50 protein-coding genes, 1 tRNA gene and 1 riboswitch (2 of these 52 running past the window's edge) are annotated in these 57,671 nt (G+C 72.3%); of the genes, 28 read left to right on the top strand and 23 right to left on the bottom strand.

What is annotated here, in order from left to right:
* From gatA to DEI88_RS11800, 4 genes are all read left to right on the top strand, one after another.
* Positions 1-1,362, top strand: partial view of an Asp-tRNA(Asn)/Glu-tRNA(Gln) amidotransferase subunit GatA gene (gene gatA, locus DEI88_RS11815; protein ID WP_111013685.1) — the 3' portion only. Its footprint begins 162 nt before the window's first position; 1,362 of the gene's 1,524 nt are visible here — the last part of the coding sequence; its start codon lies beyond the left edge, outside the window; its stop codon occupies positions 1,360-1,362.
* Positions 1,362-2,861: an Asp-tRNA(Asn)/Glu-tRNA(Gln) amidotransferase subunit GatB gene (gene gatB, locus DEI88_RS11810; protein ID WP_111013616.1), complete on the top strand. Its 1,500-nt coding sequence runs from the start codon at positions 1,362-1,364 to the stop codon at positions 2,859-2,861. Before gatA ends, gatB begins: the two co-directional genes overlap by 1 nt.
* A 154-nt stretch (positions 2,862-3,015) precedes the next feature.
* Positions 3,016-4,146, top strand: coding sequence for a type III polyketide synthase (locus DEI88_RS11805; protein ID WP_111011574.1), 1,131 nt, complete (start codon positions 3,016-3,018; stop codon positions 4,144-4,146).
* A complete protein-coding gene (locus DEI88_RS11800; RefSeq protein ID WP_258370182.1) occupies positions 4,143-4,907 on the top strand; it encodes a methyltransferase domain-containing protein in 765 nt (254 codons plus the stop codon). Before DEI88_RS11805 ends, DEI88_RS11800 begins: the two co-directional genes overlap by 4 nt.
* A 137-nt stretch (positions 4,908-5,044) precedes the next feature.
* Here DEI88_RS11800 and DEI88_RS11795 read toward each other — a convergent pair whose 3' ends face one another.
* Positions 5,045-6,094 (bottom strand): zinc-binding dehydrogenase, encoded by a 1,050-nt coding sequence (locus DEI88_RS11795; protein WP_111013615.1) that lies wholly within the window; start codon positions 6,092-6,094, stop codon positions 5,045-5,047.
* 95 nt (positions 6,095-6,189) lie between these two features.
* Between DEI88_RS11795 and DEI88_RS11790 the strand changes: the two genes are divergently transcribed.
* The 3 genes from DEI88_RS11790 (at position 6,190) to DEI88_RS11780 (ending at position 8,354) form a co-directional block, all read left to right on the top strand.
* A complete protein-coding gene (locus DEI88_RS11790; protein WP_258370181.1) occupies positions 6,190-7,095 on the top strand; it encodes a DUF3097 domain-containing protein in 906 nt (301 codons plus the stop codon).
* A 106-nt stretch (positions 7,096-7,201) separates the two neighbouring features.
* Positions 7,202-7,855, top strand: a complete 654-nt coding sequence (locus DEI88_RS11785; protein WP_181441161.1) for a spermidine/putrescine ABC transporter substrate-binding protein — start codon at positions 7,202-7,204, stop codon at positions 7,853-7,855.
* 85 nt (positions 7,856-7,940) lie between these two features.
* Positions 7,941-8,354, top strand: coding sequence for a DUF3054 domain-containing protein (locus tag DEI88_RS11780; protein WP_111027714.1), 414 nt, complete (start codon positions 7,941-7,943; stop codon positions 8,352-8,354).
* A 1,106-nt stretch (positions 8,355-9,460) separates the two neighbouring features.
* On the opposite strand, the gene DEI88_RS11775 is transcribed toward DEI88_RS11780, so the two are convergent.
* Positions 9,461-10,159 (bottom strand): nucleoside deaminase, encoded by a 699-nt coding sequence (locus DEI88_RS11775; protein ID WP_111037579.1) that lies wholly within the window; start codon positions 10,157-10,159, stop codon positions 9,461-9,463.
* Positions 10,156-11,589, bottom strand: a complete 1,434-nt coding sequence (locus tag DEI88_RS11770) for a purine-cytosine permease family protein (protein ID WP_111071268.1) — start codon at positions 11,587-11,589, stop codon at positions 10,156-10,158. The genes DEI88_RS11775 and DEI88_RS11770 overlap by 4 nt, the downstream gene beginning before the upstream one ends.
* 218 nt (positions 11,590-11,807) lie before the next feature.
* Between DEI88_RS11770 and DEI88_RS11765 the strand changes: the two genes are divergently transcribed.
* The 4 genes from DEI88_RS11765 (at position 11,808) to DEI88_RS11750 (ending at position 16,660) form a co-directional block, all read left to right on the top strand.
* Entirely contained in the window at positions 11,808-12,620 is an 813-nt protein-coding gene (locus tag DEI88_RS11765) for a hypothetical protein (protein WP_111071269.1), read from the top strand.
* A 69-nt stretch (positions 12,621-12,689) separates the two neighbouring features.
* A complete protein-coding gene (locus tag DEI88_RS11760; RefSeq protein WP_111071270.1) occupies positions 12,690-13,772 on the top strand; it encodes an ATP-binding cassette domain-containing protein in 1,083 nt (360 codons plus the stop codon).
* Positions 13,769-14,602 carry an ABC transporter permease gene (locus tag DEI88_RS11755; protein WP_111071271.1) on the top strand — a complete coding sequence of 278 codons (834 nt, stop codon included), beginning with the start codon at positions 13,769-13,771 and terminating at the stop codon, positions 14,600-14,602. Before DEI88_RS11760 ends, DEI88_RS11755 begins: the two co-directional genes overlap by 4 nt.
* A gap of 54 nt (positions 14,603-14,656) precedes the next feature.
* A complete protein-coding gene (locus DEI88_RS11750) occupies positions 14,657-16,660 on the top strand; it encodes an APC family permease (protein ID WP_258374910.1) in 2,004 nt (667 codons plus the stop codon).
* A gap of 1,027 nt (positions 16,661-17,687) precedes the next feature.
* Here the strand turns inward: DEI88_RS11750 and DEI88_RS11745 are convergent.
* The gene (locus DEI88_RS11745; protein ID WP_111071272.1) at positions 17,688-19,373 is read right to left on the bottom strand and encodes a long-chain-fatty-acid--CoA ligase; all 1,686 of its coding nucleotides are present in this window, start codon (positions 19,371-19,373) and stop codon (positions 17,688-17,690) included.
* 70 nt (positions 19,374-19,443) lie between these two features.
* Between DEI88_RS11745 and DEI88_RS11740 the strand changes: the two genes are divergently transcribed.
* Positions 19,444-20,364 (top strand): oxygenase MpaB family protein, encoded by a 921-nt coding sequence (locus DEI88_RS11740; RefSeq protein WP_111071273.1) that lies wholly within the window; start codon positions 19,444-19,446, stop codon positions 20,362-20,364.
* Between the two features lie 117 nt (positions 20,365-20,481).
* On the opposite strand, the gene DEI88_RS11735 is transcribed toward DEI88_RS11740, so the two are convergent.
* The 4 genes from DEI88_RS11735 to DEI88_RS11720 all read right to left on the bottom strand — a co-directional run bounded on the left by DEI88_RS11735 (position 20,482) and on the right by DEI88_RS11720 (position 24,766).
* On the bottom strand, positions 20,482-21,462 hold the full coding sequence (locus DEI88_RS11735) for an aldo/keto reductase (RefSeq protein ID WP_111071274.1): 981 nt from the start codon (positions 21,460-21,462) through the stop codon (positions 20,482-20,484).
* The gene (locus tag DEI88_RS11730; protein WP_111071275.1) at positions 21,459-22,025 is read right to left on the bottom strand and encodes a TIGR03086 family metal-binding protein; all 567 of its coding nucleotides are present in this window, start codon (positions 22,023-22,025) and stop codon (positions 21,459-21,461) included. Before DEI88_RS11730 ends, DEI88_RS11735 begins: the two co-directional genes overlap by 4 nt.
* Positions 22,026-23,040: 1,015 nt before the next feature.
* Positions 23,041-23,601, bottom strand: coding sequence for a YceI family protein (locus DEI88_RS11725; protein ID WP_111011595.1), 561 nt, complete (start codon positions 23,599-23,601; stop codon positions 23,041-23,043).
* A gap of 160 nt (positions 23,602-23,761) precedes the next feature.
* The gene (locus tag DEI88_RS11720) at positions 23,762-24,766 is read right to left on the bottom strand and encodes an aldo/keto reductase family protein (RefSeq protein WP_111011594.1); all 1,005 of its coding nucleotides are present in this window, start codon (positions 24,764-24,766) and stop codon (positions 23,762-23,764) included.
* Positions 24,767-24,944: 178 nt separating this feature from the next.
* Between DEI88_RS11720 and DEI88_RS11715 the strand changes: the two genes are divergently transcribed.
* From DEI88_RS11715 to DEI88_RS11685, 7 genes are all read left to right on the top strand, one after another.
* On the top strand, positions 24,945-25,553 hold the full coding sequence (locus DEI88_RS11715; RefSeq protein ID WP_111027602.1) for a GtrA family protein: 609 nt from the start codon (positions 24,945-24,947) through the stop codon (positions 25,551-25,553).
* Positions 25,546-27,069, top strand: coding sequence for a glycosyltransferase (locus DEI88_RS11710; RefSeq protein WP_181435450.1), 1,524 nt, complete (start codon positions 25,546-25,548; stop codon positions 27,067-27,069). Before DEI88_RS11715 ends, DEI88_RS11710 begins: the two co-directional genes overlap by 8 nt.
* Positions 27,066-29,051 carry an ArnT family glycosyltransferase gene (locus DEI88_RS11705; RefSeq protein WP_111071277.1) on the top strand — a complete coding sequence of 662 codons (1,986 nt, stop codon included), beginning with the start codon at positions 27,066-27,068 and terminating at the stop codon, positions 29,049-29,051. Before DEI88_RS11710 ends, DEI88_RS11705 begins: the two co-directional genes overlap by 4 nt.
* A gap of 80 nt (positions 29,052-29,131) precedes the next feature.
* A complete protein-coding gene (locus DEI88_RS11700) occupies positions 29,132-29,971 on the top strand; it encodes a DUF4397 domain-containing protein (RefSeq protein ID WP_111011591.1) in 840 nt (279 codons plus the stop codon).
* Between the two features lie 22 nt (positions 29,972-29,993).
* Positions 29,994-31,145: a family 8 glycosyl hydrolase gene (locus DEI88_RS11695; protein WP_181441162.1), complete on the top strand. Its 1,152-nt coding sequence runs from the start codon at positions 29,994-29,996 to the stop codon at positions 31,143-31,145.
* Complete coding sequence (locus DEI88_RS11690) at positions 31,142-31,918, top strand: class F sortase (protein ID WP_146246003.1); 777 nt, start codon at positions 31,142-31,144, stop codon at positions 31,916-31,918. Before DEI88_RS11695 ends, DEI88_RS11690 begins: the two co-directional genes overlap by 4 nt.
* A 51-nt stretch (positions 31,919-31,969) precedes the next feature.
* The gene (locus tag DEI88_RS11685) at positions 31,970-32,749 is read left to right on the top strand and encodes a polyprenol monophosphomannose synthase (RefSeq protein WP_111071280.1); all 780 of its coding nucleotides are present in this window, start codon (positions 31,970-31,972) and stop codon (positions 32,747-32,749) included.
* A gap of 1,463 nt (positions 32,750-34,212) precedes the next feature.
* On the opposite strand, the gene treZ is transcribed toward DEI88_RS11685, so the two are convergent.
* From treZ to glgX, 3 genes are read right to left on the bottom strand one after another with little or no spacing between them, the layout of a single operon-like run.
* A complete protein-coding gene (gene treZ / locus DEI88_RS11680) occupies positions 34,213-36,000 on the bottom strand; it encodes a malto-oligosyltrehalose trehalohydrolase (protein WP_111071281.1) in 1,788 nt (595 codons plus the stop codon).
* The gene (gene treY, locus DEI88_RS11675) at positions 35,997-38,429 is read right to left on the bottom strand and encodes a malto-oligosyltrehalose synthase (RefSeq protein ID WP_258374911.1); all 2,433 of its coding nucleotides are present in this window, start codon (positions 38,427-38,429) and stop codon (positions 35,997-35,999) included. The genes treZ and treY overlap by 4 nt, the downstream gene beginning before the upstream one ends.
* Entirely contained in the window at positions 38,426-40,699 is a 2,274-nt protein-coding gene (glgX, locus tag DEI88_RS11670) for a glycogen debranching protein GlgX (RefSeq protein WP_111027588.1), read from the bottom strand. The genes treY and glgX overlap by 4 nt, the downstream gene beginning before the upstream one ends.
* Positions 40,700-40,856: 157 nt before the next feature.
* Here glgX and DEI88_RS11665 point away from each other — a divergent pair, with 157 nt between their 5' ends.
* The 5 genes from DEI88_RS11665 to DEI88_RS11645 all read left to right on the top strand — a co-directional run bounded on the left by DEI88_RS11665 (position 40,857) and on the right by DEI88_RS11645 (position 45,233).
* Positions 40,857-41,180 (top strand): hypothetical protein, encoded by a 324-nt coding sequence (locus tag DEI88_RS11665; RefSeq protein ID WP_111011631.1) that lies wholly within the window; start codon positions 40,857-40,859, stop codon positions 41,178-41,180.
* An 82-nt stretch (positions 41,181-41,262) separates the two neighbouring features.
* A riboswitch (TPP riboswitch) is annotated at positions 41,263-41,372 on the top strand.
* A complete protein-coding gene (locus DEI88_RS11660) occupies positions 41,365-42,192 on the top strand; it encodes an ECF transporter S component (RefSeq protein ID WP_349775198.1) in 828 nt (275 codons plus the stop codon). Its footprint overlaps the riboswitch before it by 8 nt.
* Positions 42,192-43,706, top strand: coding sequence for an ABC transporter ATP-binding protein (locus DEI88_RS11655; RefSeq protein WP_111071282.1), 1,515 nt, complete (start codon positions 42,192-42,194; stop codon positions 43,704-43,706). Before DEI88_RS11660 ends, DEI88_RS11655 begins: the two co-directional genes overlap by 1 nt.
* Positions 43,703-44,494, top strand: a complete 792-nt coding sequence (locus DEI88_RS11650; RefSeq protein ID WP_258374912.1) for an energy-coupling factor transporter transmembrane component T family protein — start codon at positions 43,703-43,705, stop codon at positions 44,492-44,494. The genes DEI88_RS11655 and DEI88_RS11650 overlap by 4 nt, the downstream gene beginning before the upstream one ends.
* Positions 44,487-45,233: a nucleoside/nucleotide kinase family protein gene (locus tag DEI88_RS11645; RefSeq protein WP_258374913.1), complete on the top strand. Its 747-nt coding sequence runs from the start codon at positions 44,487-44,489 to the stop codon at positions 45,231-45,233. Before DEI88_RS11650 ends, DEI88_RS11645 begins: the two co-directional genes overlap by 8 nt.
* Here DEI88_RS11645 and DEI88_RS11640 read toward each other — a convergent pair.
* The 3 genes from DEI88_RS11640 to DEI88_RS11630 form a co-directional block, all read right to left on the bottom strand.
* Positions 45,188-45,532 carry a metallopeptidase family protein gene (locus DEI88_RS11640; protein ID WP_111071283.1) on the bottom strand — a complete coding sequence of 115 codons (345 nt, stop codon included), beginning with the start codon at positions 45,530-45,532 and terminating at the stop codon, positions 45,188-45,190. The genes DEI88_RS11645 and DEI88_RS11640 overlap by 46 nt on opposite strands.
* A gap of 55 nt (positions 45,533-45,587) precedes the next feature.
* Positions 45,588-46,328 (bottom strand): TetR family transcriptional regulator, encoded by a 741-nt coding sequence (locus DEI88_RS11635; RefSeq protein WP_111071284.1) that lies wholly within the window; start codon positions 46,326-46,328, stop codon positions 45,588-45,590.
* A gap of 224 nt (positions 46,329-46,552) precedes the next feature.
* Positions 46,553-46,625 (bottom strand) — tRNA-His (locus tag DEI88_RS11630).
* A 175-nt stretch (positions 46,626-46,800) separates the two neighbouring features.
* On the opposite strand from DEI88_RS11630, the gene cysK reads away from it, so the two are divergent.
* From cysK to epsC, 3 genes are all read left to right on the top strand, one after another.
* Positions 46,801-47,739, top strand: coding sequence for a cysteine synthase A (gene cysK, locus DEI88_RS11625; RefSeq protein ID WP_111027591.1), 939 nt, complete (start codon positions 46,801-46,803; stop codon positions 47,737-47,739).
* 69 nt (positions 47,740-47,808) lie between these two features.
* Positions 47,809-48,117: a hypothetical protein gene (locus tag DEI88_RS11620; RefSeq protein WP_181441163.1), complete on the top strand. Its 309-nt coding sequence runs from the start codon at positions 47,809-47,811 to the stop codon at positions 48,115-48,117.
* 17 nt (positions 48,118-48,134) lie between these two features.
* The gene (epsC, locus tag DEI88_RS11615; RefSeq protein ID WP_258374914.1) at positions 48,135-48,641 is read left to right on the top strand and encodes a serine O-acetyltransferase EpsC; all 507 of its coding nucleotides are present in this window, start codon (positions 48,135-48,137) and stop codon (positions 48,639-48,641) included.
* 180 nt (positions 48,642-48,821) lie between these two features.
* Here epsC and DEI88_RS11610 read toward each other — a convergent pair whose 3' ends face one another.
* Positions 48,822-49,763, bottom strand: a complete 942-nt coding sequence (locus DEI88_RS11610) for a putative endonuclease domain-containing protein (RefSeq protein WP_111071285.1) — start codon at positions 49,761-49,763, stop codon at positions 48,822-48,824.
* 448 nt (positions 49,764-50,211) lie between these two features.
* On the opposite strand from DEI88_RS11610, the gene DEI88_RS11605 reads away from it, so the two are divergent.
* On the top strand, positions 50,212-50,625 hold the full coding sequence (locus tag DEI88_RS11605; RefSeq protein ID WP_111071419.1) for an MmcQ/YjbR family DNA-binding protein: 414 nt from the start codon (positions 50,212-50,214) through the stop codon (positions 50,623-50,625).
* Positions 50,626-50,734: 109 nt separating this feature from the next.
* On the opposite strand, the gene DEI88_RS11600 is transcribed toward DEI88_RS11605, so the two are convergent.
* The 8 genes from DEI88_RS11600 to DEI88_RS11565 form a co-directional block, all read right to left on the bottom strand.
* A complete protein-coding gene (locus tag DEI88_RS11600; RefSeq protein WP_111071286.1) occupies positions 50,735-51,376 on the bottom strand; it encodes an MOSC domain-containing protein in 642 nt (213 codons plus the stop codon).
* Between the two features lie 186 nt (positions 51,377-51,562).
* A complete protein-coding gene (locus DEI88_RS11595; RefSeq protein ID WP_258374915.1) occupies positions 51,563-52,813 on the bottom strand; it encodes a low temperature requirement protein A in 1,251 nt (416 codons plus the stop codon).
* A 127-nt stretch (positions 52,814-52,940) separates the two neighbouring features.
* Entirely contained in the window at positions 52,941-53,564 is a 624-nt protein-coding gene (locus DEI88_RS11590; RefSeq protein WP_181441164.1) for a MarR family winged helix-turn-helix transcriptional regulator, read from the bottom strand.
* Complete coding sequence (locus DEI88_RS11585) at positions 53,561-55,306, bottom strand: MFS transporter (protein ID WP_258374916.1); 1,746 nt, start codon at positions 55,304-55,306, stop codon at positions 53,561-53,563. Before DEI88_RS11585 ends, DEI88_RS11590 begins: the two co-directional genes overlap by 4 nt.
* A gap of 98 nt (positions 55,307-55,404) precedes the next feature.
* A complete protein-coding gene (locus DEI88_RS11580; RefSeq protein WP_502866969.1) occupies positions 55,405-56,034 on the bottom strand; it encodes a GntR family transcriptional regulator in 630 nt (209 codons plus the stop codon).
* Positions 56,035-56,114: 80 nt separating this feature from the next.
* The gene (locus DEI88_RS11575) at positions 56,115-56,558 is read right to left on the bottom strand and encodes a DUF1810 domain-containing protein (RefSeq protein ID WP_111011616.1); all 444 of its coding nucleotides are present in this window, start codon (positions 56,556-56,558) and stop codon (positions 56,115-56,117) included.
* Complete coding sequence (locus tag DEI88_RS11570; protein WP_111071290.1) at positions 56,555-57,310, bottom strand: DUF2071 domain-containing protein; 756 nt, start codon at positions 57,308-57,310, stop codon at positions 56,555-56,557. Before DEI88_RS11570 ends, DEI88_RS11575 begins: the two co-directional genes overlap by 4 nt.
* On the bottom strand, positions 57,307-57,671 hold the 3' portion of the coding sequence (locus tag DEI88_RS11565) for a DoxX-related protein (protein WP_111011614.1). Its footprint extends 31 nt past the window's final position; the window shows 365 of its 396 coding nt (coding positions 32-396); its start codon lies off the right edge, out of view; it ends in the stop codon at positions 57,307-57,309. The genes DEI88_RS11570 and DEI88_RS11565 overlap by 4 nt, the downstream gene beginning before the upstream one ends.

Below are 57,671 nucleotides of genomic sequence, written 5' to 3'. Positions count from 1 at the left end.
CGACGCGCCGCGGGTGACGCCCTCGGCCCGCTCGCCGGGGTGCCCGTCGCCATCAAGGACGTCCTCTGCACGCAGGACATGCCCACGACCTCCGGCTCGCGGATCCTCGAAGGCTGGGTGCCGCCGTACGACGCCACAGTGGTCGCCCGGCTCCGCCAGGCGGGCATGGTCCCGCTCGGCAAGACCAACATGGACGAGTTCGCCATGGGATCGTCGACCGAGTTCTCGGCGTACGGTCCCACGCGCAACCCGTGGGACCTCGACCGCATCCCGGGAGGCTCGGGGGGCGGCTCCGCAGCGGCCGTCGCCGCGTACGAGGCACCGGTCGCGCTCGGCAGCGACACGGGTGGATCGATCCGCCAGCCGGGTGCGGTGACCGGAACGGTCGGTGTCAAGCCGACGTACGGCGGCGTGAGCCGCTACGGTGCGATCGCGCTCGCGTCCTCACTGGACCAGGTGGGGCCCGTGTCACGGACGGTGCTCGACGCCGCGCTCGTGCACGACGTCATCGGCGGACACGACCCGCGCGACTCGACGTCCCTCACCGACGCCTGGCCGTCCTTCGCGGACGCCGCTCGCTCCGGTCTCCAGGACGGCACCCTGGCCGGGGTCCGGATCGGCGTCGTGAAGGAGCTCGGTGGCGACGGCTTCCAGGCCGGCGTCACGCAGCGCTTCACCGAGACCGTCGCCCTGCTCGAGTCGGCAGGGGCCACGGTGGTCGAGATCGACGCGCCGAGCTTCGCGTACGCGATCAGCGCGTACTACCTGATCCTCCCGGCCGAGGCCTCGTCGAACCTCGCCAAGTTCGACTCGGTCCGGTTCGGCATGCGCGTCACGCCCGCGGCCGGTGGCACGGTCGAGGACGTCATGGCGGCAACGCGCGAGGCCGGCTTCGGTCCGGAGGTCAAGCGCCGCATCATCCTCGGCACGTACGCCCTGAGCGCCGGCTACTACGACGCGTACTACGGCAGCGCGCAGAAGGTCCGCACGCTCGTGCAGCGTGACTTCGACCGCGCCTTCGAACAGGTCGACCTGCTCGTCAGCCCCAGTGCGCCCACCACGGCGTTCCCCCTCGGCGAGAAGATCGACGACCCGCTCGCGATGTACCTCAACGACCTCACGACGATCCCCGCGAACCTCGCCGGGATCCCGGGCATGAGCATCCCCATGGGGTTGGCACCCGAGGACGGCCTGCCCACGGGCGTGCAGCTCATGGCACCCGCGCGTCAGGACGCCCGCCTCTACCGGTACGGCGCGGCGCTCGAGCGTCTGCTCGAGGACTCGTGGGGGCGCACCCTCATCTCGCAGGTCCCCGACCTCGACGAGACTCAGCAGTCGGCAGCGGAAGAAGGCGTGATCTGATGGCCAAGGACGCACTCATGGACTTCGACGAGGCGATCGAGCGCTTCGAGCCCGTGCTCGGGTTCGAGGTCCACGTCGAGCTCGCGACGAAGACCAAGATGTTCTCCGACGCGCCGAACTTCTTCGGCGGCGAGCCGAACACCAACATCACGCCGGTCGACCTCGGGCTGCCCGGGTCGCTCCCGGTCGTGAACGAGCAGGCCATCCGCTACTCGATCAGCCTCGGTCTGGCGCTCGGCTGCTCGATCGCCGAGTCCTCGCGCTTCGCCCGGAAGAACTACTTCTACCCGGACCTGGCGAAGAACTACCAGATCTCCCAGTACGACGAGCCCATCGCGTTCGACGGGTCGGTCGAGGTCGAGCTCGCCGACGGCACCATGTTCACGGTGCCGATCGAGCGTGCCCACATGGAAGAGGACGCCGGCAAGCTGACGCACGTCGGTGGGGCCACGGGCCGCATCCAGGGCGCCGAGTACTCCCTGGTCGACTACAACCGAGCGGGCGTGCCGCTCGTCGAGATCGTCACGCGTCCCATCTTCGGGGCGGAGCACCGCGCGCCCGAGCTCGGTGCCGCCTACGTGCAGACCATCCGCGACGTCGTCCGGGCGCTCGGGGTGTCCGAGGCGCGGATGGAGCGCGGGAACCTGCGGTGCGACGCGAACGTGTCGCTGCGCCCCCGCGGGCAGGAGCGCCTGGGGACGCGCACCGAGACGAAGAACGTCAACTCGTTCCGCGCGGTCGAGCGTGCGGTGCGCTACGAGATCCAGCGGCAGGCCGCGATCCTCGCCAACGGCGGGACGATCACGCAAGAGACCCGTCACTGGCACGAGGACACCGGCCGTACCTCGGCGGGGCGTCCGAAGTCCGACGCCGACGACTACCGCTACTTCCCCGAGCCCGATCTGCTGCCCGTGGTGCCCGCGCCCGAGCTCATCGAGGAACTCCGCGCGGCCCTTCCGGAAGCCCCGGCGGCGCGCCGTCGGCGTCTCAAGGCCGAATGGGGGTTCGCGGACCTGGAGTTCCAGGACGTCGTGAACGGCGGTCTGCTCGTCGAGGTGGAGGAGACCGTCGCCGCCGGCGCGCAACCGCAGTCCGCCCGGAAGTGGTGGACGGGCGAGATCAGCCGCATCGCCAACGCCCAGGACGCCGCTCCGGCCGATCTCGTGTCGCCCACACAGGTGGCCGAACTCATCGCGCTCGTCGACACCGGGGACCTCACGGACCGGCTCGCCCGTCAGGTGCTCGAGGGCGTCATCGCCGGCGAGGGGTCGCCGGCCGAGGTCGTCGAGTCCCGCGGCCTGAAGGTCGTGTCGGACGACACCGCGCTCATCGCCGCGATCGACCAGGCGCTCGGTGCCCAGCCGGACGTCCTGGGCAAGATCCGCGACGGCAAGGTGCAGGCCGCCGGTGCGATCATCGGCGCCGTCATGAAGGCGATGAAGGGCCAGGCGGACGCCGCCCGTGTCCGTGAGCTGGTGTTGGAGCGCGCGCAGGCCTGACCTCGCGCTGCCCGGCGGTACGGCCGAGATCGTCGTCCCGCCGCCACGAGGCGTGACCCCGTGGTCAGTCCCGATCCGACGTTCCCGGATCGCATGGCGACCACGGGGTGCATCGTGCCTGGGCGGTGCGCGGGGGCCGGTGGCAGGATGAATCGTGCCCGCAATCATCCGCGCCGTCGGTACGGCCGTCCCGCCCACCACCCTCGACCAGCGGGCGGTGCAGGGGCTGTTCGCGGCGCAGCCGGCGTTGAGTCGGCTCGGACAGCGCATCGTCGGGGCTGCGTTCGGTGCCTCGGCGGTCGACCAGCGGCACACCGTGCTCTCCGAACTCCTCCACGAGGGCGCGAGCGACTTCGTCGATGAGCACGGCGTCATCCGCTCACCGTCGACCCGGTTCCGCAACGACCGCTACCGCGAGACCGCGCTCCCGTTGTTCGTCGCCGCTGCCGCCGACGCGCTCTCGAAGGCGGACATCGCGGCCGACCAGGTCACCCACGTCGTCACGGTGTCCTGCACCGGGTTCACGCAGCCGGGCCCGGACCTCGCCGTGGCGACGGAACTCGGCATGCGACCGGGGGTGTTCCGCCACCACATCGGGTTCATGGGCTGCTACGCCGCGTTCCCGGCACTCCGGACCGCGGCGGCGTTCTGCGCCGAGGACCCCGACGCCGTCGTGCTCGTCGTGTGCGCGGAGCTGTGCACCCTGCACATCCGGGCCTCCGACGACCCGGACCAGATCGTCGCCAACAGCGTGTTCGGTGACGGAGCGGCCGCGGCGGTCGTGACACCGGACCTCCCGGACGCGCGGTTCACCGCGGAGCCGGACCCCGACGCGCCCCTGGCCCTGCGGCTCGACGCGTTCGCGTCGTCGGTGATCCCGGAGGGAGCCGGCGACATGGCGTGGAACATCGGCGACGAGGGCTTCGAGATGGTGTTGTCCTCGGCCGTGCCCCACCTCATCGAGCAGCACGTGGCAGAAGCCGTGGCGCCGGTCCTCGCGGCGATCGAGTGTGACGACGCGACGTCGGTACCGCTCTGGGCGGTGCATCCGGGCGGCCGGGCCATCCTCGACCGGGTCGAGGACGAACTGCAGCTGCCCGCGATGGCGATCGACGCCTCCCGTCGCGTGCTGGCCGAGCACGGGAACATGTCGAGCGGCACCGTCTTGTTCGTGCTCGACCGCATCCTGCAGGACGGGGCGGAGCCCGGCAGCCGCGTCGTCGCCCTCGCGTTCGGCCCGGGACTGACGGTGGAGACGGCAGCGCTCGAGGTCGTGCGAGCGTGAACGCGGCGGTCGGGACAGGCCCGGATCTGCAGCACCGGCGGGGCGCGCGCGTCTTCGGCGAGCCCCTGCGTCCGGACCTCAGCGTCCGAGCGACGGACCTCGCCGAGGTCATGGACGACCCCGCATGCGACCCTCGTGCCCTCGACCGGACCTTCCGGCGCTTCGCGATCGTCAATCCGCTCGTCGGCGGCTGGCGCGGGGTCTGGCGGCGGTTCGTGCGGCCGGTCCTCCCGGTCGAGCGGCCCGCGCGCGTGCTCGACCTCGGATGCGGCGGCGGCGACGTGGCGCGCTCGATCGCGAGGTGGGCGCACGCCTCCGGACATCGCGTCGAGGTCGTCGGCATCGACCCCGACCCCCGGGCGATCCGGGCGGCGGAGCGGACGACCACCGACGGCGTGGTCTTCCGGCGGGCGTCGAGCGAGGACCTCGTCGCGGCGGGGGAGCGGTTCGACGTGGTGGTGTCGAACCACGTCCTGCACCACCTCGACGATGCGGCACGGGCGGCGTTCCTCGCGGACTCGGTGACGCTCGCGACGCGCCGGGTCGTGCACAGCGACATCCGACGCTCGGCGGCGGCCTACCGGGCGTACGCGCTCGGGGTCGTACCGGTGGCCGCCGGGACCTTCGTCCGCGTCGACGGGCTGCGCTCGATCCGTCGGAGCTACACCGCGGGCGAGTTGCGCGGCGTCCTGCCCGAGGGGACGCCGTGGCACGTGGTCGAAGCGGCACCCCATCGCCTGCTCGCCGTGCACGACGCCTGAGCGCGACGAGCGCGACGAGCGACGAGCGACGAGCGCGACGAGCGGCGGAACGCGACGAGCGCGGCGTCGGCGTCACCGCCGCGTCGCGTGGGCCGGGCGGCTGACCACCGCCCGCGCTCCCGGCCCACGCACCGCCGCTACGGGCGGAGCAGCACCTTGACGGCGCGGCGCTCGTCCATCGCCGCGTAGGCCTCGGCGGCCTCCTCGAGGGGCAGTTCCAGGTCGAACACGCGCCCCGGGTCGACGGCGCGTGAGAGCACGTCGGGCAGCAGCTCCGGCAGGTAGGCGCGCACCGGGGCGACCCCACCGGCGACGGTGATGTTCTTGCCGAACAGGAACGACATCGGGAGCTCCGGGCCACCCGCCGGCACGCCGACGTACCCGACGGCGCCGCCGGGCCGCACCACGCGCAGCGCCTGGTCCATGCTCTCCTTGGTGCCCACGGCCTCCAGGGCGCAGTCGGCGAGCTCGCCGCCGAGCAGGGCGCGGACCTCGTCGATGCCCTCGTCACCGCGGGTGGCGACGATGTCCGTCGCACCGAACTCGCGCGCGATCCGCTGGCGGTCCTCGTGGCGGCTCATCGCGATGATGTGGTCGGCGCCGAGCCGGGCAGCCGCGAGCACGGCGCACAGGCCGACCGCGCCGTCGCCGACCACCACGACCGTCTTGCCGGGGCCGACCCCAGCGGAGACCGCGGCGTGGTGCCCGGTCGAGAAGACGTCCGAGAGCGTGAGGAGCGAGGGCACGAGTGCGTCGTCGACGGGGCCGGGGACGACCACGAGGGTCGCCTCCGCGTCGGGGACCCGCACGATCTCGGCCTGGGCGCCACCCATCGGGTGGCCGTAGGGGTCCTGCTTGCCGCCGAACACCGAACCGTGTTCGCAGCTCGACGTGATGCCGTGGCGGCACGCCTGGCAGGTCCCGTCGTTCGTCGTGAACGGCGCGATGACGAAGTCGCCGGGGGCGATGGTCGTGACCGCGTCGCCGACCTCGGTGACGGTGCCCACGAACTCGTGGCCGATCGTGTGCGGCTCGACCGGGCGGACGCCGCGGTACGGCCAGAGGTCGGAACCGCAGACGCAGGCGGCGACGACCCGGACGACGACGTCGCCCGGCTCGATGATGGTGGGGTCGTCGCGGTCCTCGACGCGGATGTCGCGGGCGGCGTGGATGACGGTGGCACGCATGGGGTGGCCTCTCGGGGTGGGGTGGATGCTCCCGGCACCACGACGCACCGCGCCGCCGGGCCGGGGAGGGGATGCCTCGACGTTACCCTCGGCGGGTGCAATCGGGATCCGGCGACGACCGCTACGGCTCCGACGTGCTCGCCGGGGACTGGCGAGCACAGGGACGGAAGACGGTGCGGGAGGTCCCGCTCGAACGGGACATGGTGCTCGAGGACCCCGCGTCGGGGTGGGCCGGCGCGGTCGTCCGGCTCGAGGCCGGTCTCGTCGAGCTCGAGGACTGGAAGGGGCGCACGCGCTCGTTCCCCGCGACGGGGCAGTTCCTGCTCGAGGGGGAGCTCGTGCGGCTCGGGCGTCCCGCCGCGCCGATCGGCGGGCGCGCCGCGAACCGGCCGGGAGGCGCGGCGCCCGGCATCGGGACCGCCGACGGTCGGGCGCGCACCGCCTCCGGCAGCTTCGCGGTGGGACCACAGCGGGCGCGGGTCGCCCTGCCCTCCCGGATCATGGTGGAGGGCCGCCACGACGCGGAACTCGTCGAGAAGGTGTGGGGGGCGGACCTCCGGATCGAGGGTGTCGTCGTCGAGTACCTGTCGGGGGTGGACAACCTCGCCGACGTCCTCGAGGAGTTCCGGCCCGAGCGTGGACGCCGCGTCGGGGTCCTCGTCGACCACCTCGTGCCCGGGTCGAAGGAGTCTCGGTTCGCCGACGCCGTGATGCGGGGCAAGTGGGGTCGGCACGTCCTCGTGGTGGGGCACCCCTACGTGGACGTGTGGCAGTCGGTGAAGCCGGCGCGACTCGGACTGCGCGAGTGGCCGACGATCCCGCGGTCGATCGAGTGGAAGCACGGCATCTGCGACGCGCTCGGGTGGCCCCACGAGTCCCAGGCGGACATCGCGCACGCGTGGCAGCGGATCCTCGGGCAGGTGCGGACGTACGCCGACCTGGAGCCGGCGTTGCTCGGCCGGGTCGAGGAGTTGATCGACTTCGTCACTGAAGCAGCTTGATCCTGCGGGCTCGCAGGCTCGCGCTGCGGTCCTGCACAGAGATGGGTTCTGCACCGTTCGGTGCGGGACGGGGGCGCACCGGGCCTCCCGACCGTACCCTTGAGGGGTGGACGGGATCGACGGGCGCGTGCGGACCGCGGTCGACGTCTGGCTCCGCTGGTTGCCGCGGTGGCAGATCGGGTCGGCCCGGCCACGGACGCGCATCTGCCGGCGCTGCGTGGGGTCCCCGATCGCGACCGCGGCGGGGTTCGGTCCGGACGTGCCGCATCCGGTCCAGCACGCGCTGATCGGTCGGGTCTCGACCATCATCGACGACGCCGTGGACGACTACACGGCCAAGAACCTGCCGCTGCTCAAGCGTGAACTCGACCGCTCCGACGCACGGAAGCGGTCCGCGGGGTACCAGCCGGCCGACGGACTGTCGCCGGAGTTCCAGGGTCTCGACGTCGACCCGGAACCCGAGCCCGGCTCGCCGTTCCTGTTCACGCTCGCCGAACTCGCCGGCACCGGAGCCCAGGCGACGTCGCCACGGGAACCCCTGTCGGACGAGGCCAAGGCCGCGCTGCACCACGAGATCGCGCTGTCGGACGAGTGCGCTCGGGCCACCGGGACGGCGGTGTGCCTCGCGCTCGTGGAACACCGCGACCGCATCGCCGAGGCCATCGAGCGCCTGGTGGAACCGCAGATCGAGGCCCTGGTGTCCGACATGTTCCGCGGGCTCGACGTACCGGGCACGCCCCCGCGCGGCGGCCTGTTCTGATCGTGGCTGTCTTCGGGCCGGCACGGATGGGGGTGCCGACCGCCGCTCGGTGTCGGTGCACGAGTCGGTGCGCGACAATGGCTTCGTGACCACACGCACCTTCGGCTGGCTCGCGGCCGTGATCGACGTCGTCCTCGTCGTCGTCTTCGCGCTCATCGGACGGCTCTCGCACGGCGAGGGGGCCACGCCCGTGACGCTGTGGATCACGGCCTACCCGTTCCTCGCGGGCTGGGCGATCGCCTACGTCACGAGCGGGGCGTGGTCCCGGCCGCTGGCGCTGTGGCCGACCGGTGTCGTGGCCTGGATCCTCACCGTGCTCGTCGGCATGGCGATCCGGGTCACCGCGGGGCAGGGCGTCGAGCACGGGAATCCGTTGCCCGTGTCGTTCTTCATCGTGGCCAGTGTGGTCCTCGGGGTGTTCCTGCTCGGCTGGCGCGCGATCGTCGGGCCGATCGTGCGGCGGGGCGAGCGCCGTGGCGCGGCCGTCGCGCACGCCTGAGCGGCGATTCACAGCGCGTCGGCGGCGGCTCGCAGCGTGAGCTGTCCGCGATGCGGTGCGGCGCGGCGCGGCGGTCCGCCTGCCGGCGCCCGATGACCAGCGGCGCCCCGAAGCAGCGGCGACCGCTGACCAGCGGCGCCGCGCCCCGCACCAGCGGCGACCGCTGACCAGCGGCGCCCCGAAGCAGCGGCGCCCCGAAGCAGCGGCGCCCAGAGCCAGCGCGGCGACGAGTGACCAGCGGTGACAATTCAGGAGTCCTGGTGCGCGGCGGGGGTGTGCCATGCCTCCCGGCTCGGTGTTCCTGCGTTGTCGACCGGTGGGGTCTGACGCGGGGCGAGGTGGACTCCGTGCGCCAGGCGCGAGTTGCAGGCGAGGCGCGGCCTCGGCCGCGAGGTTCTGGGCCGGGGCTGGGATTCGCGGCTGTGCGGCCGTGGCGGCGGAGGTGGGGCCTCCAGGGCCGGGGGTGACAATTCAGGAGTCCTGGTGCGCGGCGGGGGTGTGCCGTGCCTCCCGGCTCGGTGTTCCTGCGTTGTCGACCGGTGGGGTCTGACGCGGGGCGAGGTGGACTCCGTGCGCGAGGCGCGAGTTGCAGGCGAGGCGCGGCCTCGGCCGCGAGGTTCTGGGCCGGGGCTGGCATTCGCGGCTGTGCGGCCGTGGCGGCGGAGGTGGGGCCTCCAGGGCGGGGGTGACAATTCAGGAGTCCTGGTGCGCGGCGGGGGTGTGCCGTGCCTCCCGGCTCGGTGTTCCTGCGTTGTCGACCGCCGCGGTACGGGCAGAGCGGGGGACACCGGTGCGGCCTGGAACGGACCGGGGGCGGGGGGCGCAAGCCGTCCTCTCGGGACCGCGCCCGCGCTGCCGACCGCCCGCCGCGCGCGCCTGGCGCCTGCCGCCTCGCGCCCGCGCCTGCCGCCTGCCGCCGGCCGCGCGCGCCTGGAGCCTGCCGCCTCGCGCCCGCGTCTGCCGCCTGCCGCCGGCCGCGCGCGCCTGGAGCCTGCCGCCTCGCGCCCGCGTCTGCCGCCTGCCGCGCGTACCCGCGCCCGCCGCCCACGCGCTCGCCCGCCGCACCCGCGTTGGGCCGCGACAACGCCCGCGTCCGCGCGCCGCCGCTACTCGACCCCGATGTCCTCGTTCCAGAGCGTCGGCTCCTCGGCGATGAACGTGCGCATCATGGCGACGAGGTCCGGGTCGTCCAGGATCGTGACCTCGACGCCCTGCTCCCGCAGCCAGTCGTGACCGCCGGAGAACGTCTCCGCCTCACCGATCACGACGCGGGAGATGCCGAACTGCTTGACGAGGCCCGAGCAGTACCAGCAGGGCGACAGCGTCGTGACCATCGTCGTGCCCGAGTAGCCGGGCTGCCGTCCGGCGTTGCGGAACGCGTTCGTCTCGGCGTGCATCGACGCGTCGTCGTCCTGCACGCGCCGGTTGTGGCCGCTGCCGAGCAGGGTGCCGTCGGCGGCGAACAGCGCGGCGCCGATCGGGATCCCGCCCTCGACGAGCCCCTGCTCCGCCTCGGCGCGGGCGACGGCCAGCTGCTCCTCGGCGGTCGTGAAGCGCGGCCCGGCGCCGACCGGTTCCGGGCCCGCCGCGGTGGCCGGGTCGTCCGCCACGGCACCGAGGCCGGACGCCGCTGCCGCGTCCTGCACCGATCCACCGGGGACCGCCGACGGGGCCGCGTCGCCGCTCGCTCCCTCGGCCGGGAGGCCCGTCACCGGGTCCCTGGGATCACCACCGGGATGCCGCACGGTCGGCTCCTGCGGCTCGGCCGGCTCCCGCGACTCGGCCGGCTCCTCGACGTCGGTCATGCGACGTCGTCCGCGCCGTCGACGCCGATGACGGTGTCGGACGCCTCGGCGAGCGGACCGCCGACGGCCGGCTTCGCGACGCGGAACAGCAGGAAGTACGCCACGAACGCGACGACGAACCCGACGAGCGGGGTGAGGTCGCCGACCGGGGTCGCCTTGGCGACGGGACCTTCGTAGAACGTCTGGTTCGAGAACAACCACACGGACAGCACGCCGCCGACGAGGAACGCGGTGATGCCCGCCCAGTTGCGGTACCGGACGCGGTCGGGGATGAACTGCGCGATGGACGTGCCGCGACGCAGGATCCGGTCCGCGAACACGACCCCGAGCCACGGCGCGATCCAGTAGGCGATGACGAGGAGGAAGTTCTCGTACTTCTCGCCGGCGTCGGGCAGGGCCCAGAGCGCGACGAAGAACCCGATGATGCCGAACCCGACGGCGACGATGGCCCGACGCAGTCCGAACCGGATGCGAACGCCCGCGGCGAGGAACGACATCGCGCCGGAGTAGATGTTGAGCGAGTTGGCGGCGATGGCGCCGACGGCGATCGCGATGAGCGTCAGGTCGCGGATCACGACCGGGAGGCTCGACGTGAACGACCCGGTCGGGTCGCCCGGGTCGAACCCACCGATGGTGACGGCTGCCGCGCCCGCCGCCATGAGGACGGTGCACGACACGAAGTCGCCGATGCCCGCGGCCCAGCCGGCGGTGCGGCGGGACGCGCTGGCGGGCAGGTACCGGGTGTAGTCGGACGCGTAGGGGTTCCAGCCGGCGGCGTAACCGAACGCCGCGCTCACGGTGAGGGTGAAGCCGGCGAAGGAGTAACCCCCGCCCTTCGGGGTGTACTCGAGGTGGGCGTGGGAGAAGATCACGATCGTCGCGATGAGGAAGATGATCCCGAGGATGTACGACGCGTAGCGCTCGAACACCTGCACGAGGTCGTGGCCGACGAACGCCACGGCGACCTCGAGCACCACGACGATGATCAGCGCGAGCCACGTGCTCATGCCGGTGAGGGTCGACAGCGCCAGCGCGCCGGAGACCGAGTTCGTGGCGAACCAGCCCAGGCCGGCCATGATCGTGTTGATGCCCGCCGGCAGGATGTTGCCGAGGAACCCGAACGCGGTGCGGCTCAGCACGAGCTGTGCGAGACCCTCACGCGGCCCCCACGTCGACAGGATGCCCTGTGTCAGCGACCCGAGTGCGTTGCCGAGGATGAGGGCGATCATCGCCCAGCGGAAGTCGAGCCCGAAGAACAGCACCGCGATGACGCCGACGTAGATCGTGGCGAACTCGAGGTTCGGCGCGGTCCAGGTGGCCGCGAGCTGCCACGGGGAGCCGTGACGGGCGGAAGCGGGGATGGCCTCGATGCCGCCGGGTTCGACGCGGCTCGGGCGGGCGTGCACGGGGGACGGTGCAGTGGTGGTCACCGAGGAAGCCTACGAGCGCCCGCGGCCGGCCGGGGTCGTGATGGCCGGTTCGTCACACGCTCTTTACACGGCGGCGCGAGGCCGTCGCCGGTTCCCAGCATGCTCCCAGCGCTCTCCGGTCGACTCTGAGCACGTGTACAGCGGACACGGCGGCCGTCGCCGTAGTGTCGGACGCCCCGACGGGCTCTGCTCGGCGTCACACGAACGGAAGGCACACCATGGGATTCCTCGATCGACTGCTCGGGCGCGAGGACCGATCGCAGCCGGGCGGCGGCCGACAGGCATGGCCGACGAACGCCGACCCGTACGGGCAGCAGTCCGCCGCGGGCTACCGCTACGGTCAGCAGTCGTACGACGTGCCGCCGGGTGCTGCGCGTACCGCCTCCGCGGGATCGTCGACGCCCCCGAGCGAGGACGAACTCGCGGTGGAGCGCTACCGCTACCTCCTGCGTACGGCACCGCCCGAACGCATCGAGGACGTCCACGCCGAGGCCTTCGCCCGGTTGACACCCGAGCAGCGACGCATGGTGTTCGACGAGTTGTCGCGCACCGCGCCCGCCGGTGAGGCTCCTCGCGCCGACGACCCCCGCTCACTCGCGCAGGCTGCGACGCGGTCGGAGATCCGGCAACCGGGCACCCTCGAGCGGTCGCTCGGCGGTTGGGGCGGTGGGTACGGGGGTCGCGGCGCGTACGGCGGTGCGAGCGCGTTCGGCGGCGGGTTCGGCGGGTACGGGAGGTCCGGGTCCGGTTTCGGGAGCATGCTCGGTGCCTCGCTCCTCGGCTCCGTCGCGGGCTACGTCATCGGGTCGACGATCATGAGCGCCTTCCTGCCCGAGCCCGGCATGTTCGGTGAGCCGGTCGACGCGAGTGGGGCGGACGACGGGGGTGACGGCAGCGGGGCGGACGGCACCGACGTCGGCGCGGACGGCGGCGGCTACGAGGCCGCGGGCTGGGACTCCGGATCGGGCCTCGACGCGGGGTCCGACTGGGGTGGAGGATTCGACCAGGACCTCGGCGGGTTCGACGTCTGAGGTCATCGGCCGCACCGGTCGCGCGGCCGCACACGAGGAACACCGGGAACACGCGTCGAAGGAGTCGCCGTGCCGTTCATCGAAGCCGTCGGGCTGACGAAGACCTACCGCGCGAAGACCGGGCCGGTCCATGCCCTGGCGGGGCTCGACCTCGCCGTGCCCGAGGGCAGCGTCACCGCGTTGCTCGGCCCGAACGGCGCGGGCAAGACGACCGCCGTCAAGGTCCTGACGACCCTCACGCGCCCGGACTCCGGACGCGCGACGATCGCGGGGACCGATGTCGTCACGGAGCCCCAGCGCATCCGACGGCGCATCGGGGTGTCGGGTCAGTACGCGGCCGTGGACGAGAACCTGACGGGGTTCGAGAACCTCGACATGATCGGGCGGCTGTACCACCTGGGGCGGTCGGCTTCGCGTCGTCGTGCGCGGGAGCTCATCGAGGCGTTCGGGTTGACCGAGGCCGGCGACCGGCCCGTCAAGGGGTTCTCGGGCGGGATGCGCCGGCGGATCGACCTCGCCGGCGCGCTCGTGGCGAAGCCCCCGGTGCTGTTCCTCGACGAGCCGACGACCGGCCTCGACCCGCGGAGCCGCCTCGGGCTCTGGGACGTCATCGAGGGCCTCGTCGCCGAGGGCACCACGGTGCTCCTGACGACGCAGTACTTGGAGGAAGCGGACCGGCTCGCCGACGACATCGCCGTGATCGACGGCGGCCGGGTGATCGCCCAGGGGACGGCGGACGAGTTGAAGAGCCGTGTGGGCGGGCACCGCGTGGTGGTCACGCTCGTGTCGGCGGACGACCGGGCGGCCGCGGCGGCAGTGCTCGAGCGGCACGGGGACGGATCCGTCGAGATCGGTGGGGACGGCCGGACCCTCTCGGTCGCCGTGCGGTCGGGCCCGTCGGCGCTCCGCGCCGCCCTGGCCGAGCTCGCCGAGGCGGGGGTGGACCTCCACGACGCGGGGATGCGACGTCCCACGCTCGACGACGTGTTCCTGCGCCTCACCGGGCACGCCGCGACGACGGAACCCGATGCCGACGCCGGGGACCCGACCACCGCGACGGACGCGACCACGGTGACCGGGCCTCCCCGGCCGGAGGACCGTGCGGCGTCGACGCCGGAGATCCCGGCCTCGTCGGGGACGGCACGGCGATGACCGCGACTGCGCAGCTCCCCGTCGTGCGCGACGGTCGCGTCGCGGCATGGTGCAACGACGGCTGGACCGTGACCCGGCGCAACCTCCTCAAGATCCGCCGCTCCCCGGACATGCTCGTGTTCGCGGTGCTGCAGCCGATCATGTTCGTGTTGCTGTTCAGCCAGGTGTACGGCGGGGCGATCGCCGTGCGTGGTACCGACTACACGCAGTTCCTCATGGCCGGGATCTTCGCGCAGACCGTGGTGTTCGGCGCCACGTTCTCGGGCTACAGCATGGCCCAGGACCTGAAGGAGGGGATCATCGACCGGTTCCGGACCCTGCCGATGAGTCCGTCCGCCGTGCTCGTCGGGCGGACCAACGGGGACCTCGTCCTCAACGGGATCTCGGTCCTGATCATGATGCTCACGGGCCTGGCGGTCGGCTGGCGGGTGCACTCGTCGCCGGGGGAGTTCGTCGCCGGCCTCGTCCTGCTCCTCGCGTTCAGCTACGCGTTCAGCTGGGTGATGGCGCTGCTCGGCATGAGCGTCCGGTCGCCCGAGGTGATCAACAACGCCTCCTTCATGATCCTGTTCCCCATCACGTTCATCTCGAACGCGTTCGTGCCGAGCGACACCCTGCCGCTGGTGCTGCGGGTGTTCGCCGAGTGGAACCCGGTGTCGTCGCTCGTGCAGGCCGTCCGGCAACTGTTCGGCAACGTGGGGAGCAGTCCCGTTCCCGACGTCTGGACCATGCAGCACCCGGTCGCCACGGTGCTCGTCGGCATCGTGGTGCTGCTCGTCGTGTTCGTCCCCTGGAGCGTGCGGAAGTACGCCTCGATCAGCAAGCGGTAGGTCGCTGCGCTTCCCCAGGCGGGGACGCCGCCCGCAGAATAGGCTGCTCGCGCCATGACGACGACCGACCCCCGCCCCTCCCTGCCGGGTCCCGGAGCAGCGGACCACGACGCCACCGAGCCGCGGCTCGACCGGAGCACCCGCCTGCGGCGCTGGATGTTGCAGGGCGCCGAGAGCTCGGGCGCCCACGAGGGCCCCCACCAGGTCGAGGTGGAGCGCACCCACTCGTGGTGGCGCGTGATGTGCCTCACGGGCGTCGACTACTTCTCCACCCTGGGGTACCAGCCGGCCATCGCGGCGCTCGCCGCGGGCCTCCTGTCGCCGATCGCGACGGTGGTGCTCGTGCTCGTCACGCTGTTCGGCGCGCTCCCGGTGTACCGACGGGTCGCGCAGGACAGCTTCCGCGGAGCCGGGTCGATCGCCATGCTCGAGAAGCTCCTGCCGTGGTGGGCGGGCAAGCTCCTCGTCCTCGTCCTGCTCGGGTTCGCCGTGACGGACTTCATGATCACGATCACGCTGTCGGCGGCGGACGCCACAGCACACCTCGCCGAGAACCCCTACACGCCGCACTGGTTCACCGACATCCCCGTGCCCCTGACGCTCGCACTCATCGCCCTGCTCGGCGTCGTGTTCCTCCGCGGGTTCCGCGAGGCGATCGGCATCGCCGTGGTGCTCGTGTCCGTGTACCTCGTCCTCAACCTCGTCGTGGTCGCCGTGGCGCTCGTGCACGTGCTGAGCCGTCCCTCCCTGGCGACGGACTGGTGGTCGGGACTGACCGCACAGCACGCCGATCCACTCGCGATGATCGGGATCGCGTTGCTCGTGTTCCCGAAGCTCGCGCTCGGTCTGTCCGGGTTCGAGACCGGGGTGTCGGTCATGCCACAGGTGGACGGCGGGAACGGGGACGTGCCGGGGAAGCGCCCGGAGGGGCGGATCCGGGGGACCCGGCGCCTCCTCACCACTGCCGCGCTCATCATGAGCTCGTTCCTCATCCTGTCGAGCGTCGTCACCACGTTCCTCATCCCGCAGAAGGAGTTCCAGCCGGGCGGTGAGGCCAACGGCCGAGCGCTCGCCTTCCTGGCTCACGAGTACCTCGGGAGCGTCTTCGGGAGCGTGTACGACGCCTCCACCATCGCGATCCTGTGGTTCGCGGGCGCGAGCGCGATGGCGGGCCTGCTCAACCTCGTTCCGCGGTTCCTGCCGCGCTACGGGATGGCACCGCAATGGGCGCGAGCCGTCCGGCCGCTCGTGCTCATCTTCACGCTCATCGCGTTCGCCATCACCCTGATCTTCAACGCGGACGTCGACGCCCAGGGTGGTGCCTACGCCACGGGGGTGCTCGTGCTCATCACGAGTGCATCGGTCGCCGTGACCCTGTCGGCACGGCGGAAGCGGCAGCGGGGCCGGACCATCGCGTTCGGCGTCATCACGCTCGTGTTCGGCTACACCACCGTGGCGAACGTCATCGAACGCCCCGACGGCGTGCGGATCGCGGCGGTGTTCATCCTGGCGATCGTCGTCGTGTCGCTGCTCTCGCGGGTGCGCCGGTCGTTCGAGCTCCGGGCATCGTCGATCGAGCTCGACGCCGTCGCGCAGCAGTTCGTCGTGGCCGATGCCGACCAGTTCGGGCAGGTGTGCATCATCGCGAACGAGCCGGACGACGGGAGCGCCGAGGAGTACCGGACCAAGGGCAAGATCGAGCGTCGGTCGAGCGGCATCCCCGCGCGCGTCCCGACGATCTTCCTCGAGGTGTACCCGGCGGACTCGTCGGACTTCGAGGAGGACCTCAAGATCGAGGGCGTCGTCAAGCACGGCTTCCGGATCCTCCGCGTGCGTTCGGGCACCGTCCCCAACACGATCGCGTCGACGCTCCTCGCCGTCCGCGACCTCACCGGCGTCGTGCCGAGCATCTACTTCGCGTGGACCGAGGGCAGCCCCATCCGCAACATGGTGCGCTTCCTGTTCACCGGCGCAGGCGAGGTCGCACCGGTCACGCGCGAGGTGCTCCGCGAGGCCGAGCCGGACGTCGCCCGCCGTCCCGTCGTTCACGTGTCCTGAGGCGCAGCGCGGGTGCTCACCATCGCCCGCGGTGCGCAACTCAGGAAGGCGGGCCGGGTGGCGGGCTCGCCGCGTGCCTCCCGGGTCCGTGTTCCTGATCTGTCACCTGCCGGCGCTGTGCTGGGGCGGAGGCCGCGGCGGGCCGCGGGTGCGCCGCGGCCGGCGCCGGGCAGTGCCGCGGCCGGCGCCGGGCTGCGCCGCGGCCAGGGCTGGTGCCGGCGCCGGGCTGTGCCGCGGCCGGCGCCGGGCAGTGCCGCGGCCGGCGCCGGGCAGTGCCGCGGCCGGCGCCGGGCAGTGCCGCGGCCAGGGCCGGGCTGTGCCGCGGCCAGGGCTGGTGCCGGAGCCGGGAGGCGCGGGTCGGGGTCGGCTGGTCGGCGCGCGTCGTCGATGGGGGTGAGGCGGGCGCGGTGCGGCCGTCGTCATGGGTGGCCGATTCAGGGACGCGAGCGGCCGGCGGTGCCGCGGCGTCCCTCCCGGTGTCGTGTTCCTGATCCGTCGTCCGCGGCGCGGCGCGGCGCGGGCTGGGCAGGTCGGCGCAAGTCGGGAGGTGGGGACGTGGTGGGCCCGGCGCGTCCGTCGCCATGGTGTGGCCAAATCAGGAATGCGAGCCCGTTGGTGGCTCTGCAGCGCCCCTCGCGACGGCCGCTTCCTGACTTGTCGCCGGCGGCGGCAGCAGCGGCTACCGCGCGGGGACGTCGGTTCAGGAAAGCGGGTCGGGTGGCGGGCCCGTGGCGTCCCTCCCGGCGTCCGGTTCCTGATTGTTCGTCCGCCAGCCGTCGGGAGGTGCGGCGTGCGCCCGGTACGTCGTGGACGCGCAGGGCGCGGTACGTCTCGTCGCCGGAGGCGGACAACTCAGGAGAACAGGTGGGGTGGCGGGCCTGTGGCGTCCCCCCGGCGTCATTTTCCTGAATTGTCTGCCTGGCAGCTGCTGGCTCCCGGAATCCGCGCGCGACGGCCGTACCACGGGCAGCGCCAATGGACCGCGCGACGCCGCCGGGCAGCGCCACCGGGCCGCGCGACGCCGCCGCTACGCGTCCGCGCCGGTGATGCGGTCCCGCACCTTGCGCCGGAGCACCTTGCCGATCATCGAGCGGGGCAGGTCCTCGACCACCACGACGCGACGCGGCACCTTGTACGGGGCGAGGTGCTCCCGGGCGTACTCACGGAGCGCGTCGGCCGAGAACGTGGCGGGGTCGGTGGGCACGACCGCCGCCACGACCTGCTCGTTGCCGCCCGTGGTGATGCCGACGACGGCGACCTCGCGGACCAGGGGGGAGCGGATGAGCGTGTCCTCGACCTCGGACGGCGAGACGTTGAAGCCGCCCGTGATGATGAGTTCCTTGAGTCGGTCGACGATCGACACGAAGCCGTCCTCGTCGATCGAGACGATGTCACCCGTACGGAACCAGCCGTCGGTCGTGAAGGCCTCGTCCGTTGCGTCTGCGCGCCCCCAGTAGCCCTGGAACACCTGCGGACCCTTGACGAGCAGCTCGCCCGGCTGCCCGACCGGGACGTCCTTCGAGGGGTCGTCCGGGTCGCCGACGCGGATGTCGGTCGACGGGAACGGGAGGCCGATCGTGCCGAGTCGCCGAGCGTCGGAGACCGGGTTCGCCATGATGACGGGGGACGTCTCGGACAGGCCGTACCCCTCGACCAGGACGCCGCCGGTCTTGGCCTCCCACGGCTCGATGACGGCCTGCGAGAGCGGCATGGCACCCGAGATGCCGATCTCGATGCCCCGCAGCGAGACCTTCTTGCCAGCGGCGTGCTCGAGTCGGGCGTAGATCGGCGGCACCGCGGGCAGGAACGTCGGCGGATGGCGCTTCATCGCGGCGAGCACGAGCTGCGGATCGAACGCGGGGAACAGCACGAGCCGCGACGCCATGCTCATCGCGAACGTCAGGCAGAGCGTCAGGCCGTAGGCGTGGAACATCGGCAGGATCGCGTAGACAACGCTGTCACCGGGCTTGATCTGGGGGATCCACGCCCGCGCCTGCGCCGCGTTCGCCAGCAGGTTCCGGTGCGTCAGGACCGCGCCCTTCGGGTTCCCCATCGTGCCGGACGTGTACTGGATGAGCGCCGTGTCGGTGGTCGCCGGGCGGGGGTGCCTCCGGGAGAGCCGGCGGCCGTCGACGAGCGACTCCCAGCGCGTCGTCCCGCGGACCTTCGTCGTCAGCTTCGCACGGGACTCGCGCGCCTTCGCGACGGGGAGCGCGAGCGCCGCCCGGGTGGACCGGGGCATCGCACGCGTCATGTCGACCGAGACGATCGCGTCGAGCGCCAGGTCGATCGGGAAGTCCTGGAGCGTCGCCACCGACTTGTCCCACGCGATCGCCACCTTGGCGCCGTGGTCCTCGAACTGGTGCCGGAGTTCCCGCGGCGTGTAGAGCGGGTTGTGCTCAACGACGATCGCGCCGAGCCGGAGCACCGCGTAGAACGCGACGACGTGCTGCGGGCAGTTCGGCAGGACGATGGCGACGCGGTCGCCCGCTCCGACCCCGAGCTGCTGCAGTCCGTGGGCCGCGCGCTCGATCTGCGCCTGCAGTTCCCGGTAGGTCGTCGTCGCGCCGAAGAACTCGAGGGCGACGTTGCGCGGGTAGCGGGCCGCGGAGCCCTCGACGAGGTCGAGCAACGACCCGGTGGGCTCGTCGATGTCGAACGGGACTCCAGGGGCGTAGCTGCGCTGCCAAGGCCGTGGCGTGTCGGTGCTCACCCGTTCACCCTAGAGGCGGCCCGATGCCCGCGCTCAGGCGACTCCCCGGCGTGCGAGGGACGATCCCTGCATGGTTTCCCTGGCCACGGCGATGCGCGATCGCCTCAACGCCACGTTCACGGGCAGCGCCACCGAGCGGCCCCAGTGGATCGGCGATCTCGAGCACGGCACCGACGAGGGCTTCTTCGGCCCCGACTCCGCGACGTGGGCGGTGCACGCCGGCATGTCCACCATCGTCGCGGGCGTGCGGGCGCTCCTCGTGCAGGCGCTGCACCCGGGGGCGCTCGCCGGAGTCGCCGACCACTCCCGCTACCGCGAGGACCCCTTCGGCCGGCTCGCGGGCACCATCCGCTGGATCTACACCGTCTCGCACGGCGACACCGCGACGGCGACGGCTGCGAGCGAGTGGGTCCTCCGGCTGCACGAGCGGGTCCGGGGCGAGTTCACGGACGCCCACGGCGTCACCCGCCCCTACAGCGCGAACGACCCGGACCTCCTCCGCTGGGTGCACCTGGCGTTCGCGGACTCGTTCCTGCGGACGGCCGAGCTCTGGGGCGAGCGCATCCCCGGCGGCGCCGACGCCTACGTGCGCGAGTGGGCGACGGCAGGGCGACTCATGCGCGTGGACGGGCCGCCGGAGTCCGACGAGGAACTGCGCGCCCAGCTCGACGGGTACCTCGACCGCGGGGACCTCGCCGTCACGGACCGCACGCACGAGGTCGTCTCGTTCATCCGGAACCCGCCCCTGTCCCGGATGCTCCGGCCCGGGTACCGCGTGCTGTTCGACGGCGCGGTGGCGTCGCTCGACCCGCGGCACCGGAAGCTCCTCGGCCTCCGGGCGCCGGGCGTCGGACCGCTGCCCGCGCCGGCGATCGCCTCGACGCGGCTCGTGCTCGACGGCATCGGCAGGGTGCTCGGTGGGCGGAGCGGTACCGAGCGGGTCGCCCTGGCACGCATCGACCGGCTCCGCGCGGAACAGCAGGCGGCCTGACGGACGTGGGCCGCGCCTCCCGACCGGACGGCCTGGATGCGCGGGACGGCTGACAGACGTGGGCCGCGCCTCCCGACCAGACGGCCTGGAGGCGCGGCCCACGACCGCGACGGACGCTCAGAACCCGGAGGGGTACCGGGGCGTGTAGGGCTCCTCGAGCCGGGCGATCTCGTCGGTGGTGAGTTCGAGCTCCACGCCCGCGACGGCGTCGTCGATGTGGTGTTCCTTGGTCGCACCGATGATCGGGGCCGTGATCGAGGACTTGCCGGCCACCCAGGCGAGCGCGACCTGCGCCATGGTGACCCCGCGCTCCGACGCGATCGCGGCGACCGCGTCGACGATCGCCTTGTTCGACTCCTCGCCCTGCTTGTAGAGCGTCTTGCCGAACTCGTCCGTGCCCTCGCGCTTCGTGCCGCCCTCACCCCAGGGGCGGGTGACCTTGCCGCGGGCCAGGGGGCTCCACGGGATCACGCCGACGCCGGTGGCCTCGCAGAAGGGGAGCATCTCGCGCTCCTCCTCGCGCTCGAGCAGGTTCACCTGGTCCTGCATCGACACGAACTTCGTCCAGCCGTGCCGCTCGGCGACGTGCTGCATCTCGGCGAACTGCCATGCCCACATGCTCGAGGCGCCGATGTACCGGGCCTTGCCGGACTTGACGACGTCGTGCAGGGCCTCCATCGTCTCCTCGATCGGCGTGTTCGGGTCGAAGCGGTGGATCTGGTAGAGGTCGACGTAGTCGGTGCCGAGCCGCTGCAGCGACGCGTCGATCTCGTGCATGATCGACACCCGGCTCAGGCCGGCGCCGTTGCGGCCCTCGCGCATGCGGTTGAACACCTTGGTGGCGATCACGACCTCCTCGCGTGGAGCGAGCTCCTTGAGGACGGTGCCCGTGATCTCCTCGCTCGAGCCGAGGGAGTACACGTTCGCGGTGTCGAACGTCGTGATGCCCGCTTCGTACGCGCGGCGGATGAACGGGCGGGCGTCGTCGAGGCCGACGCTCCACTCGTGCGAACCCCTGCCGGGGTCCCCGTAGCTCATCATGCCGAGCACGCCGGCGCTGATCTCGAGTCCCGAGTTGCCCAGTCGGACGGTCTTCATGCGGTGATCCTCTCGTCGCGGCCGGTGACGGCGAGCAGCCGCGTCTGCAGCGGGGCGTCGTCGTCGACCTGGATTGGTGCGTCGTAGAGACCGCTCGCGGCGAGCGAGTCGATCTGGGGTTCGAAGACGGTCCACACGGCCTGGACGAGTTCGAGCGGCAGGTGCTCGTCCGAACCCGTGGCGCGGGCGAGGTCCCACGTGTGGATCGTGATGTCCGAGGTCTGCTCGGCGAGGTACTCCGCGGCGCGCACGGTGTCGGTCGCCAGGTGCACGGGGGTGTCGTCGGGGGTGTTCCGCCAGGCGTCCGTCGCCGTGGTCGAGAACCGGGCCCACGCGGCGACGAGGTCCTCGCCGATCGGCTCGAGCTCGTCGTGCGCCTGTTCGTGGTCGTGGCCGGCGAGCAGGTGTGGGATCCACCGCTGCTCGTCGATGACGTGGGTGACGAGGTCGCGCGTCGACCACTCGGTGTCGGGCGTCGGGGCCTCCCAGTCGGTGACCTGCTCGAGGCGACGGCCGAACTCGGCCGCCGCGAGCGCCTGCAGGGTGATCCAGTCGAAGGCCATGGTCGGGCTCCTGTCTCGGGTCCTGGTGCGGGATGCGGTGCCTGCGGGGCAACGTGCCCGGCGGGCGGCGTGTTCCCCGCGGTCTCGGCCCGGGCGCGTCCTGCTGGTCGGGCGTCACCACGTTACTCGTGCAGTGGGTGCGGTGGGTGTGCGCGGGCGCGGTGGGTGTGCGCGGATGCGGTGGCGTCGGTGGTTCGCCATGGGCGCCGGCGAGCCGGCGCGCTGGTGCGCTGGTGCACTCGCTCGCGCGCTCGTGCGCTGGTGCGCTGGTGCGCGCCTCGCACGCGCGTGCGCGACGCGGGCCGTCGGCCATGTCGCGTCGACAGATCAGGAACACGCGGTCGGGAGGGACGGGTCAGGGCTGCCGCGGACCTCCTGTCCTGCGTTGTCACCAGGCTGCCCGCATGCCGGTGGGGGAGGGCCGCGGGGTGCCGCCGACGGTTCGGAGGAGGTGCAGCGTGCGCGCGCGGGTGGGCGGCGGTGCAGCGAGAGCGTGTCCAGCAGATCCCCGTCCGATGACGACTCAGGAATTCCCGGCCGGGAGGGACGTGGGGGCTCCGTCCCCTGCCTGCCGTCCTGAGTTGTCGGCGGCGGAGCGGGGTGGAGGGGCGGGGCGGATGCGGACGGGGCCAGCGGGACGGGGCGGCGCTGCGATGGGAGGGCGGCGGCGCACCCTTGCGTCGACGACTCAGGAATCCTCGGCCGGGAGGGGCGTGGCGGCTCCGTCCCCTGCCTTCCGTCCTGAGTTGTCGGCGGCGGAGCGGGGCCCGCATCCGCGACGGGATGGGAGCGGCGCCCGCGTTGCGTCGACGGTCCAGGCGTGCGCTGCTTGGAGGGACGCAGCAGGGCCGCCGCAAGTCTCCCGTCCTGCACGGACCCGGACCTGGACCCGGAACGGACTCGGACCCGGACCCGGACCCGGACCCGGACCCGGACCCCGACGCGGCGGAGCCCCGACGCGCGCACGCGTCGGGGCTCCGTGTCCCGGTGGGCCTGCGGCCCCGAGGGAGGTGACTCAGGCCGCCTGGAGGACGAGCTGGATGTCGAGGGTGATCGTGACGTCGTTGCCGAGCGTGAACCCGCCGGCCTCGAGCGCCGCGTTCCAGTTCACGCCGAACTCGGTGCGGTCGATCTTCGTGGTGGCCTCGGCGCCGAGCTTGGTCTGGCCGTAGCCGTCGGTGGTGATGCCGCCGAGCTCGGTCTTCAGCGTGACGGGCTTGGTGACGCCGCGGAGGGTGAGCTCGCCGTCGATGAGGAGGTCGTCGCCGTGCTCCCGGATGCCCGTCGAGCGGAACACCATCTGCGGGTGCTCGTCCGCGGCGAAGAAGTCGCTCGTCGCGAGGTGCTGGTCGCGGGCCTCCTGGCCGGTCTTGACGCTGGCGATGTCGATGGTCGCCTCGATGGTCGACTCGAGCGGGTTCTCGGCGGTGACGGCGGTCACGTCGAAGGTCTGGAACGTGCCCTTGACCTTGCTGATGGCGAGGTGGCGGACGGAGAAGCTGACCTCGGAGTGGGTCGGGTCGAGCTTCCAGGTGCCGGCGATGTAGCCGGGGATGGCGGCGGCGGTGATGGCCATGGAGTTCTCCTCGTGGTGCTGGGACGTTCGTCGCGGCCCGGTGACCGCTGGTCGATGCAAGCGCATCGGTCGGCAGTCTAACCCGGGATCGCCGAAGAAGGTTGTAGCGACTACTAAATGGTCGGGACGGGCGTGTCGCCGTGCGATCCGACCGCCTGGATCAGGCCGGACGGGAGGTCGGGGAGACCGACTTCGACGCGTCGCGCTCCGCGATCGAGCCGATGGCGTCGTCGATGCGCTGCATCGCCTCGGCGTCGAGGGTCACCCCCGCCGCGACGACGTTGTCGACGACCTGCTGCGGCCGGGAGGCCCCGATGATGGCCGACGCGACGTTGTCGTTCTGCAGGACCCACGCGATCGACAGCTGCGCCATCGACAGGCCGAGGTCGTCCGCGATCGGCTGCAGGGCCTGGACGCGCTCGAGCACGTCGTCGCGCATCCAGCGCGAGATCATCTGCGCGCCGCCCTTCTCGTCCGTCGCGCGGGAGCCCTCGGGGAGCGGCTGACCCGGCTTGTACTTGCCCGTCAGCACACCCTGGGCGATCGGGGAGAACACGATCTGCGACAGCCCGAGCTGCTTCGAGGTCGGGATGACCTCGCCCTCGATCACGCGCCAGAGCATCGAGTACTGCGGCTGGTTCGCGATGAGCTGGAACCCGAGCTGCTGGGCGAGCTCGTGTCCGGCGCGGATCTGGTCCGCGGTCCACTCGGAGACACCGATGTAGAGCGCCTTGCCCTGCCGCACCACGTCGGCGAAGGCCTGCATGGTCTCCTCGAGGGGCGTCTCGTGGTCGTAACGGTGCGCCTGGTAGAGGTCGACGTAGTCGGTCTGGAGGCGCTGCAGCGAACCGTCGATCGACTCGAGGACGTGCTTGCGCGAGAGGCCGACGTCGTTGTGCCCCTTCGGGCCGGTCGGCCAGTACACCTTCGTGAAGACCTCGAGGGACTGTCGCCGCTCACCCTTGAGCGCCTCGCCGAGGACGGTCTCGGCGGCCGTGTTCGCGTACGTGTCCGCCGTGTCGAACGTGGTGATGCCGGCGTCGAGGGCCGCGCGCACACACTGCGTCGCGACGTCGTTCTCGACCTGCGACCCGTGGGTGAGCCAGTTGCCGTAGGTGATCTCGGAGATCTTCAGTCCGCTGTTGCCGAGGTATCGGAATTCCATGCTCCGGACGCTACCGGAACGGTACCGATCCGGCGCTCGGGAGGGCGCCCCGGGCCTCCCGGCCGACCTGCCGGCGTGTGTCGGGGATGTGAACGTCGGGTGACGCGGCCCTGGCAATGGCCTGCACATGTCTGTACCCGGCCCAAACCATCGCGGGGACCACCCTCGAATGGGTGTCATGACCCGAGCAACCACCCCCGTCCAGGGGCGACCCGTTCAGGGGACGGCGGACGTCCTCGTGGAGGCGGTGACCGGAGGCGTACCCGTCGTCCCACGGTCCCGTCCCCGTGCGGTGCGCCTCCCGCCGGCCGTGCGTCGGCGCCCCCTGCCCTCGGTTCGTCGGCGCCTCCCGAAGGCCGCGGCCGTCCGGGAGCTCGCGTCGTTCGGAGCGGTCGGTGGCGTGTCCTTCGTGGTCGACGTGGGCGTCTACAACCTGCTCCGCGCCACGGTGCTCGACGACAAGCCCGTCGGCGCCAAGATCGTCTCCGTCGCCGTCGCGACCCTCGTCGCGTGGCTCGGCAACCGGTTCCTGACGTTCCGGTCCCAGCGGACCGCGAACCGTCGGGAGACGGCTCGCGAAGGTGCCCTGTTCGTCCTGTCGAACCTCATCGGGCTCGGCATCGCGACCGGGTGCCTCTTCGTGTCCCACTACCTGCTCGGTTTCACCTCGACCCTCGCCGACAACGTCGCCGGCAACGGAGTCGGCCTCGTGCTCGGCACGATCTTCCGCTTCGTCGCCTACAAGGCAGTCGTTTTCCGCATCAAGGAGGCACCGGTTGATGAATGACACAGCAGTCGCGGCGCTCGCGTCGATCTCGCGCATCACGGCGGCGGGCCCGCTGTTGAAGCCGAGTCACGACGCGCCCGCGACCGACACCCCGAACCGCGGCACCACGTCCGTGCCGACCGGCGGTTCCGGGTCCACCCACCACGCGGTGTGGAGCCTGGGGGAGTGGATCGGGTACTCGGCGCTCATCGCCGTGTCGATCCTCCTGACCGTGGTGGCGCTGTCGACCCTCTGGTGGATGCTGCACGCGTGGCGGTCGCGCGAGGCGCTGCGGCAGACCAGCTTCAGCCAGAGCCCTCGTCCCGCGGCCCACCGGTTCACGCTCCTGGTGCCGGGGCGGCACGAACAGGACGTCATGGGCGAGACGCTCGACCAGCTCGCCCGGCAGGACCACCCCGATTTCGAGATCATCGCGATCGTCGGCGAGGACGACCCCGAGACCGACGCCGTCGTCCGGGCCGCCGCCCGACGCCACCCGGACCTCATCCGGGTCGTGGTCGACGACACCGCCCCGAAGAACAAACCGAAGGCGATGAACCTCGCCCTGCAGCACGCGACCGGCGACGTCGTGGGCGTGTTCGACGCGGAGGACGAGGTGTACCCCCACCTGCTCACGCTCGTCGACTCCCGGTTCCAGGAGACCGGCGCCGACGTCGTGCAGGGCGGCGTGCAGCTCATGAACTTCCGGTCGAGCTGGTGGAGCCTGCGGAACGTCCTCGAGTACTACTTCTGGTTCCGGTCCCGCCTGCACTTCCACGCCGAGTCGAAGTTCATCCCCCTCGGCGGCAACACCGTGTTCGTCACGAAGGAACGCCTCGACTGGTCGAACGGCTGGGACGCCGGCTGCCTCGCCGAGGACTGCGAGCTCGGCGTGCGACTGTCCGCCGACGGCGCCAAGGTGGTCGTCGCCTACAGCCCGGAGGCGGTCACCCGCGAGGAGACCCCGCCGACCTTCGCGTCCCTCCTCAAGCAGCGCACGCGCTGGAACCAGGGGTTCCTGCAGGTGCTCGGCAAGGGGGAGTGGAAGCAGCTCCCGAGCGCGAAGCAGCGGTTCTTCGCCCGGTACCTGCTCACCATGCCGTTCATCCAGGCGGCGACGGGGCTCCTCATCCCGCTGAGCGTCCTCATGATCGTGTTCGTCAAGGTGCCGACGGTCATCGCGCTCATCAGCTTCATCCCCGTCGCGCCCACCCTGATGCTCCTGGCCGTCGAGGTGGTCGGGCTCAACGAGTTCGGCCGCATCTACCAGGAGAAGGTCCGCATCCGCGACTACGTCAAGCTCGTCGTCGGCCTCGTGCCGTACCAGATCTTCCTCGCCGCCGCCGCCGTCCGGGCGGTCGTCCGGCACCTGCAGGGTCTCAACGCCTGGGAGAAGACCGAGCACACGAACCAGCACCGTCCCGCCGCCGTCCAGGGCTTCGCATCCGCGGTGACCCAGGACGTGGCGGCACCGACCAGCTCGCACGGCGTCCTGGCGATGGCCGGCGCGGACACCACCCGAGGAGGCGACCGATGACCGCGAGCGCGACACACACCCCGGCGGCCGGCAACATCGGGACCGGTCGTGCCCTCCGTGACCAGTCGCTCATCGCGACGTGGGTCGCCCGGCACGGCGCGAGTCTCGTCTGGGTCGCCCCACTCCTGGCGATCACCGCGGTGGTGCAGGCCTGGAACATGACCGGGACCCCGCAGCGCATCGACGACGAGGGCACCTACACGGCGCAGGCCTGGGCCATCGGCCACCTCGGCGAACTGACGCACTACACGTACTGGTACGACCACCCGCCGCTCGGCTGGATCCAGATCGCCGGGTACACGCAGCTGACCGGCGCGTGGCTGCGCTACCCGTACGCGGTCGACGCGGCCCGCGAGGCCATGGTGTTCTTCGCCGTGGTGTCCGCCGCGCTCCTGTTCGTCCTCGGACGCAAGCTCGGGCTGTCGCGGGCGGGCGCCACCGTCGCCGGGCTGCTCTTCGCGCTGTCCCCGCTCGCCGTGCAGTACCACCGCACGGTGTACATCGACAACGTCGCGACGCCGTGGCTCATCGCCGCGTTCGTGTTCGCCCTGAGCCGACGACAGCAGCTCGCCGGTTTCACCGCGGCGGCCGCGTGCCTCGGGGTCGCGGTGCTGAGCAAGGAGACCTACCTGCTCGCGTTGCCGTTCGTCGCCTGGATCGCGATCCGCCGCGCCGACCCCTCGACACGGCGGTACGCGCTGAGCGTCGCCGGCGCCGTGCTCGCCATCATCGGCGGCGGGTACATCATGCTCGCCGCGGTCAAGGGCGAACTCCTGCCGCGCTCCGGTCAGGTCAGCCTGCTCGACGGCATCACCTACCAGCTCGGCTCCAGGAACGCGAGCGGATCGATCTTCGACCCGTCGAGCCTGGCGTCGAAGGCGGTGTCCCAGTGGTGGGACCTCGACCCCGTGTTCATCGTGTTCGGCTCGGCCGCAGCGGTCGTCGGGCTGTTCCTGCGCCGGGTCCGGCCGATCGCCGCGCTCCTGGTGTTCCTGCTCGCGATGATGTTCCGACCGAACGGCTACCTTCCGGTCCCGTACGTCATCATGCTCATCCCGATCGGTGCGGTCCTCGTGGCGTACACCGCCGAGCGTGCGGTGATCGCCGTCATGGGTCTGGGACGCCGTCGGGTCCGCGCTCGTCGGGCGGTCGGGCTCACCTGGCTCGTCGCGTGCGCCGCCGCCCTCGTGGTGGCCGTCCCGCTGTGGACCGTGCAGCTCCGCGGGTTCTTCCTCGCCGACCTGGACAAGCCGATGCAGCAGGCCGAGAACTGGGTCGGCGGCAACGTGCCGAAGAGCTCGCGGCTGCTCGTCGACGACGCGATGTGGGTGGACCTCGTCCACGACGGCTTCGCCCGCGACAACGTCATCTGGTACTACAAGCTCGACACCGACGGCGCGGTCGAGCGGCAGTCGCCCGACGGGTGGCGGGACTCGGACTACGTCGTCACGACGGACTCGATGCGCACCGGCGGCACGAGCTCGAAGGACGTCCACGCCGCCATCGCGAACTCGAGCATCGTCGCCTCGTTCGGCACCGGCGACCAAGAGGTCGACGTGCGCCGCATCCACCCCGAGGGCCACACGGCAGCACGGACGGAGATCACCCGTGCCGCGGACGTCCGGAAGACGCTCGGCACGCAGCTCGCGCGGAACCCCGGCCTGCACGCCACCGACGAGGCCGCGAGTCAGCTGCGCGCGGGCCAGGTCGACCAACGGGCGATCCTCGTGCTCGGTCAGCTGCTCGCCGCGCAGACCGTGCGCCTCGACACGTTCACGCCGCTCCCCGGCGAGACCGGCCAGACCTTCCGCCGACTCGTCGTCCACGGCACCTCGAGCGCTGCCACCCTGCGCATGCAGAAGACGCTGCAGGCCATGACCGGCACGTTCCAACCGAAGCGCGTCCTGCGTTCCGGTGACACCCTGACGATCACCTTCTCGGCGATCGACCCGGCGACCACGGTCGTCACCTCGACGCCGTGACGGTGCGGGGGCTTCCCTGGCCCCCGCACCACCACGACGCCGACAACCGACGCGGACCCGATTCCGCAGGAGGAGCCCTCATGTCCACCCGAACCACCACGACGCCCACCCGAACGCTCCGCGCCCGGCGCCTCACCATCGCCGGCGCCGTCGCCGGTGTCGTCGTCGCCGCCACCGTCGGCGTCGGCGCCCCCGCGAACGCCGCCGCCCAGCCCGACGGCTGGCTCCGCGTCGGACACCTGTCGCCCGACACGAAGGGGGTCGACGTGCAGCTGTCGAACCTGTCCGGCGGGGCCAAGGTGTTCGAGCTCGACGACGTCGAGTACGGCCAGGTGAGCCCCTACAAGGAGCTCCCCGCCGGGACTTATGTGCTGTCGATGCGGGCGGCGGACTCGCCGGACTCGACGCCGGTGATCTCCACCGACGTCACCGTCAAGGCCGGCTCGCCGACCACCGTCGTCGCCTACGGCAAGAACAAGCGGCTGCGCACCACGGCGTTCGCCGACGACCTCACGAAGCCGGGGGACGGCCAGGCGCGACTCCGACTCGTGCAGGCCGCGACGAACGCCAAGGAGATCGACGTGAAGACCTCCACCGGCACGACGGTCGCCCAGGACGCCCGGTTCGGTACCGCGACGCAGTACGCCACCGTCGACGCCGGCAAGTGGACCCTGAACGTGTCCGGCGGAGGCCAGCGGGGAACGGCCTCGGTCGACCTCGGCAGCGGCACCGTCTCGACGCTCTTCGTCCTCGACAACAGCGCCGGCAAGCTCACGGTGGTGCCCGTCGTCGACAGCGCCGCGACGGCCTCGGCCCCGGTCGGCGGGGTCCAGACCGGTGGGGGTGGCACCGCCGCCGAGGGGCCGTTCACGCGCTTCGAACACGCGGTGATCCGGTTCCTCCACGGGCTGGCCCACTGACCGCATGACGAGGAGACAGTGGATGACCTCGGCCCTCGTGGCCGTCGTCGCGGTCGCGTTGACCATCGGCATCGCGATCGTCGCGACGGCCCCGGGCCGATCGACGGACACCGAGCGCGCGGCGCAACCGGCCTCCACCGCAACGTCCGGCTCGGCCCCGGGCGGACGGCGATCGGCCGCGACGCTCCGCGAGGACTTCCTCGACCGGTACGTGCGGGGCGGCCGCGTCGTCCGGACCGACCAGGGCGGCGACACCGTGAGCGAGGGGCAGGCGTACGGCATGCTCGTCGCGCTCGCATCGGGTGACCAGCGGCGGTTCCGCAGCATCTGGTCGTGGACGAGGCAGCACCTCCAGGGCGACGACCACCTGCTCGCCTGGCGGTGGACGACGGCGGGCGGGACCGCGGACGAGCAGTCGGCGAGCGACGCTGACCTCGACGCCGCACGCGCCCTCGTGCTCGCCGGCGAGCGGTTCGACCGGCCGTCGTACACGACCGCCGGGAAGCAGATGGCGTCGGCGATCCTCGATCGTGAGACCGCCCAGACCGACGTCGGGCGGATCCTCCTGCCCGGCCCGTGGGCCGCGACAGGCCAGCCGTATGCGTACGACGCGTCGTACGCATCACCCGTCGCGTTCGCGGTCCTCGCGAAGGCCACCGGCGACCCGCGATGGGAGCAGCTCGAACGCGGCTCGCACGCCGTCACCGGGACGATCCTGGCGAACGCGGCGTTGCCGAGCGACTGGTCGCAGGTCCACCAGGACGGCACCGTCGACCCCATGCCGTCCGCGAACGGCACCGGCGGCCCCGTGGTCTACGGGTGGGACGCGATGCGCATGCCGCTCCGGTACGCCGAGTCGTGCACCGCGTCGGACCGGGCGCTCGCCGGCTCGATCGCACCGACCCTCCAGCGGAACACCCAGCTCGCCGCGCAGCTCGACCTCGGCGGCACCGCGGTCACCGACTCGACGAGCGCGCTCGCCTACGCGGCTCGCGCCGCCAGCGAGCAGGCCACCGGGTCGACCACCGCGGCGTCGCGCGACCTGCTCCGCGCCGACCGCACCGCGGCCACGACGCACACGTACTACGGCGACGCGTGGGCCGCGCTCGGCGCGACGATGCTCACCTCCGACGTCCTCGGCGGCTGCGCGACGAACTCGGGCGGCGCGTCGTGATCCGCCTGCCCCGCTGGATGTGGGTGACCGGCGCCGCCGCGCTCGTGGTGGTCGGTGGGAGTGCCGGGGTCGCCACCGCGGTGGCGGCCGGCCGGGAGGCTCCGAGCGCCACCGGTACGTCGGCTGCGGCGGGCGCGCATGGCGCGGGTGCCTCCGGTGCGCCGCGGTCGTCCGGGGCTGGCGCTCACGCTGGCGGTGCCGACTCGTCCGGGTCGTCGCGCTCGTCCGGGTCCTCGGGCTCGTCGCGCTCGTCTGGCGGCGGTGGGACCAACGCGGCCCCGGGCCTCCAGGACCCGACCGCGAACCGCGCCCCCACGACCGCGGCAGACGCGACACCGACGCGGGTCGAGGTCCCGTCCATCGGTGTCGACGCATCGCTCGAGCACCTGCACAAGGACGCCAGCGGCGCGCTGCAACCGCCGACCCAGTGGATGGACGCGGGGTGGTTCAGCGACGGCGTCGTCCCCGGGCACACCGGACCGGCGGTCATCGCGGGGCACGTCGACTCGATCACGAGCGCAGCCGTGTTCTTCAAGCTCGACGAACTCGCCCCGGGAGACGACATCGCGGTCGGCATGTCGGACGGCACCACGATCCACTTCACGGTCACCGGCACCGAACGAGCGCCGAAGACCGCGTTCCCGACGAACGACGTCTACGGCCCCACCCCGACGCCCGAGCTGCGGCTCATCACCTGCGACGGCGCGTTCGACCGCGCGACCGGTCACTACGTCGACAACCTGATCGTGTTCGCAGACCTCGCGAACGACTGAGCGGTGCGTGAACGGTATCGTCCGTTCGTGCCCACCGAGGAGACACCACGCATGAACGACGCCCTCGTCGTCATCCCCACGTACAACGAGAAGGACAACGTGCGGGCCATCGTCGCACGCACGCTGCGGGCATCGGACCGTGTCGACGTCCTCGTCGTGGACGACAACTCGCCCGATGGCACCGGCACCATCGCCGACGAGCTCGCCGCCGCGGACCCGCGAGTGCGGGTGCTGCACCGGGCCGAGAAGAACGGTCTCGGCGGCGCCTACCTCGCCGGCTTCGCCTGGGGGCTCGAGCGCGGGTACGAGCGGCTCGTGGAGATGGACGCCGACGGCTCGCACCACCCCGAGTACCTGCCGCACATGCTCGAGCTGTCCGAGACGAACGACCTCGTGCTCGGCTCCCGCTGGGTCCCCGGCGGCGAGGTCGAGAACTGGCCTTGGCACCGGTCCCTGCTCTCGCGCGGTGGCAACCTGTACTCCCGCCTCGCCCTCGGGATCGCGGTGCACGACGCCACCGGCGGGTTCCGCGTGTTCACCGCCCCCGCGCTCCGACGCATCGACCTGACCGGGATCGCGTCGCGCGGGTACTGCTTCCAGGTCGACCTGTGCTGGCGTGCGCTCGAAGCCGGGCTCCGCGTCGTCGAGACGCCCATCACGTTCACCGAGCGCGAGTTCGGCGTGTCCAAGATGAGCGGGAACATCGTCCGCGAGTCGCTCACCCTCGTGACGAAGTGGGGCGTCGACCGCAGGATCCGTGAGGTGAAGTCGCTCGTGCTGCACCGGCGGCGGCTGCCGTCGGTGCGCGCGAACGCGCACGTCGCGGCGTAGCTCTCGCCCGCGCGCGGCGGAGGTCGGGCGCGGCGCGGCGTGGCTCGGGCGCGGGGCGGCGCCGGCGCGGCGCGGTGCCGCCCCGCTCACCGTCGCCCTCCTCTGGCGAGAATTCAGGAGGACCGGTGCCCCCGCCTCCCGGCCATCGCCATGGCGTTTGGAGCTTCCTGCGTTGTCGACGCGAGCGAGGACGGCGTGGGACGCCGGTCGGGCCCGCCGAGCGTGGGCACCGTGCCAGCGTCCCCCTCCTCTGGTGACGATGCAGGAGGACCGGTGCCGGGCCTCCCGGGCGTCGCCATGGCGTGCGCCGCTTCCTGCGCTGTCGACGTGAGCGGGCGCGGTCCCACTGTCGGTCCGGGCCGCGGGCGGTCGATCGGGATCCGGGGGCCGCCGGCGCGCGAGACGCGACAACTCAGGAGGATCGGTCGCGCGCTCCGCCGCGTTCCCGTGGGCTCGTGGGTTCTCCTGCGTTGTGGACGTGGACGTGGACGTGGACGTGGACGTGGACGTGCGGGCGATGCCGCGGCGTCCGCGCGCACCTGGTGGTGCACGCGAGATCCTCCGTCCTCCGTCCTCCGTCCTCCGTCCTCCGTCCTCCGTCCTCCGTCCTCCGTCCTCCGTCCTCCGTCCTCCGTCCTCCGTCCTCCGTCCGCCGCCGCCGCCGCCCGCCCCCGCGCAGCCGAGGATTCAGGAGGACTGTTGCGCTGCCCGCCGTGTGGGCGGCGACCGGCGTTGATTTCCTGAGTTGTCCGCTTGCGGGAGGCGGGCGAGGGCGAGCGGCGCGGAAGCGCGAGGAACGAGGCGGCGAATCCCGCGAGTGGGGGCGATCGGGAGCCCTGGAGGTGACAACTCAGGAAATTCGTTGCGCTGCCCCCGGTGCGGGCCGGTTCCGGCGTCGATCACCTGAGTTGCCGACGCGGCGGCGCCCGTGGGGGCAGCGGAGCGCCGCAGGTGAGGGCACGCCCGGGAGGCGACAAGTCAGGAGATCCCGTCGCGGTGCGTCCGGTGGGGCTCGATCCCGGCGTCGCTTTCCTGCGTTGTCGACGCGGAGCCGAGGGTGGGGGCGCAGGCGGGAAGGCGCACCAGAGCGGGTAGTCCAGCAGGCGGCCAGGCGGCCAGGCGGCGAGGCGGCCAGGCGGCCAGGCGGCGAGGCGGCCAGGCGGCGAGGCGGCCAGGCGGCGAGGCGGCGAGGCGGCCAGGCGGCCAGGCGGCGATGCGGCCATGGGGCCAGGGGGCGGGGGACCGGGCGGCCGCGCGGCCAGCAAGGAGGCAGGCGCCGCCGGCAGCGAGCGCGTGCGGACTTGTGACGCGCAGAGGGGCAGAGCGGGGCGGCGCGGGGCGACCGGGTGCTCATCCCCGAGCGCGGTGCGGGGACGGGACGGCACCCGGCCCCACGTGCGGACGGGCAGAGCAGGGGCGGGGCGTACCCGCCCCGCCCCGCCCCACTCCGCGGAACGGACGGGTCAGCGCAGGACGACGACGCCCCGGCCGGTGAACTCCACGCCGTCGGCCGAGGCGGTGGCACCATCCGTGGCGAAGAGCACCTCGGCGCCGGACACGACGGGCACCGAGGCAGCGGCGTCCCCGAAGTGCACCACGATGTGGATGTCCGAGCGCGTCAGAACCAGCCAGCGGTCGTCCTCGGAGAACCGGACGCTGTTGGACGAGAAGCGCCAGTCGACCAGGGCCTCTTCACGGCGACGGAGCGCGATCAACGCCCGGTAGGCATCGAGGACGCGACGGCCACGCCCCTCGAGGGTCTCCTCCCACCGGAGCTTCGACCGTCGGAACGTCTCGGGGTCCTGGGGGTCGGGGACGATGTCCGGGTCCCACCCCATCTGCTCGAACTCCTCGATGCGACCCTTCGCCGTCGCGATGCCGAGGTCCGGCTCGGGGTGCGACGTGAAGAACTGCCACGGCGTCGACGCGGCGAACTCCTCGCCCATGAACAGCATCGGCGTGAACGGCCCGAGCAGGGTCACGGCGGCGGCGACCACCAGACCGGCCTCGTCGAGGTGCTCCGCCAGGCGGTCGCCCGTGGCGCGGTTGCCGATCTGGTCGTGGTTCTGGTTCGCGACGACCAGCGCCGTGGTGGGCGCGGTCTCGGTGTCGATCGGCTGCCCGTGTCGACGTCCTCGGAACGACGACCACGTGCCGTCGTGCAGGAACCCGCGCTCGAGCACCTTCGCCAACGCGGCGAGTGGTGCGAAGTCGGCGTAGTACCCGGTGGTCTCACCCGTGAGCGCGACGTGGAGACCGTGGTGGAAGTCGTCCGACCACTGCCCGGTCAGCCCGTAGCCGTGGGCCTCGCGCGGGCGGAACATGATCGGGTCGTTGAGGTCCGATTCGGCGATGAGCGACAGCGGCTTCCGGATCCACTGCGCGAACGCGTCGGTCTCCGAGGCCATCTGTGCCAGGACGTGCGGCCGGGTGGTGTCGCGGATGGCGTGCACGGCGTCGAGCCGGAGCCCGTCGACGTGGAAGTCCCGGAACCACATGCGGACGTTGTCGAGGACGAACGCCCGGACCTCGGGCTGCTCGACGTTCACCGAGTCGCCCCAGGTGTTGCCGAGCCCGGCGAGTAGGTACGGCCCGAACAGCGGCAGGTAGTTCCCGCTCGGCCCGAGGTGGTTGTAGACGACGTCCTGCACGACGCCGAGACCGAGTGCGTGCGCCCGGTCCACGAACCGCTGGTACGCGGCGGCGCCCCCGTACGGAGCGTGCACGGCGAACCAGTCGACGCCGTCGTACCCCCAGTTCCAGATGCCGTTCACCGCGTTGACGGGCAGCACCTCGACCAGGTCGACGCCGAGCGCGACCAGGTGCTCGAGGCGGGCGGCAGCGGCGTCGAGCGTGCCCTCGGGAGTGAAGGTGCCGACGTGCATCTCGTAGATCACGGCGCCCCGGGCCGGACGCCCGGTCCAGCCCTCGTCGCTCCAGGAGAAGGCGTCGAGGTCGATCACCTCGGACAGCCCGTGGACGCCGTCGGGCTGCGACAGCGTGCGCGGATCGGGGACCACCGCGTCGTCGTCGCCGAGTCGGAACCCGTACCGGGCGCCGACGACGGGCGTGACGGCATCCGTGCTCCACCAGTCGTGGTCGTCGCGGGTCAGTTCGTGGTCCGTGCCATCGACGACCAACCGCACGCGGTCGGCGTCGGGGGCCCACACCTCGTACCGGCCGGCACGGATCGGTCCAGAGCGGAACGAGGAGCCGGTGCGGACGGTTCCGGCGGGCGGTTCGGGGATCATGCGTGGCCTTCCATCGTGACGCCCGAGGGCTCGTCCGTCGTGTTGGCCGCCGGCGCCAGGAGCGCGACGGGGTAGGTGCTGAGCAGGTCGGCCACGGCGATACCGCGTCCCGCCCGGAACGTCCGGCCGGTGAGGACGTCGATGCGGTCCTCCGGCACGGGGTGGATCATCGTGTCCGCCCAGCCGCCGGTCCGTTCGAGTCCGATCGGGAGGCGCGTGGCCACGACCACGGCACCGCCGCGGTCGAACGCGACGACGTGGTCCGCGGTGACGCCCGAGGCCGGCACCGGCAGGTACCGCGTGAAGAGCTCGGGCCGGTCGCGGCGCAGGTGCAGGGCGGCCGAGGTCACGAGGAGCTTCGCCGCGCCGGAGGCGTCGACCGGGGGCAGTGCGCCCTCCTCCACGGCGACGAGGAGACGTCGTCGCTCGGCGTAGTCCACGGGTCGTCGGTTGTCCGGGTCGACGAGGGAGCGGTCCCACAGCTCGGTGCCCTGGTAGACGTCCGGGACGCCGGGGCCAGCGAGCTGCACGAGCTTCATGCCGAGGCCGTTCGACCAGCCGGCGGCTTCGATGCGACGGTCGATCGCGTCGAGCTCCGCGACCACCTCCGGATCGTCGAACGCGGCGTCGACGAGCGCGTGCATGCGCTCCTCGAAGGGCTCGTTCGGGGCGGTCCAGGTCGTGGTGTTCCCGGCCTCACGCGAGGCCTTCTCGGCGTAGGCGTGCAGCCGCTCGCGTGAGGCGGGCCGCGCGCCGACGATCGCCTGCCAGAGGAGGTTCGCGAGCACGCCGTCCTCGAGCGGTGCGAGGGCGTTCAGACGCTCGAACGCGGCGACCCACTCGTCACCCAGCTCGGCGAGCGTCGCGATGCGGGCGCGGGTGTCCTCGCTCCGCTTCGTGTCGTGGGTCGTGAGTGTGGTCATGGCGTGCGGCCAGGCGGCGAGGCGACCCTCTTGCGCGCGGTGGAACTCGGTCGGCGTGATGGAGAACACGCTCGGGTCCGTTCCCACCTCGCTCAGGCTCGTCAGGCGCGAGTAGCGGTAGAACGCCGAGTCCTCGACGCCCTTCGCCATGACCATCCCCGACGTCTGCTGCAGGCGGATCGCCGCCGGGTGCTCGGGGTCGGCGAGGAACGGGGCGATCCGGTCGATCACGGGGTCGAGGTCGGGACGGCGCTCGCACGCGGTCTCCAGGGCCTCGACGAGGTCGTGTGCGCCCTCCGGAAGGTAGGTCCGGTAGACGCCGAACGACGCGGTGACCTCGGCGACGGCGTCCTCGATGACACGAGGGTCGACGTCGGGCACCTCGGGCGCCAGGAGACGGGTCAGTCGGGCGACCTCGCTGCCGAGGATGCCGTCGGTCACGTCGCGCCGGGTGCCGTGCGTCAGGAGGTCCCACCGGAAGGCGTCCCGTTCGCCGCGCAGCCGCGAGTCGAGCGCGCCGAGCGGCTCCGCGCCGGCCGGGTCGACGAACAGGCGGTCGACGTACCCGAGGGCGTCGTAGCCCGTCGTGCCGTCGACGGGCCACGAGGCGGGCAGCTCCTCGCCGGGCTCGAGGATCTTCTCGACGAGGGTGTACGCCCCGCCGGTCAACTCGGCCAGGTCGTCGAGGTACCCCGCCGGGTCGTACAGGCCGTCCGGGTGGTCGATGCGGAGACCGTCGACCTGACCGTCGCGGAACCACTGCCCGATGAGGCCGTGCGAGGCGGTGAACACCTCGGGCTCCTCGACCCGGATCGCGGCGAGGGTGTTCACGGCGAAGAACCGGCGGTAGTTGAGGTCGTGGTCGGCGCGACGCCAGTGCACGAACTCGTAGTGCTGGCGGTCGTGGACGGTGCGTACGTCGTCGCCCGGGTTCACGGTCCCCGGGGCGGTCGGGTAGGCGGTCGTCCCGACCATGAGCTTGTCGCCCTCGAGCGTGATGGCGTCCAGGCCGTCCTCGGTGCTGTTCTCGAGGTCGTAGTCGAGCACGGGCACGCGGATGCGTCCGCCGCCCGCGGCCCAGTCGACGTCGAACGCGTCGGCCACGGCGGAGTCCCGCCCGTGGGTCAGCAGGTCTTCCCACCAGGGGTTCGACGCCGGGTCCGCGACGCCCATGTGGTTCGGCACGATGTCGACGAGGACCCCGAGCCCGGCCGCGTGCGCAGCGGTCGTCAGTGCGCGGAACGCGTCGTCGCCGCCGCGGGACACGTCGATCCGGGAGTGGTCGACGACGTCGTAGCCGTGGCTGGACCCCGCTTCGGCCTGGAGGACCGGGGACAGGTAGACCCAGTCGGCACCGAGCGCGGCGATGTAGTCGACGACCTCGGCGGCGGCCGTCAGGTCGAAGTCGGCGGTCACCTGGAGGCGGTAGGTGGAGTCCGGGACGCGACGCGCGCCTCCCGGACGGCGAGCGGGCACCGCTGCCTGCTCGTTGTGGGTCGAGGTCACGTCGGGTCTCCCTTGCCGGCATCGGCGGTCGGTGCCGGGCGCGGGGTGCCCGGCGGGGTGGCGGTCATGGCCTCCGTCGCGGTGTCGACGCCGTCGGGGGCGGTCGGGGTCGCGGTCGGAGCGCTCGTGGTGGTCGTCGACACCGGTGTACTCGTCGGCTCCTGCGGGGGTTCCGCGCGGAGCACGAGCATCGAGCGCGCCGGCACGTCGAGCGGCTCTCCGGCGGCGACGATGTCGCCCTTCTCGCCCGGGTCGGCCGTGTCGATCCGGATCTTCCACGCGTGGGCGTACTCGTCGGACGGCACCGTGAACGTGACGGTCTCGGAGTGGGCGTTGAAGTACATGAGGAAGTTGACGTCGGTGACGCGTCCGCCGCGGGAGTCACGGCCGCGGATGCCGTCGCCGTTGAGGAACACCCCGACGCTCTTGCCGAAGCCGGAGTCCCATTCCTCCGGCTGCATCGCGTCGCCTTCCGGGGTGAGCCAGACGATGTCCGGCAGCGGCTCGTCCTGCCCGCGGCGCACGGGTCGGCCGTTGAAGTACCGGGTCCGTCGGAACGTCGGGTGGTGGCGCCGGAGGCGGACGACCTCGCCGACGAAGTCGATGAGCTCCTGGTCGGCGTGCGCCCAGTCGATCCAGCTCAGTTCCGAGTCCTGCGCGTACACGTTGTTGTTGCCGAGCTGCGTGCGCCCGAGTTCATCGCCGTGCAGGATCATCGGCACGCCCTGGCTGAGCAGGAGCGTCGCGAGGAAGTTCCGGCGTCGCTGGAGCCGGAGCGCCGTGATCTCCGGGTCGTCGGTGGGGCCCTCGACCCCGGAGTTCCAGGATCGGTTGTGGCTCTCGCCGTCGTTGTTGTCCTCGCCGTTGGCCTGGTTGTGCTTGTCGTTGTAGGAGACCAGATCGAGCAGCGTGAAGCCGTCGTGGGCGGTGATGAAGTTGATGCTGGCCACCGGGCGGCGCCCGTCGTGCTCGTACAGATCGGCGGATCCGGAGATGCGCGAGGCGAACTCACCGAGCGTCGACGGCTCGCCTCGCCAGAAGTCGCGCACGGTGTCGCGGTACCGCCCGTTCCACTCGGTCCACTGCGGCGGGAAGTTCCCGACCTGGTACCCGCCGGGCCCGACGTCCCACGGCTCCGCGATGAGCTTGACCTGCGACACGATCGGGTCCTGTTGCACGAGTTCGAAGAACGTCGCCAGGCGGTCGACCTCGTAGAACTCGCGGGCGAGCGCGGCGGCGAGGTCGAACCGGAAGCCGTCCACGTGCATCTCGGTCACCCAGTACCGGAGCGAGTCCATGATGAGCTGGAGCGAGTGCGGGTGCCGGACGTTGAGCGAGTTCCCCGTTCCCGTGTAGTCGCGGTAGTACCGCTGGTCGTCGTCCATCAGGCGGTAGTACGCCGCGTTGTCGATGCCCTTCAACGACAAGGTGGGTCCGAGGTGGTTGCCCTCGGCCGTGTGGTTGTACACGACGTCGAGCACGACCTCGATCCCGGCGTCGTGCAGGGTCCGGACCATCGCCTTGAACTCCTGCACCTGCTGCCCACGGTCCCCACTGGCGGAGTAGTGCGAGTGCGGGGCGAAGAACCCGATCGTGTTGTACCCCCAGTAGTTGCTGAGGCCCTTCTGCTGCAGGATCGAGTCGTTCACGTACTGGTGCACGGGCATCAGTTCGAGCGTGGTGACCCCGAGCCGCTTGAGGTGCCCGATGACCGCTGGATGCGCGACGCCCGCGTAGGTGCCCCGTTGCTCCTCGGGGATGTCCGGGTGGGTCTTCGTCAGGCCCTTGACGTGGGCCTCGTAGATCACGGTCTCGCCGTAGGGGACCTTCGGGTGTCGATCGCCCTGCCAGTCGAAGAACGGGTTGATGACCACGCCCTTCACCATGTGCGACGCCGAGTCCTCGTCGTTCCGGCTGTCCGGCGCACCGAAGGTGTAAGAGAACAGCGACTGGTCCCAGTCGATGTCTCCACTGGTCGCCTTGGCGTAGGGGTCGAGCAGGAGCTTGTTCGGGTTGGCTCGATGCCCGCGCTCCGGGGCGTACTCGCCGTGCACGCGGAATCCGTACTCCTGCCCCGGACCGACGTTCGGCAGGTAGGCGTGCCAGACGTAGGCATCGACCTCGATCAGGTCGATGCGGGTCTCGGTGCCGTCGTCGTCGAAGAGGCAGAGCTCGACGCGTTCGGCGGCCTCGCTGAAGATCGCGAAGTTCGTGCCGCTGCCGTCGTACGTCGCACCGAGGGGGTAGGGGTTGCCGGGCCAAGTCTGCAAAAGCGGGACCTCCTGGTCGATGACCGGCCCAACCTATCGGCACCGCTCGGCGATGTCCGGAGCGCAGCCACGCCTGTGGACGGTCGGCGGTCCCGTTCCCCTGTGGACGGCCGGGGCGCCCGTGCTCCCGCCGATGCTCGGGAGTAGCCTCGCGCGCATGACGAACATCGCGGCGCAGCTCGCCGACAAGGTCCGCCCGCTCGGGGTCGCCACGAACTACGGCGACCCGATCGAGGTCGGTGACGCCACCATCGTGCCCGTGTCGATCGGGTGGTACGGCTTCGGCGCCGGCGGTGACCAGGACGAAAACGGCGGTGGCGGGGGCGGCAGCGCGTCGATCCCCGTCGGTGCGTACGTCCGCCGCCCCGGTCGTGCGCTCGTGTTCGAGCCGAACATCATCGCCCTGCTCGCGGTCGCGACGCCGTTCGCGTGGACCGTCGGCACGGTCCTGCGCAAGCTGGTGCGCGCCCTCAAGAAGTAGCGGACGGGAGGCGCGGGACCGGGCCTCCTGCCCGGCCACGGATCCATGCGTGGGGACGAGGCCCACCGCGCCTATACTCGGGGCCACACACACGGGAGTCCGCGACCTGCGGGCTGAGAGGGAGCGAACGGCGCTCCGACCGTCGAACCTGATCCGGGTCATGCCGGCGCAGGGAGGAGTCACCATGCGCGAGCGCGCGTCCACGCCCATGCCCACCGCGACCGGCTCCGCCGCGACCGGCCCCGCGGCGACCGGCCCCGCGGCGACCGGCTCCGCCGCGACCGGCTCCGCCGCGACCGGCCCCGCGGCGACCGGCCCCGCCGCGACCGGCCCCGCCGATCGGGCAGCCGACCCGGCCCTCCAGACCGGCAGCGCCGCTGTCACCGACGGAGCCCGGCAGCCCTCCCGTCGCCGTTTCCGGTGGCGCGTGGTCGACATCGTCGTCGCGAGCGTCCTCGGGGTCGCGGCGGGTCTCGTCTTCACACTGTGGGACCTCGGCTACTCCCCGATCAGCGTCGGACTCGGTCTGGTCCTCCCCGGGTCGCAGTCCCTGGTCGGCGGCGTCTGGCTGTTCGCTGGCGTGCTCGTCGGCGTCGTCGTCCGGAAGCCGGGCGCGGCGCTCTACGGCGAGGTCGTCGCCGCGAGCGTCGAAGCGCTCGTCGGCAACGAGTGGGGCGGCTGGCTCACGCTCGTGTCCGGGCTCGTGCAGGGCCTCGGCGCCGAGATCGTCCTCGCGCTGTTCCTCTACCGCGTGTACCGAGCGCCGGTCGTCGTCCTCGCGGGCGCCGCTGCCGGGCTCGCCCTCGGGATCAACGACTCGGTGCTCTGGTACCCGGCGTACGCACTCGCGTTCAAGGTCGTCTACATCGTCTGCGCGATCATCTCGGGTGGCGTCATCGCCGGTGGCGGATCCTGGCTGCTCGTCCGCGCGCTCGCCCGCACGGGCGTGCTCAGTGCGTTCGCTGCCGGCCGGGAGGCCCGTCGCCGCCCGCAGCGCCCCTCCCGGTCCTGATGCCCACCGCCGCCACCGACGGACGGACGCGCCCCGCGGCGATCCGGTTCCGTGGCTGGGGGCGTCGGTACCCCGACCGTGACGTCTGGGCCGTGCGCGGCGTCGACCTCGACGTCCGGCCCGGGGAACGCGTCGCCGTGGTCGGCGCGTCCGGCTCGGGCAAGTCGACGCTCCTCCGGGCCGTCGCGGGGGTCCTCGGTGACGACGACGCGGACGGCACGCAGCCGGGTGACGTCGGCGCGGGCGTCGAGGAGGGCGGCGTCCTCGTCGACGGGCAGGACCCGCGCCGCGTGCGGGGCCGCGTCGGGCTCGTCATGCAGGACCCCGAGGCGCACACCGTGATGTCGCGCATCGGCGACGACGTCGCGTTCGGCCCCGAGAACCTCGGCGTCCCGCGAGCCGAGATCGGTCCGCGCGTCCGCGAGGCGCTCGCGCTCGTCGGACTCGACCTCCCGCTCGACCGCTCGACCTCGGCGATGTCCGGCGGGCAGCGGCAGCGCCTCGCCCTCGCCGGGGTCCTCGCGATGCGGCCCGGGGCACTCGTGCTCGACGAACCCTGCGCGAACCTCGACCCCGACGGCGTGCGGCAGGTCCACAACGCCGTTCGCGACGTCCTCGTGGCCACCGGGGCCACCCTCCTCGTCGTGGAGCACCGCATCGGCACCTGGCTCGACCTCGTCGACCGGCTCGTGCTGCTCACGCCCGGCGGTGGGATCGCGGCCGACGGGGCGCCGGAGGAGGTGCTCGCCCGGCACGGCACGGCGCTCACCGCAGCGGGCGTCTGGGTGCCGGGCGCGGAACCCGACCCACGTCCGCTCCGGACCGGTGGGGAACTGCTGCTCCGGGCCTCGGGGCTCGCGACGGCTCGAGGGCGTCGCAGCCCCGTCGGCCACGACATCGACACCGAGGTCCGCACCGGCCGCGCGCTCGGGGTGACCGGACCGAACGGTGTCGGCAAGTCCACCCTCGGACTGACGCTCGCGGGGCTGTTCCCGCCGGCCGGCGGCGTGCTCGCGGCGTCCGACGCACTCGCGGCCGGTGCGGGGCCGGTGCCCTCGCGGTGGTCGAGCCGCGACCTCGCCGCCCGGGTGGGGACGGTCCTCCAGGACCCCGGCCACCAGTTCGTGGCCCGCAGCGTCCGCGAGGAACTCGCCGTCGGACCGGTCGCCACCGGGCTCGACCGCCACACCGTCGACGAGCGCGTCGACGCGGTGCTCGCGGCGTTCGGCCTCGACGCCCTCGCGGACGCGAACCCGTTCACGCTCTCGGGAGGCGAGCAGCGCCGACTCGCGATCGGTACCGCGATCGTGGCGCGGCCGCCCGTCGTCGTCCTCGACGAACCGACGTCCGGCCAGGACCGCGCGACCTGGCAGGCGATCGTCGACCGGCTCACGGAGCTGGCGGACGCCGGGTCCGGCATCGTCGCCGTGACGCACGACGCGGCGCTGCTCGGCGCCCTCGGCGCCGACGAACTCCGGCTCGCACCAGCGCGCGTGGAAGCGGGTGCCTGGTGATCGCGCTCGACGGACCGCCGACCGCCGAGCGGCACGGCCGGGGGCCCCTCGACCGCGTCGCCCCCGTGGCCTCGCTGCTCGGGGGCGTCGCCCTGGCCGTGTGCCTCGTGACGACCCTCGACGTCGTGTCGGCCGCGGTGGCGCTCGGCCTCGAACTCGTGCTCCTGCGGATCGTCCGGGTGCCCGTGCGGTCGCTGCTCCTCCGCGCCGCACCGGTCCTCGTCGCGGCACCCGTGGCCGGGGTGAGCATCGCGCTCTACGGACGCGCATCGGGCCGCACCTGGTTCGACCTCGGGTTCGCCCACGTCACGGACGGCTCGCTGGTGCTGGCGATCGCCACCGTGCTGCGGCTGCTCGCCATCGGGCTGCCCGCGGTCGCGCTGTTCGCACGCGTCGACCCGACGGACCTCGCCGACGGCCTGGCGCAGGTCCTGCACCTGCCCGCGCGGTTCGTGCTCGGCGCGCTCGCCGCCGTGCGGATGACGACCCTGATGCGCGAGGACTGGCGGCAACTCGCCATGGCCCGACGTGCCCGGGGCATCGCCGACCGCGGCCGGGTGCGGCGTGGCGCGTCGATGGCGTTCGCCCTGCTCGTGCTCGCCCTGCGCCGTGCGACGACGCTCGCCGTCGCCATGGAGTCGCGCGGCTTCGGTGCCCCCGTCCGGCGCACCTGGGCCCGGCCGGTCCGGTTCGGGGGAGCGGAGTGGGCGATGGTCCTCGTGTGCACCGCGGTCGGCCTCGTCGCGATCGCCGCCGCCGTCGTGGCGGGGACCTGGCACCGTGTGTGAGGGCCAGGACGCCCGCGCGCCGCTGGGTGCCGGTGCCTCGTGGCCCGCGCCGGGCGCCGGGGTCCCGGCGACGGCTCGCTTCGTCGACGGCGAGGGGCGCCCGGTGGACGTCCGCGCCCTCGTCGATCGCATCCGTGCCGCAGGCAGCGGTGTCGGCACCGGTGCCACCCGCGCGAGTGCCGGGCGCACGGCTCCGGCATCGCGCGTGGTCGTCCTCGTCGACGGCCGGTCCGGCACCGGCAAGACGGCGCTGGCGGACCAGCTCGCCGCAGCCGTGCCCGCGCAGGTCGTCCACCTCGACGACGTCTACCCCGGCTGGGACGGACTCCGGGCCGCCGCCGACGCCGTGGTGCGGGACGTGCTCGCGCCGCCGGACGCGACCGGACGCCCGGGATGGCGGCGGTGGGACTGGGCGGCGGGCCTCCCGGCCGGATGGGTGTCGGTCGCACCCGACCAGGACCTCGTCGTCGAGGGGTGCGGCGCGCTGTCCCGGGCCGCGTCGGGCATGGCGACGTTCCGGATCTGGCTGGACGGCGAGGACGACGCGCGCCGCCGTCGGGCACTCGACCGCGACGGTCCGGTCTTCGCGCGGGAGTGGGACCGGTGGGCCGCGCAGGAGGCCGCGTTCATCGCCGAGGAGCAGCCACGGGAGCAGGCTGACGTCGTGCTCCGGATCGCCGAGCCCGACGCGGGTCAGTCCCAGCCGAGCTCGTGCAGCCGATCGTCGTCGATGCCGTAGCAGTGCGCGATCTCGTGGACGAGGGTCGTGTGCACCTCGTCGCGGAGCTGCTCCTCGGTGTCACAGGACGCCAGATGCGCGAGCCGGAACACGACGACCCGGTCCGGGAGCTCCCCGAACCCGTACCGGTCCCGCTCGGTCACCGCGACCCCGTCGTAGCGGCCGAGGAGGTCCTCCCCGTCCTCGGGGGCGTCCTCGACGACGAACGCCACGTTCTCCAGCCCGTCCACCATCTCGTCGGGGAGCCGGTCGAGCTCGTCGACGACGAGGTCCTCGAACCGCTCGGGCGACATCTCCATCACGGCACGATCGTCGCACGGGGCGCAGAACCGTGCATGCGTCGGGGACGCGCGGTCACGCCTCCCAGACGGGTGCGACGTACCGTTGTCCCCACCCGTCGCGCATGCGGGTGATCGCGCGGTCGAACGCGCCGAGCAGGTCGATGCTCGGGCGGACCATGGCCTGGAGCTGCAGGCCCTCGTAGAGCGCGATGAGCTGCTCCCCGCCGCGAGCCGGCTGCATCGTCTGCGGTTCACGGCCCGCCTCGATGTCGTCCACGAGGCTCTGCTGGATCACCAGGTGGAACTGCCGGTAGCGGTGCTGCAGCATCGGCGCGAGCGCGTGGCCCGGCGTCGCCGCGATGCTGAGGAGCGCGACGAGGAACCGCATGAGCGACGGCTCCGCCGCGTTGTCCGCCATGATCGCCCGCACAAGCCGGATCGTGCCGTGCGACCGCGCGGTCGGGAGGAGCGGGGTCATCCGTGCGCTGTTCCACCGGTCGAGCGTGGCCAGGACCAGACCGTCCCAGGACGGGAAGTGGTGGCGGAGCGCCTCGAGCGTCAGGCCCGCCTCGGCGGCGACCGCCTCGGCCGTCACCTCGTGGAAGGCCGTCGTCTGGAGGACGCGGATCATGCCGTCGATGATCTGGACCCGCGAGTCGGCGGCGATCTGCCGGTCGGCCTGCGCGGCGTCGGAGGCCGTGTGCTGGTCGGTGCCGCGGGTGCCGGGTTCGTCCGCGCCGAACTCGTCGGTGTCGTGCGTCTGGCTACGCAGCGTCCCGAGCGGCAGGTGCAGGTGGCTCTGGATGTCGGTCACGGGCTCCTCGCGGTGTCGCCGGGCGGACGCCTCCGGACGGCTCCGCTCGTGCTCCCATTCGACCGCCTCCGCGCGGTCGCCGCCAGGCCCAGAACTGGGGCGGCTGCGCCGGTTCCGCGACGTCCGTCGCGTACCGCTGCCCGGTCCGCTCACGCGACCACGGTCCTCCAACGACGAAGCGGATGACCGGTGTGAACCACCGCGGCCATCCGCTTCGTTCTCGGGGTGAGTAACGGGGCTCGAACCCGCGACCTCCTAGACCACAACCAGGCGCTCTACCAGCTGAGCTATACCCACCATGTCGCGTCCGGGGCGTGGAACGCGGCTCACCGATTGTAGTACACACGGGAGGCCCGGCGAACCACCGCCTGCGGGTCGCGCCCGTCATCCGGCCGGGCCACGCGCATAGAATCGGCCTCGGCCCGCGCCTGCGAGGGATGCGGCGACGAGCACGACCACGACGGGACTGGCAATGACGGGCACGATCCACGACGACATCACCCAGGCGTTCGGCAACACGCCCCTGGTCCGCCTCAACCGGTTGCCCCGTCCCGGCAGCGCCGAGGTGCTCGCGAAGCTCGAGTTCTACAACCCCGGTGCGAGCATCAAGGACCGACTCGGTGTGGCGATCATCGACGCCGCCGAGGAAGCCGGCGACCTGCAGCCCGGCGGCACGATCGTCGAGGGGTCGAGCGGCAACACCGGCATCGCCCTCGCACTCATCGGAGCAGCGCGCGGCTACCGGGTCGTCATCACGATGCCGGACACCATGAGCATCGAGCGTCGCGCCGTCATGCGTGCCTACGGTGCCGAGATCGTGCTCACGCCCGGGTCGGAGGGCATGAAGGGCGCCGTCGCTCGCGCCGCCCAGATCGTCGACGAGACCCCGGGAGCCGTCCTCGCGCACCAGTTCGAGACGGCCGCGAACGCCGCGATCCACCGGCGGACCACCGCACAGGAGGTCCTCCGCGACACCGACGGCAAGGTCGACGTCTTCGTCGCGGGCGTCGGCACCGGCGGGACGATCACCGGCGTCGGGAACGTGCTCAAGGAGCAGGTGCCGGGCGTGCAGATCGTCGCCGTCGAGCCGGCGGACTCCCCACTGCTCACCAAGGGGACCGCGGGGCCGCACAAGATCCAGGGGATGGGCGCGAACTTCATCCCCGAGGTGCTCGACCGCTCCGTGATCGACGAGGTGTTCGACGTCGAGCTCGACGACGCCCTGCGCGTGGCCCGTGCCCTCGCCACCGACGAGGGCATCCTCGCGGGCATCTCGTCCGGCGCCATCATCCACGCTGCGATCGAGATCGCCGCCCGGCCCGAGAACGCCGGCAAGCGCATCGTCGCGATGGTGTGCGACACCGGCGAGCGGTACCTGTCGACCGTGCTGTTCCAGGACCTGGTTGCGTGACTGACCGTCCCGGAGGCGTCGTTCGGCGCGGCGGGTCCGTGGCTCGGGGCGCGTCTGCGGTTGGTGCGGGTGCTGGTGCTGGTGCTGGTGCTGGTGCTGCGGGTGCGGGTGCTGGTGCTGCGGGTGCGGGTGCGGGTGCGGGTGCTGGAGCTGCGGGCGCTGCGGGTGCGGGTGCTGCGGGTGCGGGCACTGCGGGTGCGGGCGCTGCTGGTGCTGGTGCTGCGGGTGCTTCCGGTGCTGCGGCTTCCGGTGCTCGACACCGGTCCGAGGTCCCGGCGCCCGAGGCAGCGGCGGAGACCCCGGGCGTCGCCGTTGACAATTCAGGAAACGGGGTGCTTCCCCGGGTCTCCGGCTCTCGGACCCGCGTCGGCATCCTGAATCGTCTGCGCGAGGACGTGGCCACCGCCCGGCGCAACGACCCCGCGGCGCGCGCCGACGGTGAGGTCGCGGTGCTGTACTCGGGCCTCCACGCCGTGTGGGGGTACCGGATCGCGCGGCGCCTGTGGCGAGCTCGCGGTCTGCCCGGATCGCGTTTCGGGGCCCGGCTGCTGTCGCAGCTGGTGCGGACGGCCACCGGGATCGAGATCCATCCGGGCGCGCGCATCGGTCGGCGGTTCTTCATCGACCACGGCATGGGAGTGGTGATCGGCGAGACGGCGGTCATCGGCGACGATGTACTGATGTACCACGGCGTCACCCTCGGCGGGAAGGGCGGCGGCCAGGGGCAACGGCACCCGCGCATCGGCGACCGAGTGATGCTCGGTGCGGGCGCGGTGGTCCTCGGTTCGATCACCGTCGGGTCTGATTCGGTGGTGGGAGCGGGAACGGTCGTGACGCATGACGTGCCTCCCGGCTCGCTGGTCACGGGCCAACCCGGCGTCGCGCGTCCGCGTCGGCGCTGACGGGGTGGCTGCTCGCAGCCGGGGGCCGGTTCCGCTCAGCGGCAGGTGATTGCAGTGCAGCTGGCGACGGAAGGGCTGCGTGAGCGACGGGAGGGGCCGGGAGGCGGCGAACACGCTCACACGGTGCTTCGCGCGCACCCGATCGTGCCGGCCCTCCGTGTACGGGGCTCGGTATCGCGGCTACCAGGTGGGTGCGGGGAGGGGACCGCTGCGGCGGAGGTGCCACCGTCGCCGAGCACCGGGCGTCTCCCGCACCGCGCGCACCCATGCTGAACGGCGCCCGTGCGAGCGCGTCCTCGAGGCTCGCTCGACGGCGGCGACCACTTGCGGCCAGAGCGTCGCGATCATCCGCGCGGACACCCGAAGCGGGACCAGACCTGACGCGGCGATCGTGAGGTCCTTCCGCCGGTCTCGCTCGAACGTGGCCTCGTGGAAGGCACGACCGTCGATCTCGAGTGCGACAGCGCCGTTGACGAGGAGGTCGACGCGTTCGCCGGTCGGGAGAGGGAGTTGGGGACGGACGGCGTGGCCCGCTCGGCGGAGTCTGGTCCTGGCGATGCTCTCCGGGTAACTGTCGCAGCGGGGATCCGCCCAGTCGAGGACGCCGCGAGCGTCTTCCGGGAGCGAGCCGACCGCGGCCAGGACGTCGCCGCGCGTCAGTGCGCCGGAGTGCATGGCCCAGTCGAGCAGTGCGACGGCCTCGTCGAACGGAGCGTCCACGATCGCGCGGGCGAGTGCGTCACGAGGATGGACTGCCCACTCCGAGCCGCGGTCCTGCACCCGCGGCGGGTCGTACACGACGCGGACACCACGTCGGGGCCGGAGACGGGCGGCGTTCCGCGGAACGGAGACCGTGATCGGCGCCGGTGTGCGGCGCCCGTCAGCGCTCCATGGCAGCAGCGGGGCCAGTGCGATGAAGCCGGTGAGCCGGCCCCCGACGCGGACGGCGACGAACCGTGGGTCCTCGGGCGCCCAGGTCGAGTACCACCCGCGGCGCGGGCGGCGGACGGTGCCGGTCCTGACGGCAGCGGTCAACTGTCGGTCGCACACTCCTGCGCCGACCAGGTCGCGTCGGTGCAGGAGCCCGCCCGCTGCGGAGACGAGGTGTTGGACGTGGTTCATCTCGTCGATGGTGCCGGGTCGCCTCGGCTTCGTGCTCGCTCCCGGAGGAACCCGGGGATGACCGCCGTGTCGACCATGCTGTGGAGGGGACACAGAGCGCGGGCTTCGTTGCTCGCTCAGGAACGGGCCTCCCGGTTCCGGCCGTTCCGGCGGTCTGGAGGCCGTTTTCCTGACTTGTCGACGATGAGATCGGCTGGCCGGCTGGCTCGCGGCCCGGCCGGGCCGCCCGGCGGGGCGAGCGGCGATGGCGGCGGGGCGGGGTGGTGGCGGCCGTTGTGCGGGCACGCGGGGACGGTGTGACGGGCGGGCACAGTGTCCGCGGGTGTCGGCCGGTCCGGCGGCAGACGGCGCGAGCAGGCGGGGCGTGCGACTCCAGAGCGCGGGTGAGCGATGGAGGAACGTCGCGAAGGGCCGGGCCAGCGTCGGTGGTGTGCGGCAGGGTCGGGGCATGGACGGGCCCGGACTGCACGCGACGGCATTGCGCGTCGCCGCGGGGCTGCCGGCCGTGACGCAGGGGCAGCCGTTCGGCGAGGGAGCTGAGGTCTTCAAGGTCGTCGGCAAGGTGTTCGCCATCGTCAGCGAGCTCCGCGGCACTCCTATCGTCTCCCTGAAATGCCGGCCGCCACACGCAGCGGCGCTCGTTCGGGATCATCCGGAGATCACGCCCGGGTACCACCTGAACAAGCAGCACTGGATCACGGTCGCGCCGGGTGCGGGGGTCGACGAGGTCCTGGTGGAGGATCTGGTCGGCAACTCGTACGACCTCGTGGTCGTCGGGTTGCCTCGGCATCGGCGGCCGCTGGACCCCTGGCGCCGCGGGGACGTCGGGGACCTGCGGCCAGCTCCCGACAGCGCGGGATGAACCGAGTCGCGTCGGGCGTCGGCTCCCGAGTGGGCGGGCGGGTCCTCCGTGCGTTCGTGACCGTGCCGTCGTGACCGTGCTGTCGTGACCGTGCCGTCGTGACCGCACGTCAGAGCGAGGCCGGGACCCCCGAGAGCACCTTCCGGGCGACCGCCTCGATCTTGTGCGGGAGCCCGCGGCCGCCCTCGAGGAGCACGACCGCTTGATCCCGCCCGAGGCCGGCGAACACATCCGCGACTGTGATGCCGTGTGCAGGCCGGTCGAAGCGCTCGATCCGATCACCGACTTGGACGGCTCCGGACCGGACCACGCGCAGGTAGGCGCCGGTGCGGTTGGCGTCCGTGAAGGTCCGCACCCACTTGTCCACCTTCATGCGGCGAGCGAACGTCGCGCACGGGACCCGCGGCAGCGTCACCTCGAGCACGAGACCGTTGCCGACCCGCCAGCGCTCGCCGACCACGGCGGTGCTGACCTCGATCCCGCTCGTCCGGAGGTTCTCACCAAACAAGCCAGGCTCCACCGGACGCCCGAGCACCGTACTGAAGTAGGCCGCGTCCTCGTCCGCGTACGCGTAGACGGCCTGGTCTTCGCCGCCGTGGTGCTTGCGGTTCGCCTGGACGTCGCCGTGGAGGCCGAGTGGACGCACCCGCAACGGATCGGTCACCGGCCGCTTGTCGATCGCTGTCACGCCGACCGTCCCGGAGTCCGGGATGAGCTGGTGCACGCGGCAGACGGCCGTGACGAAGGGCATGTCGCCATCGTTCCGCCATCCGGGCTCACGATCAACCTCGCGGCGTTGCCGACACCGCCGGCAGGGCGGGCGTTGTCGACGCTGCGGACAGAGCGAGCGTGGCTGTGGCTGTGGCTGTGGCTGTGGCTGTGACGGTTGCAGTCGGCAGGGAAGGCGTCTCCGCCGCGCACGCGGCCCGCGCTCCGGTCAGCTGACTCGACCGGACGCCGGAGCGACCGCTCGCGCCCGACCCCGGCTCCGGACCCCGCTCGTGCCGCGGCCCTGATTCCGGTCCGCGACCTCGAGCGTCACGACGATCGCCGCCAACAGGATGGCGGTCAGCACCAGCGAGAGCTGCGGGAGGAACGCGCTGAAGCCGGCTGCCAGGGTGAGGACGACCACGAGGGCGCTGGTGGGCCTCCCGAGCGTCGGCCGGAGCGCGAGCGCCCAGACGGCGAGCACGAACGCGGCGACCGGCACCGAGATGGTCGCGGCGGCCGCAGCTGGAGCGAGGCGCGCAGTGCCTTCGCTGGCGGCGATCGCCACCTCGATCCCGGCTGGCATCGCGGCGGCGGCAGCGAACACGACGTAGTGACCGTAGCCGAAGGCCAGAGCCCTCGGCAGTGAGGTGATCCGGTCGTGCTGGCTGCGCGCGAAGGAGATCCACCACATCGCCGCCACGATGACGAGACCCGCGCCGGCCAGGGCCAGCAGGGGCCCGATGCGCTCCGACGCCGCCAAGGCCCCGATCACCGCGTTGGCGCTCGCGACCAGGCCCTCGCCCAGGACGATGAGCGTGAAGAGGCTGTATCGCTCCGCGATGTGCCGGGTGTGCCACGGGGTGGTGTCCGTGCGCTCCGCGACGACGGGGACGGCGAGCTCGGCGACGACGAGCAGGAGGAACGTCAGGGTCGACGCGAGATCGGCCAACACCGTGACGCGGAGGACCCAGAGCACCTGCACCACGGTGATCCCGACGGCGTACTCGAGCGCGGTGCGGCGGTACCGCGTGTGCGCCGTCGCCGCCCGGAGCCACTGACTCACCATGGCGAGGCGCATCACCACGTAGCCCATCGTGGCGACGAAGTCGTCACCGCGCTCGATCGCCGGTCCGATGCCGGCCGCCAGGACGAGCACGCCGGCCATCTGCACGAAGGTCGTGACGCGGTAGAGCCAGTCGTCCGTGTCGAACGACGTGGCGAACCACGTGAAGTTGACCCAGGCCCACCAGATCGCGAAGAACACGAGGACGTAGCCGGTGACTGCGTCCGCGAGTTGACCACGCACCTCGAGGTGATGCAGGTCCGTCGCCGCGAAGGACACTGCGACGACGAACACGAGGTCGAAGAACAGCTCCAGCGGACTGGCTGCTCGGTGGGCTTCGGTCGGGTCACGGGGCACCATCCGCCGCAGGCCGGCGGCAGGCCACCGTCGCGTCGGGCTGTTCGGGATCGTCACGGTGTCATAGTGGCAGCGCCGGGGGCGGTGCAGGGGTGGCGGAACGTGCCGCCGTGGACACCGCGGCACGGCGACGACCTGTGGAGGAAGCGCCGTAACATCCGCCCGCCAGGAGGCCCGACTCGCGTCAAGCCTGGGAGGTCGCCGCCGGCACTGCGGCGAGCGCCTCGCCGGAGACGGTGTCACTCAAGGCCCCGCCGCCAGCCCGGCCGCTCGCGGTCCCGCCGCCAGCCCCGCCGCTCGCGGCCCCGTCGCTGGCTGCGTGCGCGGAGTGCACCGACCCAGTTGGCGCGGCGGAACGACCGGAGCGCGCGGGCATGGGCTCGACCTGTGCGACCCGCTCGAGCGCGTCGAGTGCCCCCGCGATGGCACGCAGGTCGCCGTCGTCGAGATCAGCGAGCAGCTGCGACACGATGCCCGCGCGTTCGTGGCGTGCCTCGTGCACGGCTGCGACACCCGCGCGGGTGGCGGTGATGACGGACGCGCGGCCGTCGAGTGGATCCGTGACCCGTTCGATGAGCCCGCGCGCGTCGAGGTCGCTGAGCACCCGCGTCATCGTCGGCTTCGTGACGACCTCGTGTCGGGCGAGGTCGCCGGGCCGCAGCGGACCGAGCCGCACGATCGTCGACAGCGCCGACAGCAGGCCGTAGCTCAACGCGCCGGTGCCGGGCCGTGCCCTCCGATTGATGCGTCCGACCGCCACGGCCAGGCGCGCGGCGACGTCGCCGCGGTCGATCGGGGTCTCGGTCATGCACGCGCTCCGTCGGTCACCGGGTCCTTGGTCGTGGCGATGGTACCGGTGTCGCCGTCGGCGTGCACGTATCGCTTGCCTCGGATGAGCGAGGCGACGGCGGCCACGACGGACATGATCGCGGCGGCGGCGAAGACCACGACGAGTCCGTGGTGGAACGGCCCGGAGATGAGCTGCGGGAAGAACTCCTTGCCCGTGAGGGTCGCGGCGTCGACGCCCGGACGATGCAGCACCCCGGACGGCCCGAGCAGGTTGCCGATCGGGTTGTACCCGAGGAACGCAGCGAACAGCGAGCCCACGGGCGGGGTCTGGCCGATCTGCTCCGCCACCGTCGAGGGCACGCCGTGGGCGCTGAGGCCCCGCGTGAGCGTCGCCGGCAGCGTGGTCGACAGTCCGGCGATCATGAGCGAGAAGAAGATGCCGATGGACAGCGAGGTCCCGGCGTTCTGCACGGTGCCCGCCATGCCCGATGCCGCACCGCGCTGGTGTTTCGGCACGCTGTTCATGATCGCGCTGCGGTTCGGTGCACCGAACATGCCGGAGCCCAGCCCGCTCAGACCGGTGATGATCGCGAACAGCCAGTACGGGAAGTCGACCGGGATGAGCAGGAGCGCGACGAACGTGCCCGCGACCACGACGAGTCCGGTGGTGGCGAAGGCACGTGCGCCGAACCGGTCGGACAGGGTCCCCGAGAGCGGCCCCGCGATGAGGAAGCCGATGGTGATCGGCAGCATGTAGATGCCGGCCCAGAGCGGCGTGTCCTCGTAGGAGTAGCCGTGCAGCGGCAGCCAGATGCCCTGCAGCCAGATGATGAGCATGAACTGCAGGCCGCCGCGACCGACCGAGGCGAGCAGACCAGCGAGGTTCGCCATCGCGAACGCCCGGATGCGGAACAGCCCGAGGTCGAACATCGGCTGGGCGGATCGGAGCTCGATGACGACGAACGCGATGAGCATGAGCACGCCGAGACCGATCGCTCCGTCGACCCAGGGGTTGGTCCACCCGGTCGCGCTGTTCCCGTAGGGCTGGATCCCGTACGTGATGCCCGCGAGGACCGCGGTGAGTCCGGCGGCGAACGTGAGGTTGCCCGGGATGTCCAGTCGCCCGGGGTTCTTCGTCCCCACCTCGTGCAGCGACTTGTAGGACCAGATGGTGCCGATGATGCCGATCGGGACGCTCACGAAGAAGACCGCCCGCCAGTCGACCACGGCGAGCAGACCGCCGACGATGAGGCCGATGAACGACCCTGCGATCGCCGCGACCTGGTTGATGCCGAGCGCCATGCCGCGCCGGTGCGCCGGGAACGCGTCGGTGATGATCGCCGTCGAGTTGGCGAACAGCATCGCACCGCCCACACCCTGCACGAGTCGCCAGATGATGAGCCACATGGCTCCGGATCCGCCGGTCCAGGGGTCGAGCGCCAATGCCACGGACCCGAGCGAGAACACGACGAACCCGAGGTTGTAGATGCGAACCCGGCCCAGCATGTCGCCGAGTCGCCCGAATCCGACCACGAGGACGGCGGTCACGAGCATGTAGCCCATGAGCATCCAGAGCAGGTAGCTCACGTTCCCCGCGCCGAGCGGGTTCAACCGGATGCCCTTGAAGATCGCGGGCAGCGAGATGATCACGATCGACGAGTTGATGGTCGCCATGAGCATGCCGAGCGTGGTGTTGCTCAGCGCGATCCACTTGTAGTGGGGGTGGTCCTTGGTGAACAGGGCCGGGCGGGCTGTGGTCAACGTGCTGCCTCCGACACGATTGGTTAGCTGTTGTGAACCAATCATACGGCCGGGAGGCCCGGGTCGACCTCCCGAGGCGACGTCACCTCGAGCAACCGTCACGCCGGGAGCAGATGCACCGCCTCGGTCGCGAGTTCGGCCGCGATCGCGTCTTCTGCGGCCGTCGCCGCCCGGAGAGCGCGCAACTGCTCCGTCATCCCCGCCCAGTCCACGAGCCGATCGAGGTCCCGTAAGCGGAGGCGGAAGGCCAGTCCGTCCATCGTGTCGCGACACACCCGCACCAGCGAGGCGTTGCCGCAGGCGTCGACGAACATCCCGAACAGGGCCAGCGCGTCACGGTTCGCCCCGAGGACGTCGTGGTTCGCCATCTCGACGATCGTGGTGTCGAGGGCGGCGAGCACCCGAGCACGTTCCTCGCCGGACAGTCGTGGCACCGCGAGACGCACCACACCACCGAGGAGCACCCCCAAGGTCTGGAGGGCCTCGATCACCTGGGTGGGATCCGGCCGCGTCACGCGGGTGTAGCGGTTCGGCGCCATCTCGACGAGACCGGCGCGGGCGAGCTGACTCAGGGCCTCCCGGATGGGGGTGCGGGACACACCGAGCCAGGCGATCAGGTCCTCGTCGTTCAGGCGCTCGCCCGGCTCGAGAGTGCCGTCCATGATGGCCTCGTGGATGCGCTCGCGGACGGTGTCGCGGAGGAGCCGGTGATGCGCGGGTGGCGTCACGGGAACGGGTATGGCGGATCTCCCTCGTCGGGTTCGAGTACCGCGATGCTACCTGATATGTGACGTGGCGGATGCTGATGTCACCCGCCGAGCAGGTCCAGCGTCACCCGGTCCTCCTCGCCGCCGTACCAACGGTCCAGCACGGCGCGGAACGGTGCCGCGTCCTCCGCCACGTGCGCGAACAGCGTCATCGAGGACCGGAGCTTCACCGCGTCGATCTCACCGAGCAGCGCGATCGCGTCGCGGGCGGGCGCTTCTGCGACGACGGTCGCCGCGGTGCGCAGGCGTGGACCGAGGACGGCATGCGTGAGGTAGGCCCGTGCCTCCCGCTGCGAACCGATGGCGAACCGCACGGCGGTCGCGCTCTTGCCGAGGCCGGCGATCTGCGGGAACACGAACCACATCCAGTGCGAGCGCTTGCGGCCGGCGCGGAGTTCGGCGAGCGCCTGCTCGAAGACGCCGGCCTGCGCGCGCGTGAAGCGCTCGAGGTCGAAGGGGTCGGCATCCTCGTCGGTGGTGCTCATCGGACGAGGCCTCCCCATGCGTATTCGACGTCGACGCCGTCCCCGACGAGCAGACGGTCGGGCACGCGGTCGAGCAGACGGGGGAACCCGACGACGTCGGGCAGGTCGCCGCGGAGTTCCTCTGCCCGGGCGGCACGCAGCTGCCAGGGAGCGTGCGAGCGCCGCCACCACGACGTGACGCCGAGGTGGCGGGCGTGGACACCCGGGCGGTGCGTGAGAGCGACCGACAGCGCGTCCGGGGTGACCCCTCCGGCAGCACGGACCCGGACCGACGCTGACGCGCCGCCGTGCCGTCGGCGGGTGCGGTGGGCGAGGACGTCCCCGTCGCGCCGTGATCCCGCTCGCGCTGCCGTGTAGGGCACGCCGATCCCGATGCGCGCTGCGAGCACGGCCGGCACGTGTTGCGTGTCCACGGTCAGGTAGGTCGTTCCGTGTCGACCGGCGTCGTCGACGGTGGGCACCTCGACGGTGATCTCCGTCAGGCGACCGAACGGCCCGGGCGGCGGCAGCGGCGGCACCGTGGTCCGGCGGAACTCGTACGCCGTCAGTGACACCCATGCGCTCCCGTCGATCCGGTCCGGCTCGGTCCGCGGTGGCACGAGGCTGGCCACCGTGTCCGCGTCCATCCGCCAGGACGCGAACACCACGTCCGCCCAGCGGTGCGCGGTGACGGCTCGGTGCGGGAGCGGCGCGGCCGTCTGCGCCACGAGGACGTCGGCGAGGGCGTCGAGCTCCTGGGGTCCGTTCGTCATGGCCTGCTGTCCATCCCGACGCGGAGGCCCCACCGCACGAGGGGCACCTGCAGCGGGAGGCGCAGCAGGGCCGCCACGCGCATCCGTCGCTGCGAGCGCGGGTCGTCGAGCAGGTCACGCGCCATCTTGAGGTTCGCGGGGAAGACCGCGACGAAGAGCGCGGCAGCCGCGAATCCGCCGATCCGCCGGGTGCGTGGCACCGCCAGCGCCGCCGCCACCGCCACCTCGGCGACGCCCGAACCGATCGTCGTCGCACGAGTCGGCAAGGCCTCCGGCACGATCCCGTCGTACACACGGGGACGGAGGAAGTGGGTCACGCCGGCCCCGGCGAGCAGGATCGCGAGTCCGCGAGCCGTCGTGG

The organism is Curtobacterium sp. MCBD17_003 (genome assembly GCF_003234885.2).
Taxonomy (GTDB): Bacteria; Actinomycetota; Actinomycetes; order Actinomycetales; family Microbacteriaceae; genus Curtobacterium.
Note: the sequence above shows the minus strand (reverse complement) of the source record. Positions and strands in the feature narration are given on the sequence as shown.

Bases quoted from the DNA above. Each gene is read 5' to 3' on its own strand.
- DEI88_RS11655 (WP_111071282.1), top strand. From the start codon at position 42,192: ATGCCCACCGCCGCCACCGACGGACGGACGCGCCCCGCGGCGATCCGG.
- DEI88_RS11590 (WP_181441164.1), bottom strand. From the start codon at position 53,564: ATGACCGAGACCCCGATCGACCGCGGCGACGTCGCCGCGCGCCTGGCC.
- DEI88_RS11725 (WP_111011595.1), bottom strand. From the start codon at position 23,601: ATGGCCATCACCGCCGCCGCCATCCCCGGCTACATCGCCGGCACCTGG.
- DEI88_RS11775 (WP_111037579.1), bottom strand. From the start codon at position 10,159: ATGACCGACGTCGAGGAGCCGGCCGAGTCGCGGGAGCCGGCCGAGCCG.
- DEI88_RS11605 (WP_111071419.1), top strand. From the start codon at position 50,212: ATGGACGGGCCCGGACTGCACGCGACGGCATTGCGCGTCGCCGCGGGG.
- gatB (WP_111013616.1), top strand. From the start codon at position 1,362: ATGGCCAAGGACGCACTCATGGACTTCGACGAGGCGATCGAGCGCTTC.
- DEI88_RS11765 (WP_111071269.1), top strand. From the start codon at position 11,808: ATGGGATTCCTCGATCGACTGCTCGGGCGCGAGGACCGATCGCAGCCG.
- DEI88_RS11755 (WP_111071271.1), top strand. From the start codon at position 13,769: ATGACCGCGACTGCGCAGCTCCCCGTCGTGCGCGACGGTCGCGTCGCG.
- DEI88_RS11665 (WP_111011631.1), top strand. From the start codon at position 40,857: ATGACGAACATCGCGGCGCAGCTCGCCGACAAGGTCCGCCCGCTCGGG.
- DEI88_RS11795 (WP_111013615.1), bottom strand. From the start codon at position 6,094: ATGCGTGCCACCGTCATCCACGCCGCCCGCGACATCCGCGTCGAGGAC.
- treZ (WP_111071281.1), bottom strand. From the start codon at position 36,000: ATGATCCCCGAACCGCCCGCCGGAACCGTCCGCACCGGCTCCTCGTTC.
- DEI88_RS11640 (WP_111071283.1), bottom strand. From the start codon at position 45,532: ATGGAGATGTCGCCCGAGCGGTTCGAGGACCTCGTCGTCGACGAGCTC.
- DEI88_RS11600 (WP_111071286.1), bottom strand. From the start codon at position 51,376: ATGCCCTTCGTCACGGCCGTCTGCCGCGTGCACCAGCTCATCCCGGAC.
- cysK (WP_111027591.1), top strand. From the start codon at position 46,801: ATGACGGGCACGATCCACGACGACATCACCCAGGCGTTCGGCAACACG.
- DEI88_RS11695 (WP_181441162.1), top strand. From the start codon at position 29,994: ATGACCTCGGCCCTCGTGGCCGTCGTCGCGGTCGCGTTGACCATCGGC.
- DEI88_RS11750 (WP_258374910.1), top strand. From the start codon at position 14,657: ATGACGACGACCGACCCCCGCCCCTCCCTGCCGGGTCCCGGAGCAGCG.
- DEI88_RS11715 (WP_111027602.1), top strand. From the start codon at position 24,945: ATGACCCGAGCAACCACCCCCGTCCAGGGGCGACCCGTTCAGGGGACG.
- DEI88_RS11685 (WP_111071280.1), top strand. From the start codon at position 31,970: ATGAACGACGCCCTCGTCGTCATCCCCACGTACAACGAGAAGGACAAC.
- DEI88_RS11660 (WP_349775198.1), top strand. From the start codon at position 41,365: ATGCGCGAGCGCGCGTCCACGCCCATGCCCACCGCGACCGGCTCCGCC.
- DEI88_RS11575 (WP_111011616.1), bottom strand. From the start codon at position 56,558: ATGAGCACCACCGACGAGGATGCCGACCCCTTCGACCTCGAGCGCTTC.
- DEI88_RS11710 (WP_181435450.1), top strand. From the start codon at position 25,546: ATGAATGACACAGCAGTCGCGGCGCTCGCGTCGATCTCGCGCATCACG.
- DEI88_RS11730 (WP_111071275.1), bottom strand. From the start codon at position 22,025: ATGGCCTTCGACTGGATCACCCTGCAGGCGCTCGCGGCGGCCGAGTTC.
- DEI88_RS11700 (WP_111011591.1), top strand. From the start codon at position 29,132: ATGTCCACCCGAACCACCACGACGCCCACCCGAACGCTCCGCGCCCGG.
- DEI88_RS11610 (WP_111071285.1), bottom strand. From the start codon at position 49,763: ATGAACCACGTCCAACACCTCGTCTCCGCAGCGGGCGGGCTCCTGCAC.
- DEI88_RS11705 (WP_111071277.1), top strand. From the start codon at position 27,066: ATGACCGCGAGCGCGACACACACCCCGGCGGCCGGCAACATCGGGACC.
- DEI88_RS11720 (WP_111011594.1), bottom strand. From the start codon at position 24,766: ATGGAATTCCGATACCTCGGCAACAGCGGACTGAAGATCTCCGAGATC.
- DEI88_RS11570 (WP_111071290.1), bottom strand. From the start codon at position 57,310: ATGACGAACGGACCCCAGGAGCTCGACGCCCTCGCCGACGTCCTCGTG.
- DEI88_RS11740 (WP_111071273.1), top strand. From the start codon at position 19,444: ATGGTTTCCCTGGCCACGGCGATGCGCGATCGCCTCAACGCCACGTTC.
- DEI88_RS11735 (WP_111071274.1), bottom strand. From the start codon at position 21,462: ATGAAGACCGTCCGACTGGGCAACTCGGGACTCGAGATCAGCGCCGGC.